The organism is Rhodovibrio sodomensis (genome assembly GCF_016583645.1).
Classification (GTDB): domain Bacteria; phylum Pseudomonadota; class Alphaproteobacteria; order Kiloniellales; family Rhodovibrionaceae; genus Rhodovibrio; species Rhodovibrio sodomensis.
Genome location: NZ_NRRL01000022.1, coordinates 1 through 53,114 on the forward strand (window position 1 = coordinate 1; position 53,114 = coordinate 53,114).

A 53,114-nucleotide genomic window follows, 5' to 3' on the forward strand; every position below is an offset into this window, starting at 1 on the left:
GGCGGGCAGGGCGCGGAAGGACTCTTGCAGGCTCTCGTCCGGCTGCTCGCGCTGGAGGGCGCGCCAGACGACGAAGAAGGCGAACGCCGCGCCCACCGCGATGAAGAACAGCCACAGCCCGTCGGGGCCGAACGCGCGCAGCATGGCGGTCGCCACCATCGGGCCGACGGTGCTGCCGGTCGCCCAGGTGACCAGGATGGTCGAGGAGACGACGACGTAGTCGCCCGGCTGGGTGCGGTCGTTGGCGTGCGCGGTGGAGACGGCGTAGATGCTCTCCGCCAGGCCGCCCCAGACCGCGAACAGCACGATTAGGACGAGCAGTGTGACGGCTGAACCGGCGGACAAGAGCACCGCGGAGACCAGCACGATCGCCGCCGTCGCGCCGGCGATCACCACGCGCCGGTCGGTGCGGTCGGACAGCCAGCCGAGCGGCCACTGGATGCCCAGGTTGCCCAACTGCAGCGCCGCCATGGCGAGCGCGATGTCCTGCGCGGAGAGGCCGATCGCGTTGCCGTACATCGGCCCGACGCCCAGCATGGTCATCCCCAGCGAGCCGGAGACGTAGGCGCCGACCAGGCCCACGGGGGAGACGCGGTAGACCTCGACCAGCCTGACCGAGATCCGCTCGGGCGGCGGCGGGGTTTCCAGCCGGGTCAGCGCGACCGGCACCACCGCGGCGGCGTAGAGCCCGGCCAGGATCATCAGCGGCACCGACGAGCCGGCGTCGACCCGATGCATGATCAGCGCGCCCAGCCCCAGGCTGACCGTATAGGACAGGTAGAACAGCGACATGATCCGGCCGCGCCGCTCGGACCAAGTGACCTCGTTCAGCCAGGACTGCGCGGTCATGAACATCGCGGTGGTGCAGAAGCCGCCGGCCACCCGGAACAGCGTCCAGCTGAACGCGCCGACGTAGGTCGGCATCAACAGCGCGGTGATCGTGCCGATCGCGGCGAACGCGGTGAACGCCCGGATGTGGCCGACCCGCCGGACGAACCGCCCGGAATAGACGCAGCCCAGCAGCATGCCGGCGGCATAGGCGGTCACCACCAGGCCGACCTGGTCCTGCCCCACGCCCTCGGCGTCCAGGCGCACCGGCACGAAGGTCGCCATCATGCCGTTGCCGAGCGCGGTCAGCGCGGTCGCCAGGATCACGCTTGCGACGGACAGGTAAGGGTTCTTGTGCATGGTAAAAGGGCGAACGGGTGGCGGGACACGAAGGTGCGCCCGTCTAACCGATGCAGGCCACGGGTGTCACGCATCGCGCGGCCGGAAGGGCCGTGCACACCACCTCACCCGGTCCCTCTCCCCCCAGTGGCGGAGAGGGCACCCGCCGACGCGGTCGTCATCCGGGCATGATATTGCCAGCGACCGAAAATCCCCTCTCCGCCACTGGGGGGAGACGGAGGGGCCCGCGCGCCCTCTGGTGCGTGGGCGGGTGAGGTGGCTTGCACGCCCTCTCCACGCGCCCGTCGCCTAAACCAGCACGCTCACCACCGCGACGGCGGCGACCAGTGCCAACGCCACGCGGCGGTAGGTGTTTTCCTTCGACCCGGTGAACAGGCGCGCTCCCGCGACCGCGCCCAGCGCGAACACGGGATAGAGCAGGGCGCCCTTGGCCGCGACCTCCCAGGTCAACAGGCCGTTGGCGATGTAGACGGCGCCCTGCCACACCGTGGTGAAGATGAAGAAGCAGATCAGGGTCGCCCGGATCGAGGCGGCCGCGTCGGTCCCGGCCAGGAAGTAGATCACCACCGGCGGGCCGCCCATGCCGGTCGCGCCGGTGGTCAGGCCGGACAGGCCGCCGGTGAAGATGGTGCCGTTGCGCTTCGCCGGGCCCTTGCGCCCGACGCCGAGCGCCAGCAACGCGACCGCCACCAGGATCAGCGCGGAGATCGCCCAGCGCATCGGCGCCGCCGGCACCAGCACCAGCAAGACCGCGCCCAGCGGAATGCCGATCAGCGCGCCCGCCGACAGGAAGCCCACGGTGCGCGGCTCGGCGCGCTTGATCGCCTTGGGCAGCAGCTGCCCGCCGACCGCCAGCTCCATCGCCGCCAGCATCGGGATCGCCACCTGCGGACCGTAGAGCGCGGACAGCGAGGGCACCAGCAGCATCGCCGAGCCGAAGCCCGCGAAACCGCGCACGATTCCGGCGACCGCCGCCATCGCGGCGGCGATCGGAAAAGCCGAGTCGATCAGGCCGTACAGCATGGCGCGCGCGATAGCACGCGCGCGCCGCCAGGGATAGCGCGGCAGAGGTCACACGGGCGCGTCGGTGATGAGCCTGCAAGGCATCGCAGTGGGTCCCCTCTCCTTCACGTGGGAGGAGAGGGCTAGGGTGAGGAGGTTGCCGCGGCGCGGCCGCGTTGCACCCCCGCTATCCCGCCCAGGTGCGGTACAGGCGCTCGGTGCGCAGATACTCGATCACGCGGTGGTTGTTGGTGTCCGACAGCAGCACGCGGTCCGGGCCGTCGGCCCAGATGCCCGCGGGCTCGGCCGGCGGGATGCATTCGTCGTCGGCGCAGTCGAAGCCGTCGTCCAGGTCGGTCACGCGCTTGGCGGCGAGGTCGAGGACGCGCGCCTTCTGGTTGTAGCTGTCGGCCACCAGCACCTCGCCGCTGGCGAGCGCCACGCCCATGGGATGCTGCAGCTTGGCGAGCGTGAACGGCCCGTTGTCCCAGCCGTAGTCGAACAGGCCCTCGCCGACCAGCGTGACCACCTCGCGGCTGCCGAGCGCGAGCACGCGCACGCTGGAGGTCTCGGAATCGGCGAAGTACAGCAGCTGCTGCCGGCGGTCGAGCGCCAGGCCGCTGGGCTGGGCCAGCTGGGCGTCCAGCGCGGCGCCGTCGACGATGTCCTCGCCGCCGTTGCCGGCCAGCGGGCGCAGCACGCGCGCCTCGACATCCAGGCGCAGCAGTTGGTGGGTGCCGGCGTTGGCGATGTAGAGGATGTCGCCGTCGACCTCAAGGTCCCACGGCGAGGCGAGCGCGGCGGCCAGCGACGGCTCGTCGTCGTCGACCACCATGCCGCGTTCGCCGGTGCCGGCCAGCGTGATCGTCTTGCCGGTATCGAGCGCGATCCGGCGGACCGCGTGGTTGCCGGTATCGGCGACGTAGACGAACTTGGCATCCGCGCACAGGCCCTGGGGCATGTTGAACGCCGCGCGGCCGGCGTCGCCGTCGGCGAAGCCCGGTTGGCCGGTGCCGAAGCGGCGCAGCTCGTGGCCCTGGTCGTCCAGCACGACGATCTGATGGTGACCGGCATCCGCCAGCGCCCAGGTCTGATCGCCGTCGGGGATCGGCTTCAGCTTGCCCGGGAAGGCGAACGCGCCCGCCGGCCGCGCCTGCTCGGCGCCCGGCGCGGGGGAGGGGTGGAGCAGTTCCTGCGTGTCCCACTGCTCGACCAGCTCGGAGACGGCCGTCAGCAGCCGCTCGGCGTCCGGCTCGCCCGACATCTGGCCCATCACGTGCCCCTCCGGCCCGATGAACACCAGCGTCGGCCAGGCGCGCACGGCGTATTCCCGCCACAGCTCGAAGTTGACGTCGTTGGCGACCGGATGGCTGATGCCGTAGCGCTGGATCGCCTTGCGCACATTCTCCGGGCGCTGCTCCGCCGCGAACTTGGGCGAGTGCACGCCGATCACCACGACCTCGTCCGGATAGGCCGCCTCGACGGTCTTGAGCGCGGGCAGGACGTGCATGCAGTTGATGCAGCAGGATGCCCAGAAGTCGAGGATCACCAGCTTGCCGCGCAGGTCGGCGAGCTTGATCGGCCGGTCGACGTTGAACCACTCCAGCGTCGGCCGGTCGATCTCCGGCGCGCGCACGCGCGGCTGCTCGATCTTCTGCTCGGGCGGCGTCTGTTCCGGGGTCAGATAGTCGTCGTCTTGCATGTCGGGCGCTTTCGGGCGGGTTCGCGTCGTCCCCGCATATCGCACCCGCGAAGGCCGGCGTCCAGGATTGCCGCCGAACGGCGCCGGCGGCCGGCGCGGTCGCGATGGCCGGAGACGGGCGGGGACGCGGGGTCCGGGCGCGGCGTGCGCGGCGCGCCTACTTGCCCATCCCGAACACCGGCCGAAGCTTGACGCCGAGCGCGTTGCCGGCCAGCGCGGCGACCAGCCAGAGCCAGCCGTGCAGCGAGCCGGACGCGATGCCCGAGAAGTAGGCGCCGATGTTGCAGCCGTAGGCGAGGCGCGCGCCGTAGCCCATCAACAGCCCGCCGATCGCGGCCGCCAGCGCCGACTTCCACGGGATCCGGCGCGCCGGCGCGAACTTGCCGGCGAGGCCGGCGGCCAGCAGCGCGCCCAGCACGATGCCGAAGTTCATCACGCTGATGGTGTCGGCGAACACGCTCGCCTGCAGGGCGTTCTGCGCCCAGGACCAGCCCCAGAAGGTGGTCTGCGACAGGTCGGCGCCGAGCGCCGTGGCGATCTTGGCGCCCCACAGCGCAAACCCGAAGCTGACCGACCAGGGGAAGCCGCCGATCGCGAGCACGAGGCCGTTCAGCACGGCGAGCGCGATCCCGCCCCAGATCAAGGGCCACGGTCCCTGCAGCCAGCGGATACCGCCCGTGTCCTTGGCCGTCAGGATCGAGGCGGCCTCGCCGTGCCGGGCGATCTCCAGGCGGCGGGTGGCGTAGTAGATCCCGCCGAACAGCAGCACTTGCACGGCGATCGCGCCCGGCAGGCCGAACGCGTTCAGGACCGAGACGCGGCCGAGGTCGGGCGCCGACGCCCACCAGGGAAAGTGGATCGATCCGGCGAGCGACCCGGCAATGAAGAAGGCAAGGGTGACCAGCATGCGGGTCGAGCCGCCGCCGAGTACGAACAGCGTGCCCGAGGCGCAGGCGCCGCCCAGCTGCATGCCGACCCCGAACAGGAACGCGCCGATCGTGACCGACACGCCGACCGGCTGCACGGCGCCGGAGACGCCGCGCCCGAAAACCTCGCCGCTCGCCAGCATGGGCAGGAACAGCAGCGTTGCGACGCCCAGCATCACCATCTGCGCGCGCAGGCCGGCCCCGCGCCGCTCGGCGACGAAGCTGCGCCAGCTGCCGGTGAAGCCGAATGCGGCGTGGTAGAGACTGATCCCCAGCAGCACGCCGAGCACGAACAGCGCGCCCATGCGCCCGCCGGCGGTGTCCAGCACGACCGCGCCGACCGCTGCCATGGCGGCGAGCGCGGCCAGCACGACCGCGCGGTTGATCCGCGGCCCGCTCGGCAGCAGGGCTTGAGATTGCGGGGTGGTGTCGACGGCGCTCACGTTTATCGGATCCTGTTTTCAGCCGTCTCGGGGACGATCGGGGGTAAACGGATGTTGACGGACGGCCGCGGGCAACCGCCTGACCCCGTCCCTCTCTTCCCAAGACGAGGAAGGGGCAGGGGTGAGGCGGAAGCCCGCGGCGTTGCCAGCAGTTACTGCGGCTGCTAGGACAGGACCTCGACCTCGCCGCCGTTCAGGGTCCAGTCGGTCATCGAGCCGTCGTACACCTTGGCCTGCTTGTTGCCGAGGATCTCGTGGCTCGCGAACCAGCCGAGCGAGGCCCAGTGGCCGGTGTTGCAGAACGCGATCTGGTCGCCCTCACGCTCCAGGCCGGCTTCCTTCAGCAAGGCCGCGATCCGGTCCTTGTCGGCGAAGGTGCCGCCGTTGGTCAGGCGGCTCTCCGGCACGTTGCGCGCGCCGGGCAGGGTGCCCGGCTTGGCGGCGGCGGGATGCTTCGCCGCGCCGCGATACTGCTTGGTCGGGCGGTTGTCCATCAGGCCGGTGCCGCTGCGCAGCGCGCTCGCGACCTCCTGGCGGTCCGCGATCAACTGGGGCTGCAGCTGACCCGCGAACTGCGCCGCCGCCGGCTGGTTCCAGCCCTGCGCCAACTGGTACCGACTGGCGTAGGCCGCGTGGCCGCCGTTGAGGACCGACACCCGGTCGTGGCCCAGCACCTTGAAGGTCCAGTACACGCGGGTGGCGCTGCCCATGTCGAGCGCGCTCTCGCCGGCCGCCACGACGACGACGTGGTCGTCGTTGTCGATGCCAAGGCCGCCGATCAGCGATTCCAGCGACTCAACGCTCGGCAGCTGGCCGGGGACGCCGTCGCGCTTGGTCCGCCAGCCGGCTTGCAGATAGTTGGAGTAGACGGCGCCTGGGATGTGGCCCTGTTCGAAGGTCTCCCGGCTGTCGTCGGTGATGCCGTTGCGCACGTCCAGCACGACCACGTTCGGGTCGTCCTTGTGGGCGTGCACCCAGGCGGCGTCGACCAGCGGCTCGGCGTCGGTCGCCGCCTGCGCGCCGGCGGTCGCGAAAACCAGCGCGGCGGCGGCCAGGATCGGTGCGATCCAGAGTCCTGCGATGCCCATTTCTACATCTCCGTATCGTTGTATTCTAAAATTACGTCTGGTGTGTTGTATAATAACGAGGTGGCCCCGGTACAAGTGCGGGAAAAGCCGTTGGCGGCTCCGAACCGATCACGAAGGGGCGATCACGAACGGGCAGTCACGAAGGACGACGCGCCGTGTGCGCCGCGGCCCGTGGTTTCCGCGCGCCGCTTTTGCTAGCCTGATGGTGGTTCAAGGGGGGCACGCGTTCGCGCAGGGCGGCTTGACGTCCGTCAATGACCGCTGTCCGTTCGGGACCCAAACTTGCGCGACCGTCCGGGTGATCGGGCGGGCCGGAAGATAACCGGGGACACCATAACTCTAGGGACGGGGAGACCCACGGCGATGGCGCTCAAGAACCTGCTGCTGCACATCGACGACACCAAGGCCTGCGCCAAGCGGATCGACTATGCGATCGAGCTGGCGCGCCTGCACGACGCGCACCTGTCCGCCGTCTACTGCATCGGCGAGTACAAGCTACCCGGCTGGGCGGACATGCCGTCCAACCTGGAAAAGGAGCAGAAGCAGCGCGAGGAGAAGCGCGCCAAGGCCAAGCTGGACGAGTTCGCCGAAACGGCGAAGCGCGCGGGCATCAACTACGAGACCCGGGTGGCCCGCGCCCGGGTCAGCGATCTGCCGGAGGTGATCTCGATCCACGGCCGCTATGCCGACCTCGTGATCCTGGGCCAGGTCGATCCCAACGATCCGCCGGCCGGCGGCGACCGGATCGTCGAGCACGTGGTGATCTCGTGCGGCCGGCCGGTTCTGGTGGTGCCGTACGTCGGCGCGCCGGAGCGTAAGGGCGTGCCGTCAGTGGCGCAGAACATCATGGTCGGCTGGGATGCCGGCCGCGAGGCGACGCGCGCGGTCAACGACGCCCTCCCGCTGCTGGAAAGGGCGAACTCGGTCGACGTGGTCTCGGTCAACCCGAAGAAGGTCGGCAAGCACGGCGACGAGCCGGGCGCGGACATCGGCCTGCACCTGTCCCGGCACAGCGTGAAGGTCAACGTCCAGCACCTGGAAAGCCGCGACATCGATCCTGGCGACACGCTGCTTTCGCGCGTCTCCGACAAGGGCTGCGATTTGCTGGTGATCGGCGGCTACGCCCACTCCCGCCTGCGCGACCTGGTGGTCGGCGGCGTCACCGAGACGATGCTCGAGCACATGACCGTGCCGGTGCTGATGAGCCACTGAGCGGCTTTTGGGGGCAGCGGATCGCCGCGCGAAGCGGCGATCCGCCGTGCCGTTGGCCGACCGGCGGCGGGGTGCCGCGCGACCCGGCGCGGCCGCGGCTCGGCCTGGTAGAGCATCTTGCTCTAGCGCTGCAGGCCGCTCCGCGGGTCGAGCGCGTCCTGCAGGCCGTCGCCCAGGAAGTTGAACGCGATCACGGTCACGAAGATCAGCAGGCCGGGCCAGACCGCCAGCATCGGGTTGGCGTAGATCAGCTCCTGGGCGTTGGTCAGCATGTTGCCCCAGCTCGCCATCGGCGGCTGGATCCCCAGCCCCAGGAACGACAGCACGCTTTCCAGCAGGATGATGTTGCCGATCGACAGCGTGGTCGAGACGATGATCGGGCTGGCGACGTTGGGCAGCAGGTGCACCCACATGATCCGGGCGTTGCCGGCGCCCAGGGCCTGGGCGGCGGTGACGAACTCGCGCGCCTTCAGCGACAGGGTCGCCCCGCGGACCAGCCGCGCCACCGTCGTCCAGCCGACCAGCGAGACCAGCAGGATCATCCGGTAGAGGCTGGCGCTCTCGCTCGTCATCAGCCCTTCGGGCAGGCCCAGCTTGGTGAAGTCGATCGCCGCCAGCACGATCAAGAGCGGCAGCAGCGGCAGCGCGATCACGCCGTCGGTGAAGCGCATCAGCGCGGCGTCGAACCGACCGCCGTAGTAGCCGGCGGCGATCCCGATCACGGTTCCGATGATGGCGGAGATCACCGCCGCCACCAGCCCGACCGTGAGCGACACCCGCCCGCCGTAGAGCAGCCGCAGCAACAGGTCCCGGCCCAGTTCGTCGGTGCCCAGTGGGTGCGTCAGCGACGGCGCGGCGTTCATCGCCATCAGGTCGACGCGGGTCGCCGACAGGCCGGTCCACGCCTCGAGCAGCGGCGCGGCGAACGACAGCACGGCCAGCAGCAGCAGCACGATCAGGCTGCCGAGCGCCAGATGGTGGCCGCGGAAGCGCCGCCACAGCAGGCGCGCCGGCGACGCGGACGCGTCCAGCGCCTGCGCCGCGCCCGCGCGCAGGTCGCCGCTGGTGTCGGCGGCCGGGTCCCGCTCAATCATAGGTGATCCTCGGATCCAGCCAGGCGTAGGCGAGGTCGGCCAGCAGGTTGGCGAGCAGCGTCAGGGCGGTGGCGAACAACAGCCCCAGCAGCGCCAAGTTGTAGTCGTTGCCGAGCACGGCGTCGTAGACCGTCTTGCCCATGCCGAGCCAGCCGAAGATCGTCTCGGTGATCAGCGCGCCCGAGACCAGCATGCCCATGTCGAGCGCCAGGATCGTCACCACCGGGATCATCGCGTTGCGCAGGGCGTGGGAGACCAGCACGCGCCGGCGGCTGAGCCCCTTGGCGCGGGCGGTGCGGATGTAGTCCTGCCTGAGCGCCTCCATCATCGCGGCACGGACATAGCGAATGATCCCGCCGACGCGCGCCATCGTCAGCGCGACCACCGGCAGCACCAGGTGGTGCAGCTGGTCCAGCAACCCGCCCTCGCCAGGATCGGTCATGCCGCTCGCCGGGAACCATTCCAGCGTCACCGCGAACAGGATGATCAGCAGGATCGCGAGCCAGAACGGCGGCACCGAGATGCCGGCGAACGCCCCCAGGTTGACCGCGTTGTCGAGCAGGCTGCGCGGCCGGGTCGCCGCGGCGATCCCGGCCGGCAGCGCGATCGCGAGCGACAGCAGGAAGGCGCAGCCGATCAGCACGATGGTGTTGCCCAGGCGCGGCCACAGCACGTCCAGCACCGGCTGCGCGAACAGCCGCGAATAGCCGAAGTCGCCCTGCAGCGCCGCCGTCAGCCAGTTCCAGTAGCGCGTGGTCAGCGGCTGGTCGAGACCGTACAGCTGCTTGAGGCGCTGCTGGTCCTCCGCCGTCAGGTCGGGGTCGGCCTGCACCATCAGGTCGATCGGATCGCCCGGCATCAGCCCGATCATGGCGTAGATGATGAACGACATGACGAACAGGACGACCGCGGTCTGCACCAGCCGCTGGACGATGTAGCTCAGCATGGCTAGCCGTCCCCGCCCGACGCGTCGGCGGCCGGGCCGTCAGCCCGGGCGTCGCCGTCGGCGCCGCGGATGCCCCAGTCCTCGACCCAGAGGGTGGTCGGGTACTGGTGGCCGGTCGGCTCCACGCCGGTCAGCCAGGGCGGCAGGACGAACGCCTGCGCCCGCCAGTAGAGCGGCAGGGCGGGCAGGTCGCGGGCGTAGATCTTGAGCAGCTCGTGCCAGAGCTGAACGCGCTTCCGGTCGTTCAGCTCGCGCTCCATTTTATCGATCAGCTCGTCGACCCGCGGGTTGGCATAGCCCTTGTAGTTCTGGCCGCCGACCTCGCCCTTCTCCGGGATCTGCTCGGAATGCAGGGTGGAGCGCGGCACGCTGCCGGGCGAGGACAGCCAGGCGAACATCGCCATGTGCTCCCACGCCCGGCCCGAGACGGTCTGGCCGAAGAACACCCGCGGCGGCTCGTTGACGATCTGCAGGTCGACGCCGATCCGCCGCCAGTCGCTCTGCAGCACCTGCTGGACCAGTTCCCGCGTGCGGTTGCCGGCGGTGGTCATGATGGTCAGGCGCAGCGGCTCCCCCTGCGCGTTGGTCCGGGTCTGGCCCGGCTCCTGGTTGGTCCAGCCGGCCGCACCGAGCAGCTTGCGGGCGCGCGCGAGGTCGTAGGGGTAGTGCTTGACCTCGTCGGTGAAGGCGGGATCGCGCGGATTGACGTTGTGCAGCGCGACCGGCTGCTTGCCGTCGAACAGCTGCTCGGAGATCGCCCGCCGGTTGGCGCCGTAGGCCAGCGCGCGGCGCACCCGCCGGTCGCCCACGATCGGGTTCTGCAGGTTGAACTCGATGTGCTCGTAAACCAGGCCCGGCTGATAGAGGTACTGGAAGCGCTCGGGATGGCGGGTCTCCAATGCCAGCGCCTGGTCGATCGACAGGCCGGTCTCGCCCGCGATCATGTCGACCGTGCCGGACAGCAGGTTCGCCTCCATCGCCGCGGTGTTCTGGATGGCGCGCACGATGATCCGGTCGAACGCGGGCTTCTTGCCGGGCCAATGCGGGTTGCGTTCGTAGACCGCGCGCACGCCGCGCTGCACCGACACCATCTTGTACGGGCCCATGTAGAGGCCAGGGTCGGTCGGGTCGCGGTCGAACGCGTTCTGGTGGCGGTATTGCGCCGGGTCCTGCTCGAACGCCGCGCGGTCCCGGTGCCGGGGCAGGATCGGCGGGACGGTCGCGTTGTAGTCGTAGGTGACCCGGTCGATGTGCACGGTGAAGGTGCGCTGATCCACGATCTCGATGTCGCGGATGCGCTCGTAGATCTGCTGCGAGACCACGCCGGTCTTGGGATGCTTGCCGACCTGCCAGGAATGGCGGACGTCGGCGCTCGTCACCGGCTCGCCGTCGGCCCAGGACAGGCCTTCCTTGAGGGTGTAGGTGACCGCGATCCCGGTGTCGCCGTTGGGCAGCTGCTCGCGCTCCGCCAGCCCGTTCTCCAGCGTGGGCAGTTCGGTGCACAGCATGCACCGGAGCTCCCAGTCCGGGCCGTAGGCGACCACCGGCCGGCGGCTCAGCCCGTGCAGGTAGCTCTTGGCTAGCATGGCATCCAGCATCGGATGCCAGGTCGACGGGAACTGCGAGATCGCGATCGTCAGCGTGCGCGCCGCGCCGTCGCCGGCCTTGGCGCTGGTCTCGCCGGTGCCGGTGTCGCAGGCCGCGAGCGCGAGCAGGCCAAGCGCGGCCAGGCAGCTCAGGGTGCGGGAAAGCAGGCGGCGTATGACGGGACCCTCGCGAGCTTCGGACTGATAAGCGGGCCGCACCAGCCTAACGCAGGACGGCGGACGCGTCAGGCGGTTAAGGTGCGCCGGTGCTGGCTTGGCCGCACAATACAGCGGCGGGTCCCCTCTCTTCACCTGGGAGGAGAGGGTCAGGGAGAGGAGGTTGCCCGCGGCATCGGAGGTCGCGCTTACCTCCTCCCCCAGCCCCTCCTCCCACGTGCAGGAGGGGGATCAGTGGGCACTTCTCTAAGTTCCTTGGAAAGCCTCTTCACGTCACGTCCTCGCTGGTCTTGCCGCCGTGGGCGGCGGACCAGTCGTTGGGGGCGCGCAGGAACTGGTCGACGATGCCGATGCCGGTGGTGTCGAGGTAGGCGTCCGCCTCCGCGACCGCGAGCGCGTCCCACCAGGTGGCGAGCGCGTGCAGCTGAACGCCGCGCTTTTCGAGTTGCGCGATGCCCTCGGGGAAGATGCCGTAGTGAAAGATCACGAAGGTGTGGCGGACCTGCGCGCCGGCGGTCTCCAGCGCGTCGACGAAGTTCAGCTTGGAGCCGCCGTCGGTCGCCAGGTCCTCGACCAGCAGCACGCGCGCGCCCGCCGCCAGGTCGCCCTCGATCTGGGCGTTGCGGCCGAAGCCCTTGGGCTTCTTGCGGACGTAGACCATCGGCAGACCCAGCCGGTCGGCCAGCCAGGCGGCGAACGGGATGCCCGCGGTCTCGCCGCCGGCGACCGCGTCGAACGCCTCGTAGCCGGCGGCCTGGCCGACCTGCTCGACCGCCATCTGCATCAGTTTCTCCCGCGCGCGCGGGTAGGAGATGATCTTGCGGCAGTCGACGTAGACCGGCGACTTGCGGCCGCTGGTGAAGGTGAACGGCGCCTCGGGCCGGAACAGCACCGCGCCGATCTCCATCAGGATGCGCGCGGTGGTGCGGGCGGTCTCGGTCGGCGCGTGCGGCATCGCGGGCTCCCGGGCAATCGGCGAGGGGGCAGGGCGCGAGTGGCGGGCTCCCTCCCGTTCGCTCGAAGGGGAGGGACCGGCTGGGGTAGGTCTGCACGGCCTTCGTGCCGCGAAGGTTCCGCTTACCACCTCACCCTGTCCCTCTCCTGCCAGTGGAGCAGAGGGGACCCGCCGCTGCGCTCTGCCGATCATGCAAACGGTCGGCTTGCGGCGTGATAGCCCGCCGGCCCTGGCGGGCGCAACGGGCGGCGGCTTGACCGCGCGGCCTGCTGTGCCATGGTCCGGTCGCGCCCGACCCCGGGTTGATGATCCGCCGGCGCCGACCGTGCCGGCCTGCGGCGCGAACGACGTCGACAAAACCGCGAGAGGCAGACGACCCCCATGAGCGAGCCCACCCCGCGCGTTTCCGACACGCTGGCCGAGGTGCGCACCCGCAACCCGCTGGTGCATTCGATCACCAATCTGGTCGCCATGGACCTGGGTGCGAACGTCCTGCTCGCGGTCGGCGCGTCGCCGGTGATGGCGCACGCGCGCGAGGAGATCGACGAGATCGTGTCGGTGGTGTCCGCGCTGGTGGTCAACATCGGCACGCTGGACGCCGGCTGGGTCGACTCCATGGAGCAGGCCGCCGCCAAGGCCGGCGAGGTCGGGACCCCCTGGGTGCTCGACCCCGTGGGCGTGGGCGCCACAAGCTACCGCAACGAGGTCGCCGCGCGCCTGACCGCGCTGCAGCCCGCCGTGATCCGCGGCAACGGCTCGGAGATCGTGGCGCTCGCCGGCGCGGCCAAGGTCGGCGGCACGCGCGGGGTCGATTCCGCGATCGAGTCGGCGGAGGCCCTGGACGCCGCGCGCGACCTGGCGCAGGCCAGCCAGGCCGTGGTGGCGGTGACCGGGTCGGTCGACTACGTCACCGACGGCACCCGGGTGATCGCGGTCGCCAACGGCGTGCCGGAAATGGCGCAGGTGACCGCGATGGGCTGCGCGCTTTCGGGCCTGGTCGGCGCGTGTATCGGGATCGGCGCGGACACGCTGCGGTCGACCGCGCACGCGCTCGCGGTCTACGGCGTCGCCGGCGAACTCGCCGCGCAGCACGCCCACGGCCCGGGCAGCCTGCGCATGCGCATGCTGGACGCGTTGACCCAGCTGGACAGCGAAACCCTGAACGAAATGGCGAGTATCGACCAATGAGCCGCACGCTGCCCGACCTTAGCCTCTACCTCGTCCTGGGTGCGGCCGACACCGGCAAGCGGCCGTTCGAGGAGGTCGTGCTGGCCGCGATCGAGGGCGGGGTCACGATGGTGCAGCTGCGCGACAAGCAGGCCACGACGCGCGTGCTGCTGGAGCACGCGCTGCGGCTGAAGGCGCTGTTGGAGCCGCGCGGCGTGCCGCTGATCGTCAACGACCGGATCGACGTGGCGCTGGCCGCCGGCGCGGCCGGGGTGCACCTGGGCCAGGACGACATGCCGCCCGCGCTCGCCCGCCGGCTGGTCGGCGCGGACATGCTGATCGGCCTGTCCGTCTCCGACCGGGTCGAGGCCGACACCGCCGATCCCGAGACGGTCGATTACATCGGCATCGGCAGCGTGTTTCCGACCGGCACCAAGGCCGACGCGGGCACCGCGATCGGCCCTGCGTTCGCGGCCGAGCTGCGCCAGTTGGTCGACCTGCCGTCGGTCGCGATCGGCGGCCTCAACGCCAGCAACGCCGGGCAGCTGCGCGGCAGCGGCATCGAAGGCCTCGCCGTCGTCTCCGCGATCTGTGCGGCCGCCGACCCAGCCCAAGCCGCCCGCGAGTTGCGGCAGACGTATTTCGGGTAATTATCCTGCGGTTGCAGGGCGCCCGCGGCGGGTCGGTCGCCCCTCCTTCACTGGAAAGGACATTTGCACACCTCGCCGGGCGCCCGTTTGGCGTCCTTCGACACGGACACCTTCGGTGTCCTGCTCAGGATGAAGGTTTAGGTTTTTCAACCAGATATATGCCGCTCCATGCTGAGTAGCCGGCCGCAGGCCGGCGTGTCGAAGCACGCCACACGGCGGCTCCTGCCTGTGTGCAAATTTCTCTCCGACGCGGCAGTAGGTACCCTCCGCCACGCGGTGCAAACCGCGCGGAAACCTATGCCGGCTTGTCGAACACCATCACCTTGGACAGGAAGGCGGGCAGGGTGCCGCGGTAGGTCAGGCCGGCCGCGCGGGCTGGCGGGATCAGCGAGCGGTCGATGTAGTCGGCGTAGTACGGCTCGTGGAAGGCGTGCGGGAAGCGCTCCAGCAGGCTGTCGTAGAACGGCCGGTCGCCGCGCTGCAGGCTGTCGACCAGGATCGCCCGGCCGCCCGGCTTGAGCACGCGCGCGAACTCCCGGAGGACCTGGGTGCGCACCGTGGCCGGCAGTTCGTGGAACAGGTAGATGCAGGTGACCAGGTCCCGGCTGGCGTCGGCCACCGGCAGGTCCTCCGCTTGACCCTGCAGCAGCTCCGCCCCGCCGAAACGCCGCAAGCGCCGCCCGGCTTCGGCCAGGTAGTTCGGGCTGAGGTCCACGCCGGTCACGTCGATCCGTGGGTAGCTTTGCCGGACGAAGGTCAGGAACTGCCCGGTGCCGGTCGCGACGTCGAGCAGCTTGAGCGCGCGGCCGCGCTCTCGAACCACCTCGGCGAGCGGCACGAACGCCTGCCGGCGCATCGCGTCGGCGGCCCCGCCGAACAGCACCTCGACCTGGTAGTCGTAGAGCTTGGCGCTGTGGTCGGACAGCCAGCCGTCCGACTGGTAGTGGAAGTTCTGCAGGTAGTAGTCCGGCATCGCGACCGGGCTGTCGGCCGGTTCGGGCACGCTGTCGGCCTCGCCGGTCTGGCGGCGTTCGGTCACCCGCGGCAGATCGTCGAAGAAGCGCCGGGCGCCCAGCAGCATCCGGTCGGGCCGCTGCAGCATGTCGTGCGGCATGCGGTACAGCCCGGCTTCGATGTTGCGCAGGTCGCGGGCGAAGATCTCCCGGATGTCGCGCAGGATGTCGCCCACGCCCGGCACGCGCCCGCCCTGGACCGGCGGGACTTTGTACGTCGGGCTGATCCGCGCGGCGAACAGGTACTGGCTGAAGTACCAGCCGACCCGCGCGGTCTGGCTGGCGGCAAAGGCGCCGCGGGCGAATGCGTTGGCCATGGCGTCGGCTCCTCTTGTCTCCAAAAAAGGCCGGACGCGGCGATGGTGCGCCGGCGCACTTCCCTCAGGCCATGATAATAGCGACGGCGACCGGTCCGGCCAGCGCGGCCGTCCCGCGCCGGCGTGTCGCAGGGCGGCCGGCCCGCCGGTGCGCAGCTTCGCCTGCCTGGACATCCGGGCGACCGCGAAAAACCAGGAGCGAATGGCGGGGCAGGCGGCGCAGAAGATGGTCCACGGGCCCTTTCTGGCCGCGCCCGTCTATCGACCGAGCTAGGCCGCCCGCGCGACCAGCAGCAGCGACAGCGCATCCGCATCGGGGACCGGCGGGTCCGTGTCGGCCTTGAGGCCGGCTTCGGCGAGCGCCGAGTCCCAGGCGGGGCGCGAGCGGGCGTACCACCGCATCGGGACCCAGCCGCCGCCCAGACCGCCGCCCAGCCCGCCGCTAAAGCCGGCGAAATCCTCCGTCCGCCACCCCTCCGCGCCGGGCGCGCAGGGCGGCAGGGTCTGGATCACCAAGGCGCCGCCGGGCGCCAACAGGCCGCGGGCGGCTTGCAGGGTGCGGCCGACCTGGCGGTCGAACAGGGCGTAGTTGAACACGACCGCGTCCAGCGGGTCGGCCAGCCGCTCGGCCAGCACCGGATCGCGGCGCCAGGCCCCCGCGGCAAGCGCGTCGTAGGTCAGATGGTGGTAGCTGCCGACTGGGTCGGCGGCCCGGGCCGCCGCGACGAGCGCCGGCGCGCCGTCCACGCCGATCGTCCGGCAGGCGGGCAGAAACTGGCGCAGCGCGCGGATCAGCCAGCCTTCGCCGCAGCCCGCGTCCAACAGGCGGCCGGGGGCGAGCCGGGCGAGCGTGTCGAGCAGCGCCGCGTCGGTCCCGGCGGTGCGGCTGGCGATCCGCCGTTCCCGCACCGCCCGGGTCCAGGCCCGCGCGTTGGCGTCCCACAGGCGCGGCCCGAGCTCGCCGCCGACATCCGCGCCGTCCCCGTCGCCGGGATCGGGGCGGCCGCCGGGCGGACCCGTTACGTCGCGCGTCATCGCGGGAACCCTCCGGGCCGTGGCTGCTCAAGGGCACGAGTGTCGACCGCTTTGACGGCGTTGCCAAGCCGGAAAACCGCCGGTTGACCCTGGGAGACCGGCAGCGGAGCGCGACCGCGCCGGGCCGGCGAAGTCGGTTGATCGTGTGCGGCGTGTCGGCCTATCGTTCAAGCCAGGATCCGGGCGGCGGCATGCCAGCCCGGCCGCCCACGGGAGCCGATAAAACGGGGAGGGACGCCGTGGCTTACTGGACCGGTCTCGTACTGGCGGCGATCGCGGTTGCGTTCCTGGTCACCGGCTGGCGCCGGCGTCAAGCGGTGCGCGCGGAGCGGGTGGCGCTCGGCTACGCGCCCGGGGACGACACGCCGCAGCGCCGCAACCCCTATTCCTCGATCACCGTCCTGGGCGATGCGATGCCGCCGATCATCGCGGTCGCGCTCGGCTTCGTCGGCATCAAGGCGGTATTCTTCTACGCCGCGCTGGGGGGCGGCATCTTCACGGTGGTGGACCTCGCCGGCTTCCTAGCCCTGCTGGGCGGCTACGGCGCCTGGATGTGGTGGCACAGCCGCTACCGCTTCGCCGAGCCGGGCGTCACCGCGCAGCCGGCCGCTCCGGAGACGACCTCGGGTGAACCCGAGCCGGCCGAAGCCACGTCCCCAAGCGACGCGGCGGACGGCGCGCCCGGCCGGCGCCGCGCGGCCTGAACCGCGCTGCTGGACGCGGTCCGCGCGCATGTCGTCCACCTTCGGCATCCTGTTCGAGCTGCTGTTCTCCGGCGCGGCGCTGGCGTTCGGGGTCTGGCAGTTGATCTCCGTGCGCCGCGCCCAGCGGGAGGATGCGCGCCAGGACCGCGACGCCGGCGCGTCCGCGCCGTAGCCGCGGCGTCCCAGGTACGAGAATCCCGCGTGACCGGCGGTGCCGGCGCGCCGAACCAGCCTTGAAGGAGTTGCATCGATGGTCCGTATCGTCCGCGCCGTGCGCGCCTGCGCCGCCGCGGCTGCGCTGGCCGTAGCCGTGTCCGCCACCGGCCCGGCGGCCGCCTACGAGCCGATCGTGGAGAAGAAGACCTTCACGATGGACAGCTACACCACGATCAACGGGGAGACGATCCGCGAGCTGAAGGTCGGCTGGGAAGCTTACGGCACCCTCAATCAGGCCCGCGATAACGTGATCCTGATTGCGCACTTCTTCTCCGGCACGAGCCATGCCGCCGGGCGCTACAGCCAGGACGGTGCGCGCGGCTACTGGGACAGCATCATCGGCAGCGGCAAGCCGATCGACACCGACAAGTACTACGTGATTTCGGTGGATTCGCTGGTGAACCTGAACACCGGCAGCGAGCACGTGGTCACCACCGGGCCGGCCAGCACCAATCCGGAGACCGGCGAGCCGTACGGCATGGACTTCCCGATCGTCGAAATCGGCGATTTCGTGCGGGTGCAGAAGCGCCTGCTGGCGAACCTCGGGATCGATCGGCTGCACGCCGTGATGGGCGCCTCGATGGGCGCGCTGCAGGCCTACGACTGGGCCAGCCGCTATCCCGACGCGGTGGACCGGGTAATCCCGGTGATCGGCAGCGGCTTCGCCGACCCGTTCCTGATCGGCTGGCTCGACGTCTGGGCGCAGCCGATCCGCCTGGATCCCAATTGGAACGGCGGCGACTATTACGGCGGCGAACGGCCCAAGGCCGGTCTCGCGGCGGCGCTCAAGACGGTGACGCTGCACGCCCAGAGCTGGCCGTGGGCGCAGCAGGCGTTCGGGCGCACGTGGGCCAACGAGGACGCTGATCCGGCCAAGTCGTTCGACAACAGCTACGCGGTCGAGGCGACGCTGGACAAGGTCGCGAAAGACCGCGCCGCGACCGCCGATGCCAACCACTTCCTGTATCTCGTCAAGGCGAACCAGTTGTTCGTCGCCGGCAGCAAGGACACCCCCGAGGCCGGCCTGAAGGCGATCGACGCGCCGACGCTGATGCTGCAGGCGGAGGGCGATCTGGTGTTCTTCCCCGGGCTTGCCGATCAGACGCAGCGGATGATCGAAAGCGACGGCACACCGGTCGAGCGCGCCCGCATCCCGGGCGACCGCGGCCATCTGAACGGGGTTCTCAACATCCAGAGCCAGGGCGACAAGATCCGGGCATTTCTGGACCGGAAGGTCGGGGAGTAGAGCAAGCCCGAGGCAAGCCGAAGGCGGCTTTCGTCGTGAGTTTCAACTTCCCTCCCCGGCCGCGGTCGCCCGGACGAACACGGGGCGGCACCGCCCCCGTCGGTGCCGCCCCGTTTTGCCGGCGGAAATATCAAGCGCCGGCGCGCTACATCATCTCGTCGGCTTGATCGGGCGCCATCACGGTGATCTCGACCGGGATCTCGCCGGCTTCCGCGAACTCCAGGTGCGCCTCGAAGCTGTCGCCGGCGCGCAGCACGCGCTGAACGTCGTTGAACACCAGACGGACGCCCTGGGGATGCAGCGTGACCGCCTGGCCCGGCTGGAGGCTGACCGACGTGAGGTTGCGCATCTCGAGCGCGCCGTCGTCCGTTATCGACTGCGCCTGGATCACGGCGTCGTCGGCGAACGGCACCTCGGCGCCGACCAGTTTGTCCCCGGTCTCGCCCTCGTTCCACATGGTCACGTAGACCTCGACCGCGTGGGCCATCGACGAGCTGGCGACGGTCCAGCCGTGGCTGACCTTGATGTCGCCCTTGGACGCCGTCTCACCCGGATGGTGCGCGCTCGCCGGCGCGAGCGCGGCGAGCGTCAGGGCAGCGGCGATCACGAATTTCTTCAGCATGTCTCTTCCTTTCCGAGGCCCTCCGCCTCGTGCGTGTTCAGCTCTCCCACGTCGACCGGCAGGTCTCCTGGCTCACGGGTCGCAGCCACCCCTCGGCCTTCCCAAGGCCGCGGCCGCCCGCTTTGCAACGAACGTCCGGTGCCTCAGTGGCGTCGGTGAGGGGCAGCTCGCCGATCACAGTTGCGGGGGCAGCGCCGGACTCGCACCGGCTTCCCTCGGATCCGCTGGCGGGAACCGTCGACGCCGCAAGGCTAGCCAAGGCTGCGTCCGGTAACAACCTTGCAAAGCCCGCCGCGCGACCGGCGGGCGCATATTTCGCACTCGATAGATCTGGCGGGACGGTCGCCGGCGGGGGTGAGCGTCGGCGCCGGCCCCGCAAGCCGCCGCTCCGCCGACCCGAGGCGGCCAGGAAATTGGCGGCAACCCTCGGCATATATAAGCCTGGCGAAAAATCAGTATTTAATGCATCGGTTCGAACAGGCTGAGCGCGGTATTTCGTGACTTGAGGTACGTGACCAAGCTGTGTCAGCTATTGCCATTCCGGTTTCAAGTTGAAACGAGGTGACGTCCCCGGCGGCGAGGGCGTCGCCCGGCGTGCCCATGGCGGGAGCCAATGTCCGGAACGGTCCTGATCATCGACGACGACTCCAGCACGCGCATGCGTGTGCGAACCGCCCTGGAACACGAGGGGCTTCGGGTCGTCGAGCAGGATCCGAGCGCGCGACCCACGTCGGAGACGCTGCAGGCCGGCTACGCCGTGATCCTGCTCGACGTCATCATGCCGGACAAAGACGGTTTCGAATATTTGCGCGACATTCGCCGGCTGTGGCCGGAGCAGCGGCTGATCGTCTATTCGCGCGGGTTGAGCGACTATACCGATTACGCGGTCAAGCTGGGCGCCAACGCCGGGATCGATATCGGATGGTCGGCGAACCTGCGCCGCCTGGTCGAGACCGCGCGCCGCTTGGCGAGCGATGCCGGGCGCCCGGGCGGGGGAAAGTCCGGGCACGGGGGCACCCCGCCCAGTAGCCCGGTACGCCGCCGATAGGCGCCGGGCGGTCCGTCCGCGCGTCACCGCGGCGGCGGTTAAAGATCGATCGACGAAGCGGGCTGCACTTTATCGCAGGACGTTTTCGCGTGACACTGGCGCCGGTTGCATCGTCATGAGACGAACGCGGAACCAACCGCCATAGGGGGCGTGCCATGATCGCCGACTTTTTCCGCAAGGGCCTGGATTGGGCGCGGAGCTTCTTCTGGGTTTCCGACTCCGGCACGGACGACAAGGGGACGACCAAGGCGCCGGCCGCGAAGGGATCCTCGGACGCCGCCAAGACGCAGCGGGCCAGCGCCCCGGCGTCGGGGTCGAAGTCGACCGGCCAGCGCCGTCCCGCCGCGGCCAAAACCTCGACCAACAAGCGCGGAACCGGCGGCAGCACACGCGCAGCGGCGAAGAGCGGCGGAGCCGCCACCAAGGGATCCAGCGCCAAGAGCGGCGGCACGGCCGCGGGCGCCGCGCCGAAAACCACCGCATCCAAAAGTACGGCGCCGAAAAGCACCGGGCCGGGCGCGCCCACGGCCGACCCGGCGACACCGGGCGACCTGTCCGAGATCAAGGGCATCGGCCCGGCGATGAAGACCAAACTGGCCCAGCTGGGCATCAACAGTTTCGCCGATCTGGCCGGGGCCGATGCGAACCAGGTGGCCAAGAACCTGGACCAGCGCACGATCACCCCGGAGCGGGTGCGCAGCTGGATCGCCGAGGCGAAAAAGCGCAGCTGATCTCAGCTTAGAGCTCAACTCACGATGAAAGCCGCTCCGGCTTTCATCGGTCTTGCCCTAACCGATCCGTTCGATCGTCTTGGCTTCCAGGCCCTTGGCGCCGGGCCCGGGGGTGTAGCGCACCCGGTCGCCTTCGCTCAGGCGGTCGATCCCGGCGGCCTGGACCGTGTCCTTGCCGACGAAGATGTCGTCCCCGCCGTCGTCCGGGATGATGAAGCCGAAGCCCTTCTCCGGCTTGAAGAACTTCACCCGGCCCGCGGCCTTGCCGGAATCGACGCCGGGCTCGCGCCGCGGCGGCTCGAACGGCTCCGGCTCGGGCGTGCGCGGCGGCTGCTGGGCGGTCGCGCTGGCGGACTGGCTGGGCCGGCTGGGCGGCGCCTGGCGCGGGCGCTGCGCGGCCGGCGAGTTCTGCTTCGCCGCGTCGATCTCGATCGCCGCCAGGGCGCGCCGGACTTCGTGCACCGCCGACGACAGCGTGTCCGAGGTGGCCTTCTGGTCGACCAGTTCGGCGCAGCGATCGGTCGCCTCGCGCAGGCGGTCGGCCAGCGCGTTGCCGCTGCGCTTCCCGCTGTCGCTGCCGGTCGCCTTGGCGGGCGCGGTCTCGGCCGTCGGCGCCGGCGATCCGTCGGCGTCGGTGACGCCACCGCTCTCGGGCGCCGAGCTCGCCACCGGGGCCGCCGGTGCGGCCGCCGGCGCGCTTTCCGTCGAACTGCGCGCGCGGGTGGTCAGGGTCCGGCGCGGCGTGGCGGCGTCGTTGGCCGGGGCGTTCACCTGCGCGGACCCGGCAGGACCCTCCTCCCGCACGAGCTCCGCCGCCGGGGCGGACGGCGCGGCGGGTTTCTCGGACTCGCCCGTGGGCGCCCGATCCTCGGCCTCGGAAGCCGCGTCGGCTTCCAGATCGGCGACCGGCTGACCTTCCGCTTCCGCCTTGGCGCGCTTCAGGATCTGACTGACGGTACCCTGGCTCACGCCGTAATCCTGCGCGATCTGGGCCTGGGTGGCGCCGGCTTGCCGCCGCGCCAACAAGGTCGGCCATTCGCTGCGATCGATTTTGCGTTTACGGGGGCCAGGCGCGCCATCGCCGTGAGCCGGCTGCGCGTTCGACGACAAACCATTATTCGGCATTTAGCACATCACCCGCTTTGAGCGCGGAGCCTTCCAAACAAACCTTGAGGTGGAACGAAGAGCCTTTGGAACCGGCTTACCTCCACCCCTTACCTATCGCATTCATCGGTTATTTCAATGGGTATTTCCGCATCGAGGGGGCTGCGACCGGAAAATTATTAGTCAACCGCCGGTCCGTGCGCCCGCCCACCCACCTTCGGTTATTGCTCGCCCCGGCTGGACACGCGAGGCGCGATTGCAGCGCTATCGCCGGGACGGATCGACATCCGCAGCCGTCGATACCCCGGATGCGGGGGCGCGCCGTCCGTGCCCCGTCATCCGCTGTCGCGGGCGCAGCGGAAGCCGATGTGGCGATGGCCGTCCCGCGGGGCGCGGGAGAAGCCGTCGCGGAAATAGGTGGTCAGCTGGTCCGGTGCTGTGTCGAACACGTAGTCGCCGCCGCGGGTTATCCGGGGCCCGGCGGCCGTGGGATCGTTGCGGCCGTCGTCGGCCTTGTAGGGGTAGGGCCGGACCAGGCTGGCGGTCCATTCCGCGAGGCTGCCCGCCATATCCTGCAGGCCCCGGGGCGTCGCGCCCTTCGGCCTGGAGCCGACCGGTGCGGTCTGGCCGGACGGGTACCCGGCGTAGACGCGCGCATCGCTCGGCGCGGCCGCGCCCCAGGGATAGCGGCGGGCCTGTTGGCCGCGGGCGGCGGCCTCCCACTCGGCCTCGGTGGGCAGACGGGCGCCGCGCCAGCGGCAGTAGTCGCGCGCGCCGCGCCAGGTGGTCTCGGCAACCGGGTGGTCGGCGTAGCCGTCGGCAGCGCGGAAGGCGCCGTCGCGATAGCCGATTCGCGCTTCCGGGTCGTCCAGGGCGACGATCGGATAGGGGGCTTGGGCCGGTCCGTCCTCCAGCAACTGGGACCTGGTCTCGTCGGCAAAATTGTTGGGCCCTGCCTCGGTCGCGGCGAACGGCCTTTGCACGTCCAGATCGAGCGCGTTCAGGTATTCCGCGAACGCGGCGTTGGTCACCTCGGTCCGGTCGATGGCGAAGCCGGTCAGCGTGACGTCGTGCGCCGGCCGGGCGCTGCGCCGGCCCTGAGGGTCGCCGATCGGATAGGTGCCGGCCGGGATCGCCACCATGGCCGCCTGCGCCGCGGTCGAGACCGGCGCTGCCCCGGGATCGATCCGTCGATCGGTCGGCGGGCCGGGCGCCTGGGCCTCGGCCGCGCGCGATGGGAGCCCGAGCAGGCCGACCGCGACCAGGCCGACGGCGACCGGGCCGACCGCGAGCAGACCGTTGGCGAGACGGGCGGTGCGCCCCAGGGGCGGGAAAGGGCGGGTCCAAGAGGGCATGACGGCCTTGCGCTTGCGGGGGCGTGGACAGGCTTGCGGGGATGTCCACGAGGTGGCCATCGACGCGGGCGCGCGGCAAGGGGTGCATACCCGCGCATTTACATGACTACCTGGGTTAAGGCGCATAGTCATCCCGGGCCCGGCTTGGCCACGCGCGTTAGTAGTACAAACCTCCGAAACGTCGTGTCCGCGGTCGTTTCTGAAACGGCGAACCATCGACGCACCGCTACCCGCCACACGATTATGTGAGTGAATCTCTCCGATTTGGGTCAGATTACGAAAGAGCCTTGATGTTAACGGTATCGGAAAGTAATGTACTTAGCGGTTAACGGTATATTAACTATATCAAATAAGTTAACTGAATATTAAAGCACATAAAGAATATGGTTACTAGATTGTAAACGGATTTTGTTTGGGGCTTCCTCTTCGTGCGTGGCGCTCTACAGGCGGGTCAGCGGGGCCCAGGGCGCAACGTATATTTGTCATGTCGAAAGTCGCGACACGGTCGCGACGCACGAAGGGGTCAAGCGATGCTGACGTATGAGCAACTCAAGGGTGGCGAAGGCGACCTGATTCACTACCGGCCGGAACGGTTCGCGGCGAAGGATCTGTTCCAGCAAGGCGTCCCGGACGTCTCCGTCGGCGGTCATCCGCTGGTCCTGCAGGACCTGTCGGTCGGCGGTCTGGGCGTGCTCGACCATTGCCGTGCCGAGGAGGGCCAGGATTGGGCCCAGCGGATCGGCGAGCGGCTGCCGGTGCGCCTGTCGGTGCGCGGCGAGGTGATACACGCCTCGATGGCGGAGGTGCGGCGCTGCGAGGTCAGTGCCGGACGGTCCACGATCGGCCTGCGGCTGGTCGACCGGCACCTCGAGATGGCGGCGCTGGTCGAGAAGTACTGGGAGAGCACCCTGCGCGGCGAGCTCGCCTATCAGACCGCGCCCGATTTGCATCTGGTCGCCCCGGACTATCGGCGCCTGGTCGCCGATACCCAGGCGCTGCTGCGCTACACCCAGCGCACGCTGGCGCGGATGGAGGAGAAGATCGGCACCGACGGGCCCGGGCAGCAGCAGGTCACCGGCCGGATGCTGGCGTTCTGCGAGGAGCAGATCGTCCCGCGCTGGCGCGAGCTGTGGCTGGAGGCGAACGCCATGCTGTGGCCGGTGATGGACGATCCGGCCCGGCTGCGCGCCACCAAGAAGTTCACCGAGGAGGTGCTGACCCCGGAACTGATCGGCGGCCCGATCTGGCACCGCGGCTACGACAAGCCGTTCGGCTATCCGGGCGACTTCCTGCTGATGAAGCAGATCTACGACAATCAGTGGGAGGGTGTCGGGGCCTATAACAAGATCTGTCACCGCCTGGGCGTGTATATTGGCGAGTTCGTCGCCAACCGCATGCTGATGATGAAGGACGAGATCGCCGACAGCGTGTTCGACAAGAACGGCGAGGACACCACGCACATCACCTCGCTCGGCTCCGGGCCGGCGCAGGAGGTGCAGGCCTACCTCGACGCGCTCAGCCTGCCGGGCTCGACCTGCTTCACGCTGATCGACCAGGATCGTCGCGCGCTCGACCTGGCGCACACGGAGAGCCGGCGGCGGGTGCTGCAGCACGGCGGCCGCGCCCGGGTCGACTGCGTCTGGACCTCGTTCATGCAGCTGCTGCGCCCGGGCGCGTTCCTGGAGCAGATGCCGGCCCAGGATCTGATCTACTCGGTCGGCCTGATCGACTACCTGACCGACCGGCGTACCGGCCAGCTGATCGAGCGGCTCTACAAGCACCTGGCGCCCGGCGGGCGGCTGGTATTGGGCAACGTCAAGCGCAGCTCGGAAGCCAGCCTGTGGCCGCTCGAGTTCATCGCCGACTGGAGCCTGATCTACCGCAGCGAGGAGGACATGACGCGCCTCGCCGCGACGATCCCGCAGGCCAGGCAGGAGGTCTTTTCCGACGAGACCAACTGCGTCGTGGTGATGCGCCTGACCAAGCCGGCCGCGTAGGGCGAGATCGCGGAAGGCGCACGCACCTTCCGGGCTGGTCGGGCCCCGGATCGTGCCCGAGCGGGGCCCGCCCGCAGTCGACACGCGCAAGTAGCTCGAGGGCCGGGGCCGCGGGGAACACCCGCGGCCCCTTGTGCATGCACGGCGAGGGCGGACCGGCGCGCGGATCAGCCCGCCCGACGGCGTTGCGACCCCGGGTCGGCGCCGCGGTCCAGAACCCGCGCCTTGGGGAGGTACACGCGCACGGTGGTGCCGGCGCCCAGCTTGCTGTCGAGATCGATCCGGCCCTGGTGCAGGTCGACGATCTGCTTCACCAGCGGCAGGCCGAGGCCGGCCCCGCCGTGGTCGCGGGCGAACGCCGATTCGACCTGCGTGAACGGCTCGAAGATCCGCTCCAGGTCGTCGCCCGAGATGCCGATGCCCTTGTCCGCGACGGCGATCTCGTAGCCGCCGTCCTGCGTCCGGCCGGCCTTCAGGGTGACGCGGCCGCCCTCGCTGGAGAACTTGATGGCGTTGGTCAGCAGGTTGGTCAGCAGCTGGCGGATCAGCCGCGGGTCGGCGCGCAGGTCGACCTCGGGATCGACCGGCTGCGCCCGTAGCCGGACACCCCGCTCGCCCGCCTGCTGGGTCATCGACTGCATTACCGTCTCGACCGTCTCGCCCATCGGGACGACGTCCTCGTTCAGCCGCAGCGCGCCGGCGTCCGCCTTGGCCAGTTCGAGGATGTCGTCGAGGATGCCCAGGAGATGGCGGGCGCTGTTCAGGATGTGCTCGGCGTAGCTGCTGTATTTCGAATTCTCGATCTTGCCCAGCATTTGCAGCGAGATCACCTCGGCAAAGCCGATCACCGCGTTGAGTGGCGTGCGCAATTCGTGGCTCATGGTCGCCAGGAACTGGCTCTTCGCCTGGTTCGCGGCGTTCGCCTGCCGGCGCTGGAAGTTCGCCTCGCGCATCGCGATTTGCAGGCGGTCCTCGTGGGCGTAGCGCTGCCGGGCGAACAGCTCGACCGTGTAGTTCGACAGCAGCCCGACCCCGACGGTGGCGACCAGGAACGCGGCGTTGGCCCAGATCATCGCCGGCGGAACGTCGTTCAGCAGCAGGGTGGCGAGCAGATAGGCGACCGCCAGCATCACCGTCACCGTGAAGGCGACCAGGAAGTGCAGGCGGATCGCGCTGGTCGAATAAACCACCACGAGACTGAGCCCGGCGTAGTACCAGCCGGCGACCGGCGGGTCGGTCAGCAGGGTCATCGCGATGATGCCGAGACCCGCTAGCCCCATCGCGCTGCCCAGCAGCGGCTGCGCGAACCGGCGGAACGCCTCGGTGTTCACCGTCACCGCCAGCAGGATCAGCATCGGGCAGACGCCCAGAAAGCGGATCGCCAGCAGCGGCGGGACGTGTTCCGGCGCCACCACGATCAGGTCCAGGATGCCGAACGCCCCATAGATACCGGCGCCCAGGAACAGCGCGGCGCGCAGAATGCTGCGCGACCGGTTGAAGAAGTCGCGCCGGAAGTCGGCCTCCACCTCGGGGTGGGTGAAGGTGGGCGGAAATCGGCGGATGGTCAGTTGCGGCTCGCCGCCCGCCGTGTCTCCGGTCGTGCCGGGTTCGGGCGCCGCGGGCGTTTCCGTCGGATCCTGGGAGAGGTGAGGTTGGGTCATCTTGGGCTGCCGGGTCTGCGCGGCGTTGGGCGGGCGACGAAAACGCGCAGGCCTTCACGATTCATTAATGCTGTGAAGAAGACATTAACCTGCATAACGGGGCAGGCAAGTTGCTTCAATCCAAGTGTATTAAAGCATCGCCGTGTCGGTTTAGCTATGCCAGCCGAGAGAGCGCGAGGGGAGATCAGGTTGTTCTTCGAGGCAAAACTGCAAGCGCTGCGCCGCGACCAAAACAGCGCTCGTGTCGTGGTTTTTTCGATCGCCGCGATATTCGCGCTCGGGGCGGCCAATCCGGCGGCCGCGGGCGGCTATCAGCTGCGCCAGCACGGCGCCGGCGCCCAGGCGACGGCGATCGCCGGCGCGACGGCCGGGGCGCACGGCCTGGAGAACCTGTTCTTCAACCCCGCCGTCGCCGGCCTGTCCGAACGCCCGGAAGCAGCCCTGTCCGCCACCCTGATCGCGCCGGCGAGCGAGATCACCGGGGCCCAAGGCAGCATAAGCGCCACCAATGTCGGCGGCTCGACGCGGTTGGACGACGCGATGCCGAACCCGGTGGTCCCAGCGTTCTACGCCGCCGCGCCGCTGGACGCCGAAGTCGCTGGCGGCGGGGTGTCGCTGGGGTTTTCCGCGAGCGCGCCGTTCGGCCTGGAAACCGACTACGGCCGCGACTGGCAGGGCCGCTACCACGCCGTCGGCACCGAAGTGGTGACGTTTAACCTGAACCCGATGCTGGCGTACCGGGCGAGCGACACGCTGACGCTGGGCGCCGGCGTGCAGGCGCAATACTTCCGGGGCGTGCTGTCGAATGCGGTTGCCTTGAGCGGAGGCTCCGACGGTTTCGTCGAAGTCGACGCGGATGACTGGGCGTTCGGCTTCAACGTCGGTGCGCTCTGGACGCCGGTGGCGGGGACCCGGCTGGGTCTGGCGTACCGCTCGGCGGTCGATCACAGCCTTGACGGCCAAGCCGACTTTTCCGCTGGCGTGCCCTTCGCCGATACCGGCGCCCGCGCGGACATCACCACGCCCCGGTCGGTCACGCTCGGCATAAGCCAGGCGTTGAACGACCGCTGGACCCTGCTGGGCGAGGCGCAGTGGACCGACTGGAGCACGTTCGACCAGCTGGTCGTCGCGTTCGACAACCCGGGACAGGACCCGGACGTCACCCGCCAGGACTGGCACGATGGCTGGTTCGCGTCCGTGGGCGCGCGCTACCGGGCGAGCGATGCGCTGAGCGTCTCCGCCGGCGCCGCCTACGACTGGTCGCCGGTGCCGGACGACACCCTGACCCCGCGCATCCCCGACGCGGACCGGGCGTGGCTTTCGCTGGGCCTGGACTGGACGCCGGAGGATTGGCTTCGGCTCAAACTCGGCTACGCCCACCTGTTCATGCCGGCGCGCACGATCGAGCTGCAGCAGGGCGATCCGGGTAACGACCGCCGCGGCGACCTGACGGCGACCACCGACACCGACGTCGACATCGTCTCCGTCACCTTCGCCCTGCGGTTCTGAGCGGGAGCGGCGATGGCGTCGGCACGCCCTGAGGGCGTCGTGGCTCAGTCCTTCGGGTTGTGCACGGCGATCCGTTCGCCGGTATCGGCGTCGACTTCACTCAGCTGCACGTCGTAGCCCCACAGGAAGGCGATGTGGCGCAGCACCCGGCGGGTTTCCATCGCGTCCAACTGGCGGCGGTCCTGCACCCGGTGCTCCAGATAGAGCTTGCGGTCGCCGCGCAGGTTCGCCTCCGTCACCTCGATCCGGGGCTGCGCGGCGACCGGATCGTGCGCTTCCGACAGCGCGCGGCGCAGGCGCTTGTAGCCGGCGTCGTCGTGGATTGCCTCGACGACGTAGTTGTCCTCCGCACTGTCGTCGCGCAGCTTGAACAGCCGCAGGTCGCGGATCAGCCGCGGGGACAGATACTGCAGGATAAAGCTCTCGTCGCGGAACTCCGCCCAGGCCTCGCGCAGCGTCTGATACGGTTTGCCGTTGCCGGCGATCTGCGGGAACCAAGCCTTATCCTCGTCCGTCGGCTCGGTGCAGATGCGCTCGATGTCCTGCATCATCGCGAAGCCGAGGGCGTATGGGTTCATGCCCGAGAAGCCGCGGTCGTCGAAGTTCGGCTGCGCGATCACGTGGGCGTGCAGATGCAGGAACTCCAGCATCGCGCCCTCGTCGATCTGCCCCTTGTCGCGCAGCCGGTTCATGATCTGGTAGTGGGTCCAGGTGGCGCAGCCCTCGTTCATCATCTTGGTCTGGCGCTGCGGCTCGAAATAGGCCGCCAGCTCGCGCACCATCTGCAAGAGGTCGCGCTGCCAGTTCTCCAGCAGCGGGGCGTGCGCTTCCAGGAAGTACAGCAGGTTCTCCTCCGGCAGGCCGAGGGCGCGGCGCTGCGCCTCCAACTGCTCGTCCTCCGGCTCGCGGACCTGGCCGCCCGATGGCTTGGGCACGGTGCGCAGCCACAAATCGTCGGTCGCCTCCCGCTCGGCGTGGCGCTGCTGCGCCCGCCGCCGGCGCTCCGCGGCCAGGTCCGGGCGGTCGCCGCGGCGGTCGCGGTCGACGCCCTGGGCCGACAGGGCGTGCGCGGCGTCCAGGATCCGCTCGACCGCCTGCTGGCCGTGGTACTCCTCGCACTCCGCCACCAGCCGGCGGGCGTAGCGCAGGTCTTCCAGGATGCTGTCCGCGTCGGTCCAGCGCTTGAACGTCTGGTTGTGCTTGAAGAAGTGGTTGTGCCCCATGGCGGCGTGGGCGATCACGGTCGCCTGGGTCGCCATGGTGTTCTCTTCCATGATGTAGCAGAGCGACGGGTTGGCGTTGATCACGATCTCCAGCGCCAGGCTCTGCAGCCCCTTGCGGTACAGCGTCTCCTGCTGGGCGAAGCGCTTGCCGAACGACCAGTGGGAGTACATCACCGGCATGCCGACCGAGGCGTACGCGTCGAGCATCTGCTCGGCGGTGATCACCTCCAGCCGGGTCGGGTAGAGGTCGAGGCCGAGCTCGCCCTGCGCGATCTCCTCGATCGCGTCGTAGGTCCGCTGGATGGTATCGAAGTTCCAGTCGGCGCCCTCGAACAGCAGCTGACCCGACTTCTTGGGTGCGGGCGCGCCGGCCTTGGCGGCGCCGGTCTTCTTGGTCTGCGTCTTCGTCCGGCGCTTGGCCTGGCCGCCCTTCTTGCCGCCGCCGTGGGCGCCGGTGTTCGGCTTATCCGCGCTCAAGACGTTGTCTCCCGCTGCCGGAACAGGTCGTGGAACACGGGGTAGATGTCGCCCGGCTCGCCGATCCGGCGCATCGTGAAATTGTCCTGCTCCTGCGACAGCGGTTCGTAGCCGCGCCACAGGTCGCTCTCGTCGCTGTCGACGAAGCCGGTGCGCAGCCGCTGGCCGGGGTCGATCTCGACGTACGCCATGTACTGCGTGATCGGCAGGATATGCTCGCGCAGCAGTTCGGCGCAGTGCTTCACGTCGCCCGGCACGTCGTCGCCGTCGGAGGCCTGGGCCACGTAGATGTTCCAGGACGAGGTCGGGTAACGCTCCTCGACCACCCGCAGCATCTCCTTCAGCGCCGAGGATACGATCGTCCCGCCGGTCTGCTGGCCGTGGAAAAAGGTGTCCTCGTCGACCTCGCTAGCGAAATTGGTGTGCCGGATGAACACCACGTGGACGCTGTCGTAGTGCCGCTGCAGGAACAGGTGCAGCAGCATGAAGAAGCGCTTGGCGAGCTCCTTCATCTCCTGGTTCATCGAGGCGGAGACGTCCATCAGGCAGAACATCACCGCCTGGGCGATCGGCTGGGGCACGTGTTCGAAACGGTTGTAGCGCAGGTCGTACGGGTCGATGTACGGGACCTTGCTGCGCTTGCGTTTGAGGTGCTCCAGGCGCTCCTTCAGTTCGGCGATCCGGGTTTCCGCGGGCCGGCCGTCGGCCGGCTGGATCTCGCCCGCCTGCAGGCGTTCCAGTTCGCGCTCGATTTCCTCGATCGCCGCCGGCTTGGGCCGGCCGAGCGCGGCCCGGCGGGCCAGCGAGTAGCGCATCGTGCGAACCATGTTGAGCCGGTTCTGCGGCCCGCTGGTGGCGTAGCCGGCGCGCTTGGGCTTGGCCGCCTCTTCCGACTTCAGCTCGCGCTTCACCATGTCGGGCAGGCGCAGGTCCTCGAACAGCAGGTCGAGGAACTCGTCGCGCGACAGGGTGAACACGAAGTCGTCCTCGCCTTCGCCGTCCTCGCTGGCGTTGGAGCCGCTCCCGCCGCCCTGCGGCGGCCGTCGGATCTGGTCGCCTTCCCGGAACTCCTTGTTGCCGGGCAGTACCCGGCTGCGCTGGCCGATCGAGTGATCGCGCTTGAATTCCGGCTCGTGGGTGCCGTCGGTGGGAATGGTCACCGTCTCGCCCGACGAGGTGTCGGAGACGCTGCGCCGGCGGATGTTCTCGGCCAGCGCCTCGCGCAGCTGGGTGCGTGTCCGGCTGACGAAGCGTTGACGGTTGCCGAGGTTCTTGCCTTTGGGGTTCTGCCGGCGATCGATGATCCGCATGGCGCTTCAAGATCCTCCGATCGTCTCGGGGTGCGGCGCCGCCGCCCGGACCGTCGAGGTCCGGGCGGGTGACCGGCGGATCGGCCGCCGGGTGTCGGGCGCCACTTTAGCCGGCCTCCCGCACGCGCATGTACCACTCGACCAGGCGGCGGACCTGCCGCTCGGTGTAGCCGCGGGTGACCATGCGATCCAGGAACGCCTTGTGCTTGTCGGCCTGTTCGCTGTCCTGCTTGCTGCCGAACGAGATCACCGGCAGCAGCTCCTCGATCTGCGAGAACATCCGCTGCTCGATCACGTCGCGGATCTTCTCGTACGAGGTCCAGCGCGGGTTGGTCCCGCCCTGCTGGGCGCGCTGCCGCAGGGCGTACTTGACCACCTCGTTGCGGAAGTCCTTCGGGTTGCGGATACCCGCGGGCTTCTCGGTCTTGGCCAGCTCCCGGTCGAGCGCGTCGCGGTCCATGATCTGGCCGGTGTCCGGGTCCTTGAAGTCCTGACCTTCGACCCACGCGTCGGCGTAGGCGATGTAGCGGTCGAACAGGTTCTGACCGTAGTCCTCGTAGCTCTCCAGGTAGGCCTTTTGGATCTCCTTGCCGATGTACTCGGCATAGCGCGGCGCCAGTTCTTCCTTGATGAAGGCGATGTACTTCTGCTCGCGCTCCTGGTCGAGCTGTTCGCGCCGGATCGCGTTTTCCAGCACGTACATCAGGTGTACCGGATCGGCCGCCACCTCGTGGGTGTCGAAGTTGAAGGTCTCGGACAGGACCTTGTAGGCGAACCGGGTGGACATGCCGTCCATCCCCTCGTCCACGCCGGCGGCGTCGCGGTACTCCTGGACCGTCTTGGCGTGCGGGTCGGTGCCCTTCAGGTCCTCACCGTTGTAGACCCGCATCTTGGCGTACAGGGACGAGTTCTCGTGCGGCTTGAGCCGGGTGAGCACCGAGAAGCGCGCCATCATGTCGAGCGTGCCGGGCGCGCACGGCGCCTTCGCCAGCTCCGACTGGGCGAGCAGCTTGTCGTAGATCTTCGCCTCTTCGTCGACGCGCAGGCAGTAGGGCACGCGGATCAGGCTGATCCGGTCCAGGAAGGCCTCGTTGTTGCGGTTGGCCTTGAACGACTTCCACTCGGATTCGTTCGAGTGCGCCATGATAATGCCCTGGTAGGGTAGCGCGCCGACGTTCTCCGAGCCGACGTAGTTGCGCTCCTGCGTGGCCGTCAGAAGCGGATGCAGCATCTTCTGCGGCGCCTTGAACATCTCGACGAACTCCAGGAGGCCCTGGGTCGTCAGGTTCAGCGCGCCGGCATAGGAGTACGCGTCCGGGTCCTCCTGGCTGTAGAACTCCAGCATCCGGATGTCCGGCTTGCCGACCAGGGAGGAAATGTCCTGGTTGTTCTCGTCGCCGGGCTCCGCTTTGGCGACGGCGATCTGCCGCAGCTTGGAGGGGTGCAGGCGGATCACCGTGAACTTGGCGACGTCGCCGCCGAATTCGTCCAGCCGCTTGACCGCCCAGGCGGAGCACAGGCCGGGCAGGCGCCGGACCGGGATGCCGTACTCGCTCTCCAGGCTTGGGCCGTCGCGCTCGGGATCGAACAGGCCGAGCGGGCTTTCGTAGATCGGCGAGATCCGGTCGCCCGCCTTGAGGACATAGATCGGCTGGTCCTCCATCAGCTTCTTCATCCGCTCGGCCAGCGACGATTTGCCGCCGCCCACTGGGCCCAGCAGGTAGAGTATCTGCTTGCGCTCCTCCAGGCCTTGAGCGGCGTGGCGCAGGAAGGCGACCAGCCGCTCGATCGTCTCCTCCATGCCGTAGAAGTCGGAGAAGGCCGGGTAATAGCGAATCGTCCGGTTCTGAAAGATGCGCCCAAGCCGGCTGTCCTTGGAGGTATCGATCACCTCCGGATCGCCGATCGCCTCAAGCAGGCGTTCGGCGGCGCTGGAATAGGCCGTCGGATCCTTGCTGCAGAGGTCGAGGTATTCCTGCAGCGACATCTCCGCGTGCTGACGCGTGCCATAGCGTTCAAGGAGATTGTCGAAAACCTGGCTTTGGCTCATCGCGATCTCACTCCGAAGTGGATCATCCGGCTGTCGGTTAAAACATTCGTGCGCGACAGCGGGCTTGTACAAAAGATTGTGGCTCACAGTGCCCGTTACGCAAAGGGGGGTAGGTCTGCATGCCACGATGTTGCCTTGGTTCGCGTCCTCCGGTTCCTCGGGCCCGTCGACGGCGGCGCCGGCGGCTTGGTCACGCGGCCGGCCCGGAACTGACCCGGCGGTTGACCCCAAAGCCCTGGATTAAGGATGGGTGGGCCGCGGTTTGCCGGCAAGCGCACCCATGCGTCTTGGCCTCGGACTAGTATGCCATCATGTGGCGGTTGATATGAGCCTAATCGTGACCCTCGCGGCCGGGATGCGGTGCGCCCGTACAGCCGGGCCCGGCCGGACGTACACCGCCAGACCCGGCCGCCCACGACTCGCGGATACGGGAGTCCGGTCCCCGGTTGTGCCTTGAAGGCCAAAAACGCGCGCATCCATCCGGCGTTGCAGGCTGTCCGCGACTACCCCTTCTGCGCTAGCGTCAGGCTTGGCAAAAATGTGGTAGGAAGCCCGTGGTCGGCGTACGGTCCCGCGTGGTCTCCTGGGGCAAGCCGCGGCGCCGCACCGTCGTGTCGATGTGCAACGAAGTGTCCGCCGCTCGTCGGGCGCAGTGTAGGCCGGAACAGAATGTCCAACGCGAACGACCAGACCGCCGGGTTTCCTGCCCAGACCGTCGGGTTTCCTGCCCAAGCCGCCGGGTTTCCTGCCGGGACATCCGGTGGCTGCGCAGGCCGTCGCCCGCGGCCGCGGAACGATGATGATGTACGGGCCGATGGCGGGGCCGGGGAGGCCGTCGCGGCATGATCGTGCCGAGCGCGTCCATGGCGCTGATCGAAAACCTCCCGGTCAGCGTCGTGTTGCTGAACCGCGACCTAGAGGTGCTGCACACCAACCTGTTCGCCGGCCATTACCTGACCTCGCAGGAAACCCTGACGGTCAAGGACGGGTACCTCACCTGCAAGGACCCGGAAAACACCAGGATGATCGCCCGTTCGGTGCAGCGCGCCTGCGACGCCGAGACCGACGACGGGGGCGCGGTGGTGACCTCGCTGTACGATCACAAGTCGCTGAACCGGGTGATCCTGAAGATCGTCGCGATCAACGAATACTGGCTTGCCGCGACCGACGCCGGGCCGAACGAACAGGTCGTCGCGGTGATGATCGAGTTCGGCCAGCTCTCCGACACCGGCGCGCAGGGACTGCTCGACACCTTCGAGCTGTCGCCGGCGGAGTTCGACATCCTGAAGAAGCTGGCGAGCGGGCTGGTGCCCAAGCAGATCGCCTACGAGCGCGGCAGCGAACTGTGGACCGTGCGCACGCACATCCGCAACATCAAGGCGAAGATGGACTGCCGCACGGACAACGAGCTGATCATCCTGTTCAACCGGTTCGCGCGGTTCTAGAACAAGATCGAAGAAACACCAGTCCGGGCCGACGTGGCTTACGGGGCGGGCTAGAACAGCCCCAAATGGCGCAGACCGGCGGCCAGCGCCACGGCCGCCGCGATCGCGGGGATGCTCTGCTTGGTCGCCAGCACCACGGCGACCGCGGCCAGGATCGCGAGGGCGGTGACCGGGCCGCCCTGGACCGCCATCGCGACCACCAGCGAGATCAGGATCGAGCCCGCCAGGGATTCCAGGAAACGCTCGATCCGCGGGGTCAGCGGGACCCGGCCGGCCAGGAACAGCCCGCCCGCGCGCAGCAGGTAAGTGGCCACCGCCATCAGGCCGATCACCGCGTACGGGCCGAGGCCGAGCGAGTCACCGTCCATCGCGCAGGGCTCCCGTCAGGCCGCCGGCGATTCCGCCCAGGATCACGAACCACATCCCGGGCAGCAGCTGCGAGGCGGCGAGCGCCGCCGCCGCGGCCACGCCCCAGGGCAGGGCGTCGGCCGGTCCGCGCCACATGCCGGTCAGCATCACCGCGAAGAAGGCTGGCATCAAAACGTCGATGCCCCAGCGCGCGGGGTCGCCGATTCCCCCGCCCAGCATGAAACCGGCGATGGTACCGGCGAGCCAGACGACCCAGAACACCAAGCCGGCGCCGATGATGTAGCCGGCGTCGTCCATGCCTTGGTCGAACTCCTTGAGCGACTTCGCCCAGACCGGGTCGACCAGGAAGAACAGGCTGGGGTAGACCTTCCAGGCCGGCAGGTGCGCCATCCAGGGCCGCAGCGCCGCCCCCATCAACAGGAACCGGGAATTGACCGCGATCGTGGCAAGCAGGATGGAAAACACCGGTAGCGGCTCCTGCCACAGGCCGAGGGCGGCGAACTGAGAGGCGCCGGCGAACACCAGCGCCGTCATCAGCCCGGTGCCCAGCACGTCCATACCGGCCTGTTGCGCGGCGACCCCGAAGGCGACCGCGAACGGACCCACCGCGCTCACCGCCAGTAACGCCATCTCGCGTGCGCCCCGACGCATGCCGCCGAGGCCGAAGCCGATCCGCTCGCGCGTGGGGCGGCGTTCGGACCCGGCTGTCTGCTGGCCGCTGTTCGGCATGACGTCTCGATCCAGGGATGGGGCGCCGGTCGGGATGGGCGGGACGGCGTGTACCGGATGGGAATCCGCGACCTCTCATAGCATAGGGCGGATCGACAACCGACCCGCCCCACGCGGGTCAGCCTTGCCGCAACCGCACGTCTGGCCGCGCGTCCCCTGCGCCAAGACCGTGCAAGGGGCCGCGTCAGCGCCCGATCCGCCCGGTCACCCAGTAGGCGACGCGGTGGTCATGCCGGGCCATGAAACGCGCGACCGCGGCGTCGACACCGCGGTCGTGCGCGGCCATCACCAGGTCCTGCAGCATCGCTGGCGGCAGGCTGATGCGCGAGAGCACCTGGGCGGCCCATGGGTGGTCGGCGGTAAACGCCTCCCGGCCCAGGATACGGATGCGCTGCGGACCGCCGAAGGCACCTTTCGGGTCCGCCAGGAAGCGCACGTCGAGCGCACCCAAGATCCAGTGCGGCTGCCGCCCGGTCGCGATCACCGGCTCGCCGCGCCGGGCGGCGCGCTTGAGCGCGAGCGTGGCCCCGGCGCGGCTGGACGGATCGAGCGACCAGCCATTCAGGCGATAGGCCCTGAGCGCGCGTTCGGATAAACGCATCACGCCGGACCCGGCCTCTCCGCCATGCACCTTGCCGGCGAAACGGGCGCGTACCGCGGGCGTGCGTAGGTCGTCCAGGCCGCGTACCGTCTGCGCCGCCGGGCCGCCGGGCACCAGCCAGCCGACCCGTGCGCGGTGGCTGAGCGTACCGAGCGAGTCCACCCGGCCGCCCAGACGGCGCAGGAAGGCCGCATGCGTGTCCGGCGTCCAGGCGCCGGGGAACACGTCGATCCGCTCGCCGCCCAGCGCGCTGTACAGGAATGCGACATCCGCCAGCACCAGCCGCACCCGGTAGCCCAGACGCCGGCGCAGCACCGCCGCGATCAGTTCGGCCGTCACCGTGCCGGTCACGCTCGCGGTGTGGCCCAGCTGAATGCTGTTCGAGGCCGCCGGATACGCCTGGCGGATCGGCGCGACCTGGGTGCTGCCCCGCGGCTGCGCGCCGGCGCCCGCGACGCCGGCGGCGATCAGCAAGAGGCTCGCGGCGGTCGCCGTCCGGCGCAGCCGCCAGCAACGCGGGCGAGGCTGGATCAGGGTCGGGAGCCGGAGACGGGAACGCGCCATACCCGTGGATATGCCGGTGCGACCGGTCGCGGGCAAGTCGCCGGCCCGCGATGCAACTGGCGGCGATGCGGCGTAGCTGCTAAACTTCGCGGTCAGAAGCGGCCGGCGCGCGCGCGACCGCCAAACTCCTCTCTGGCCGAGCGACCATGCGGTGCCGGACGCGCGCCGCCGCGACGGCCGCTCTTGTTCGCCGCCCCAATTTCACCGCCCCAAGTTCGCCGGGAGGGCCGAGCCGTGACCCAGCGCCGCCGCGCCGACCGATGCAACCGGCCCGCCGATCCGGGCCAAGCCGGCGCCGGTGTGGACCGCGGCCGGCGGCGACTGCTGGGCGCTCTGGCGGCGGGCGCGGGGGCTCTGCTGCTGCCCACCGGGCTGCGCGCGCAGGGTGACGGCACGCAGCGGCTGCGGTTCTTCCGGATCGGCACAGCCAGCACCGCCGGCACCTACTACCCGATCGGCGGCATCATCGCGAACGCGATCAGCAACCCGCCCGGCAGCCGTTCCTGCGACACCGGCGGCAGCTGCGGCGTGACCGGGATGATCGCGGTCGTGCAGTCGACCGAGGGGTCGGTCGACAACGTCCAGTTGATCCACCAGGGTCAGCTGGAGTCCGGCTTCGCCCAGGCCGATGTCGCGTTCTGGGCGTACAAGGGTCGGGGCCTGTTCGCCGAGCGCGGGCCGATGCAAAACCTGCGCGCGATCGCGAACCTGTACCCGGAGGCGCTGCACCTTGTGGTCCGGCGCGACGCGGGCGTGCTCGAGGTCGGCGATCTGGCCGGCAAGCGGATCTCGCTCGATCAGCAGGGGTCGGGCACGCGGGTCGACGCCGAGCTGATCCTGAAGGCTTACGGCCTGTCGCCGGACGACCTCGCGGAGGCGAGCAGCCTGCCTGCCGGACCGGCCGCGGACGCGGTGCGCCGCGGCGAGTTGGACGGCTTCTTCTTCGTCGCCGGCACGCCGGCCAACGCGGTCGCCACGCTCGCCGCCGAGGTCGGCGTCACCCTGGTGCCGATCGAGGGCGAGCCGGCCGCGCGGCTGCGCGCGGAGTATCCCTTCTTCGCGGCCCATGGCATTCCCGCCGGCACCTACCAGAACGTGCCGCAAACCCCGACCCTGGCGGTCGGCGCGCAGTGGCTGGTGCGTGCCGAGGCGGACGACGATACGATCTACGAGATCACCCAGGCGCTCTGGCATCCGAGCACCCGACAGCTGCTCGACAGCGGGCACCCCAAGGGCTCGCGTATCCGTCTGGAGACCGCACTCGACGGGCTGGGCGTGCCGCTGCACGCCGGTGCACGCAAGTATTACCTCGAGCGCGACCTGATCCCGACCGAATAGCGGGTCGCCGGCGGTTCCCCGTCACCGACTTTCCCAGCCGCAAGCGACCTTCCCAGCCGCAAGCAGGCTTTATCGCCGGCGCGCCCTGCGCTAAGCCGCGTGCGCGGGGACGCGCATGCCCGCCCCGACCGTTCATCCGTCCGCACGCTGCACGAGGCCCAAGCCCCATGGATCTCAGCCCCTACCTGGTCGAGGCGGCCGACGAGTCGACGCTGCCGATCACCCCGCTCGGCGCTAGCCAGCTGAACGACTGGCTGGCCGGACAGCCCAGCTTCGTGGCGGCCTGGGTGCAGTCCAGCGGGTTCACCGGCAAATCGGGCAGCCACGCCCTGGTGCCCGGCAGCGACGGGCCGCTGGCGCGCGTCCTGGTCGGGGTCGACGACATCGAGGATCCCTGGGCGTTCGCCGGCCTGCCCACCGCCCTGCCGCGCCGGCGCTACCGCTTGGACGGCGACTACGACCGCCGCGCGGCGGAGCGGGCGGCGCTGGGCTGGCTGCTCGGCTGCTACGCGTTCGAGCGGTACCGCAAGCGCGACAGCGCGCCGGCCAGTCTGGTCCGCCCCCCGGCCGCCGACCGTGCGCGCGTGCTGCGGCTGGCGCAGGCGACCGCGCTGACCCGCGACCTGATCAACACGCCGGCCAGCGACCTCGGTCCCGAGGCGCTGGGTGAGGCCGTCCGCGCGGAGGGCAAGCGCTACGGCGGGAAGACCGCCACGATCCAGGGCGAGCAGCTGCTCAAGCGCAACTATCCGGCGATCCACGCGGTCGGCCGCGCGGCGGCGCAGGAGCCGCGGCTGGTCGATCTGCGCTGGAACAACGGCGACGGACCGCAGCTCACCATCGTCGGCAAGGGCGTGACCTTCGACACCGGCGGTCTGGACCTGAAGTCGTCCGCCGGCATGAAGCTGATGAAGAAGGACATGGGCGGCGCGGCGCACGCACTGGCGCTCGCCAAGCTGGTGATGGACGCGGAACTGCCGGTGTCGCTGCGGCTCCTGATCCCGGCGGTCGAGAATAGCGTGTCCGCCGATGCCTTCCGGCCGCAGGACGTGATCCAGACCCGCAAGGGCAAGACGGTGGAGATCGGCAACACCGACGCCGAGGGCCGTCTCGTCCTCGCCGACGCCCTGGCGGAGGCGGAGCGCGACGCCCCCGAGCTGCTGATCGACTTCGCGACCCTGACCGGCGCGGCGCGGGTCGCCCTGGGCCCGGACGTCCCGGTCCTGTTTTCCAACGACGACGGCTTGGCGGACCGGCTGGCGCGCGCCGCGGCGTCGGAACGCGATCCGCTGTGGCGGCTGCCGCTGCACGAGGACTACCGCAGCTGGCTGGACTCCAAGGTCGCAGACCTGGTCAACGTGCCGGACAACAGCTTCGGCGGCGCGATCACGGCGGCCCTGTTCCTGCGCGAGTTCGTGCCCGCCAATACCGCCTGGGCGCACTACGACCTGATGGCCTGGAACCAGTCCGCGAAGCCGGGCCGGCCGCAGGGCGGCGAGGCCATGGCCCTGCGCGCCACCTTCGCCGCCGTGCAGAGCTGGCTGGCCGAGCGCGAAGGCTGAGCCTTGGCGCGCGCGCCAGCTTAGTCAGGAGACCCTTGCACCATCGCCGGCGCCAGCCGTGACGGATGCTACTCAAAAACGACGCCGTCCGCGATCTGGCCCCTAATTCCGGACCGGCCAGGTCTCGACGCCGACGTCGCGGGCGAGCTGGCGGGCGTAGGCCATCGCGGCCGGGCGGGCGTCGAACTGGCCCAGGCGGATCATGTAGAGCCGGCTGCGGGTGGCGAAGGCGTGGACGATCCGAACGTCGTAGCCGGCCTGGCTCAGCCGGGCGGCGCGCTCGACCGCGTTCTCGCGCAGCCGGAACGCGCCGACCTGCACGCTGTAGCGCGCCGCGTCGCCTTGGCCCGCGCCGTTCAGCGTCGGCGAGACCACCGACCGGGGCACCGGCGGGGGCATCGGGTTGGCGGCGGCTGCCTGGGAGCCCGGCCCGTCGGTCCGCGCGGCAAGCTGGACGGGTGGCACGTCAGCGGTTGCTTCGTCGGGTGCGGTGTCGACGCTGCCGGTTTCGCCGCCGTTCGCCGCCTGCGTCACGGGCGCCGCGGGCGCGGCCGGGGGGTCGCTCGCGGATGGCGCCCGGGCGGCGTCGGCGGGCGCGCTCGGCTGCGCCGGCCCGGTGGCGAGCAAGCGCGCGGCGAGCTGGCGGACGCGGGGATCGATCTCGCCGGATCGCCCGGCCGTCGCGGCGGGCGCCGGCGGGTGCGGCAGGTCACCCGTGTGCAGGACGGCGGTGCGCACCGGGCGCACGCCCGGGCCGGCTGTCTGGACATACCAGCCGACCAGCGCCGCGCCGGCGAGCAGGAGCAGCCAGGCCGCCGCCAGCAGCCCGTAGCCCTGCCGCGGGCTGCCAGGCCCGCGTCCGGATCCCGGTTGGGACCCGCCTCGGGACCGTGGATCGGTGCTGTCTTGCGCCGGCATCGGCCGTCTCTCCCTCTCCTGCACGTCGACACCGCGTGTGTACGATAAATCCCCGCGAGGCGGAAGATGATGCGATCGCCCACACGGGCGGGTAGCATTCGGGTCCGTTGATAGCGCCACGCATGGCCCGCGCAACCGGACCGCTGCGTACCGGATTCCAGGGGTCCGCCCGTGCAGCCGGACGACATGATGGCGATCGTGGGCGAGTTCGACGCCCTGGCCGGCCGTTAGGTCTAAATCGTTGAAAATAGGGCAAGATGTTGAAAGGTGTACGCACCTTTCGGGCTGCATCTTGCCGTGTGCTCTAACTGCTTGAAGAGAGCAAGATTCAGCTGAAAGGTGGCTTCACCTTGCAGCATCTTGCTCTGGCGTGTCGAAGCACCCCACACGAATGTCAGGCGAACTGTACGAGTATCCCCTTGCGGGGAAGCCAGGGACCCGCGCCGCGAAGCGGCGTGGGAGGGTGAGGGTGGGACTCTTAACCGTACGCCGGGGCGTCCCACCTTCACCTGGCCTTTCTCCTCAAGGTAGGGGGACCCGATTTCAGCGGCGCGCGCTCACTCAGACGCTCCGGTCGCCCTGAAAATGCCCGGCGGCCCGGTGTCGCCGCCCGGCGCTACAGCGTCATCTGCCGGGCGCGGGTGGCGCGCTCGATCGCGGCGGCTTCCAGGCGGCCGACGGCGAGTTCGTGGCGCAGCATCTCCAACAGCCGCAGCTCCTCCTGTGAGGCGAAGCCGTCGGCCGCGGCGATGTCGCAGGCGAGCGCATAGGCGGTTTCGACCAGCTTGTGCGGCAGCGCCGCCCGGATCGTCTCGATCGCGGTGTCCAGGCCGTTCTGGCCGCGCAGCAGCTCGGCGCAGTCCTGCGCGTAGGTCGACAGCTTGTCGCGGTCGAAGTCGTGGAACACCGGCCAGTGGCCGACGATGTTGCCGATGTGCTCCAGTTCGTCGTCGCTCATTTCCCGGTCCGCGGCGGAGACCAGGACCATGGTGTAGATCAGGGCGGCGTGGTGGTCGATCGGCATCGCAGGACGGCTCGCTTGCGCGGGTGGGTGGACGGCTGGCAGCTATCGCGCGCCCGGCGCGGGCACGTCAATGCGGCACACTGGCCGCTATACGTTTGCGCGGCCCCGCCGGACCGGTGGGGTGACGGGTGTGGAGGCGGGTCCCCTCTCCTTCAATCGAACGAGAGGACCAGGGTGAGGTAGCTCTGCACAGCCGTGCCGCGCCGAAGGGCCGTCTTGGCGGTGTTCACGCCCGCGATGATCGCGGCGACCACCTCCGCCTGTCCCCCTCCTCCCAGCGGAGGAAGGGGCGCCGCGGTCATCTAGCTCTCCCCGTCCGTCTTCAGAAACCCGCGCGTGAGAAACCCGCGCGTGCGCCGGACCGCCTCGGCGAGGCCGACGCGTTCGACCTCCACGCCCTCGGGGAACGCGCCGGTCAGGCGGGTCGGCATCATCGGGTCGAGCAGGACGAACACGCCGTGGTCGTCGCCCTTGCGGATCAGCCGGCCGAACGCCTGCTTCAGGCGCAGGCGGGTCAGCATGTCGTCGTAGCGCCGCTTGCCGAACAGCTCGCGCCGGGCCTTGTGGCGGATGTCGGGGCGCGGCCAGGGAACCCGGTCGAACACGATCAAACGGAGCGAGCGCCCCGGCACGTCGACGCCGTCGCGCACCGCGTCGGTGCCCAAGAGGCAGGCGTCCTCCTCCGCCCGGAAGATGTCCACGAGCGTCGAGACATCGAGCCCGTCGACGTGCTGGGCGAACAGCGACAGCCCGGTCTCCTCCAGCGCCGGGCCGATCTGTTCGTGCACCCGGCGCAGCCGGCTGATCGCCGTGAACAGGCCGAGCGCGCCGCCGTGGGCCGCCAGGAACAGTTCGCGGTAGGCGGCGGCGACCTGGGTCAGGTCGTCCTTGCGCACGTCGGTCACCACCAGCACGCGGGTGTTGGCCGGGTAGTCGAACGGCGACTTCACCTCCGCCCGGATCGCGGGCGCGGGCAGGTGGCTGGCGCCGGTGCGCAGCTCCGCGGCGGCCCAGTCGCTTTCCCGGTCGCCGGAGCCGTCGGTCAGGGTGGCGGAGGTGATCACCATGCCCTGGCTTGGCTGGGCGACGTACTGCGCGAACGGCTGGGTCGGGTCGACCCAGTGGCGGTGCAGGCCGACGTCGATGTCGCGGCCGTCGGCGCGTTCGACCATCAGCCAGTCGACGAAGGCGTCCGGGCTGGCGGCGTCCTGGGCGGCCTGCAGCATCTGCCGCCAGGCGCTGACCTGGAGTAGCCCGCGCCGGTTGAGCGAACGGCAGGTCGCCTCGATCCGCCGGCGGGTGTCGCTGTCCAGGTCGTCCGCCTCGGCGTCCAGGCGGGCGTGCAGGACGTCGTGCAGGCGCTTCATGGGCCGGTAGAGCGTCTCCAGCGCCTTGTCCAGCTCGCCCGCGCCGTCGACCAGCGGCTGGATCGCGGGCCTGAGCTCGGTCTCCAGGCTGTAGGGATCGCCCGGCCGTGTGACCCGGGCGTAGACCTGCTGGCGGACCGCGGCCAGGAAGCGCTCGCACGGGCCCGCCGCCGCGTCCTCGGTCAGGCGGCCGTGCCAGCCGTCGGCCGGCAGGCAGCGGGCGGCACGCAGGGTTTCCTCCAGCGCCTCCGGCACTTCCGGATCCGCGCCCAGGATGTCCTCGACCCGGCGCTTCAGGCCGCGGATCCGGCTGGACGAGCGGCTGGACCGTTCGGCGCCCAGCAGCCAGCGGCGCAGTTCCACCGTCTCGCGGCCCGACAGGTGCGCGGAAAACGCACTGTCGGCGGCGTCGAACACGTGGTGGCCCTCGTCGAACACGGTGCGCGGCGGGATCGTGCCCTCGTCGCCGCCGCCCAGCGCCGCCTGGATCATCACCAGCGCGTGGTTGGCGACCACGATCTCCGCCCGCCGGGCGCGGCGGATCGAGCCCTCGATGAAGCACTTCTTGTAGTGCGGGCAGGCGGCGTAGATGCACTCCCCGCGCCGGTCGGTCAGGCCCAGCGTGCGCCCGCGCCCGACCAGGTCGGGCAGCCAGCCGGGGAAGTCGCCGCCGACCATGTCGCCGTCGCGGGTGCGCTGGGTCCAGCGCGCCATCAGTCCGACGGCGAGCGCGTCCTGCGCGCGCACCTGCAGGCCGCGCACCGCCTCCTCGTAGTTCAGCAGGCAGAGGTAGTTCTCCCGCCCCTTGCGCACCACGACCTTGCGCTGCTTGTCGCGGATCTCCGGGAACAGGCGGTCGAGCTCGGTGTCGATCTGGTGCTGCAGGTTGCGGGTGAAGGTCGACAGCCAGACCGGGCCCTGGTTCTTCTGCGCCCAGACGCTGGCGGGCGCGACGTAGCCCAGCGTCTTGCCCACGCCGGTGCCGGCCTCCGCCAGCACCAGGTTGGGGCTGTCCTCGGTTTCGCGCGGCTGGAACGCCTGCGAGACGGCGCTGGCGTAGTCCGCCTGCTGCGGGCGCGCCTCCGCGTTCGGGCCCAGCAGCTGCGACAGCCGCCAGCGGGCTTCCTGGGGGCTGACGCCGTCGTTGCCGGGCGGCGCCTCGGGCGCGGCGTCCGACCATTCGCCGAACCGCTCCCAGACACGCAGGCCGACGCCGCGGCGCGGCGGCCCGGCCTCGCTGTCCTCGACGCCGAGCGCGCCCAGCACGTACGGCCCCCATTTCCAGCCCGCGCGCGCCATCGGCCAGGCGATCCCGGCGGCATCGCGGTCGCGCTGGCCGCTTGCCGCCAGTTCGCGCAGCAGCTGCGCCATCGCCCGGTGGAGGGTGTAGGCGGCGGCCTCCAGCTCCGCCGGCCGCGGCAGGTCCAGCGCGTCCGCCAGGCCGCGCGGGGTCGGCGTGCAGAAGCTGGCGGGGCGGACGAAGGCGTAGAGCTCCAGGACGTCGAAGAATTCGAACTCCGGCCGCACCCCCAGCCGCCGCGCGGTCGCCGGGGCGTGGCAGACCAGCGGGGCGGACGCCCGCGCCCGGGCCAGCGCGTCATCGTGCGACAGCCGCTGCACCTCGCCGTCGGTCTCCAGCCAGCCGGCCCCGGACAGCCCAGGTGCCAGCGCCGGGGCGCGCGGCACGCGCAGGCGCCCCTGCGGACGGCTCTCGGACGGGGTGGGGGCGGGCGGCTCGGCGGCGGTCATGGTGCGCGGGAGTATAGGGATCGCTGCAACGCGCTGCCATGGGCCAGATGAGCGTTCGGACCGCGCGTTAAGCATTCCGGGGCGGGCGTTAACCATAACGAACAGCGACGCGGCAGCTGTGTTCGGGGATATCCCGGCATTGTCGGATTATCTTACACGTCGAACGATATTCGTACGTCGGCGCGTATGGCGGCTTTACAGCGGCCGCCCCGGCGCGCGGCGCCACCCGATCTTTCTCGTTACAGAACAGGCTGTTGGCTGTTTGGCACGGTTGTTGAAGGGAACAGCCGGTATTGCTTCGCGTGCACACCGCATCCAGAACAGGAAAGATCCAATGCCCAACTACTCGAAATCGGCTTTCGCCGTCGCCCTGACCGCGACGCTCGCGCTGTCGTCGCCGGCCCTGGCCGGTTTCATCGACTTCGAGGCCGCCCCGTCGCTGGGGCTGTCCGACAACGACGCCGTCATCGGCGCGTATCAGCCGAGCCAGGGCGTGACCTTCAGTGGCGCGGTGCTCGAGCAGATCGACGAGAATCGGCCGGACGGTTTCCTGAACGACCAGCTTGGCGAGCGCGATGCCGCGACCGGGTCGCCGACTCCGGGCCTGGGAACCTATTTCCTGCGCACCCGGACCGACTTCTCCGACCGCAATCCGGGCGACACGTTCCTGTCGATCAGCTACGACAACGCCGAAACCGCGGCGTCCGGCGAGATCTGGGACATCGACGGCAACACGGCCCAGGGGAGCGAGCAGTGGACCGTCGTGTTCAGTCTGTCCGGTACCCAGGTCGCGACGCTGCAAAGCCCCGAGGGCACCACGAACGGCGCCGGCTCGCTGGACGGCCTGCCCTGGCTGTTCGCGTACAGCGGCGCGGCGTTCGACCAGATCGACTTCGTCTTCGCCGGCACCAAGACGACCGGCATCGGTCTGGCGTTCGACAACTTCCGCACCGATACGGTTCCGGTGCCGGCGACCCTGGGCCTGCTCGGCCTGGGTCTGGCCGGGCTGGGCCTGGCGGCGCGCCGCCGCAAGACGGCGTAAGGCTGGATATCGGGTGGGTCAGGTAGGACCCGCTGCACGGCCTTGGTACCCCGGCGCACGCCTGTGCGCCGGGGCTGCCTTTTGCTCTAACTGCTTGAAGAGAGCGCAAGATGCTGAAAGGTGGCTTCACCTTTCAGCATCTTGCCCTAGCGGCTTGCCCGATCGCCCGCGTCGACGAGCCCGATCTCGAGCGAGCGCCCGACGGCGTTCGCGGCTCGCTGGAGGGTGTCGAGTTGAACCTTGGTGTTGTCGGGGTCGAGCAGCCGATCGAGCTGCGCGCGGCTCGTCTCGAGGCGGCGCGCCATCTCGGTCTTGGTGATTTCCTGGTCGGCCATCGCCTGGACCAACTGCCGCGCCACCACGCGCTTCAGCGCGGCGGCGGTCACGGCCGCGTACTGGCCGTCGGCCCGCAGGAAATCGTCGAAGCTGGAGCCGGCGTGGGGATTGCCGCGCGCGGTGTCTTCAGCGGTCATGGCGTTCGAACTCCTTCTTACGGGCGACAGCCATCTCGATTTCGCCTTTCGGCGTCTTCTGAGTTTTCTTCTCGAACCCGTGCAACAGGATCATCTGTCGTTCGCGGATCAGAAAGATCACCCGAGCGATTCGATTGCCGGAGAGCCGGCTGCGGACTTCCCATAGGTTCCTATGACCAGCGATCTGGCGGCATAGCGGCATCCCAATCGGCCAGCTGAACTCGACATCCTTTATGTCGGTGCCGATCCGTCGGCGGTCGTCGGGATCGAGCTGGATGAGCCAGTCTTTCACCGGCTCTCGCCCAGCCGCCGTTCGGAAGAATCGTACGCGGAGCCGCTTTTCTGATCCGGTCACCAGCTTGTCTGGCCCAAAATGTATCTCACAAGGTACATCATGTCCACGTCGATCCGAGTATAAGAACCCGACGCATTCGCCGCCATCGGCGCGGGCACGTGTCCGTAATCATATTTCGCCGGAGACTTTTCCACGAACCCGCGTGCACCAGTTGGAGATGCTTCGACACGCTGGCCCTTCGCCCATGCTCAGGACCAGCTACTCAGAATAAAGCTATGGTTTAAGTGTTTGAATAGGCAAACAGAGTCATCCTAAGCGGGACGCCGACGGCGTCCGTGTCGAGGGATCTCACGCGGGTATTAGGAGAGCCGTGTAAAAGTCTCTTCGGGAGGACCAGAGCCATTATTCGAAGGTTGCGTGCGGAACCGCGCCCATGGCTGACGAACGGCCACTTCGCCCACGTTGACGCCGCATGCCCCGCCGCCTAGCCTTCGCGCGCCCGCGAGAAGCCCCCATTCATGCCGGAAGTGACAGACGTGTCCGAGACGCTTGCCGACCCCGCCCATCGTCGTGACGACATCTCCCGCGAGGAGCTGCGCGCGCTGGCGCTGAACGCCAAGGCGTGGCCGTTCCAAGAGGCGCGCAAGGTGCTGGCGCGGATCGGGGACACGGCGCCCGGCAAGGGCCACGTACTGTTCGAGACCGGCTACGGTCCCTCCGGCCTGCCGCACATCGGCACGTTCGGCGAGGTCGCGCGCACCACCATGGTGCGCCGCGCCTTCCAGGCGATGTCGGACGTGCCCACGCGCCTGGTCTGCTTTTCCGACGACATGGACGGGCTGCGCAAGGTCCCCGACAACATCCCCAACGTCGAGGCGGTGCGCGAACACCTGGGCAAGCCGCTGACCCGGGTCCCCGATCCCTTCGGCACGCACGAAAGCTTCGGCCACCACAACAACGCGCGCCTACAGGGATTCCTCGATTACTTCGGGTTCGATTACGAGTTCGTCTCCGCAACCGACTGCTACGCCTCGGGCCGGTTCGACGACGCGCTGCTCACCGTGCTGCGCCACTACGACGAGGTGATGGCGGTGATGCTGCCGACCCTGGGCAAGGAGCGCCAGCAGACCTACAGCCCGTTCCTGCCGGTCAGCCCGAAGACCGGCCGGGTGCTGCAGGTCCCGGTGCTGGACCGCGATCCGGACGCCGGCACGATCACCTTCGAGGACGAGGACGGCGAGCGCCTGACCCAGCCGGTCACCGGCGGGCACGCGAAGCTGCAGTGGAAGCCGGACTGGGCGATGCGCTGGTTCGCGCTCGACGTCGACTACGAGATGTCGGGCAAGGACCTGATCGACAGCGCCAAGGTCGGCAGCCAGCTGGTCAAGGTCTGGGGCGGCCGCCCGCCCGAGGGCTTCCACTACGAGCTGTTCCTGGACGACCAGGGGGAGAAGATCTCCAAGTCCAAGGGCAACGGGCTGAGCGTCGACGAATGGCTGACCTACGCGCCCTCGGACAGCCTGTCGCTCTACATGTTCCAGAAGCCGGGCTCGGCCAAGAAGCTGTACTTCGACGTGATCCCCAAAACGGTCGACGAGTACCTGACCTTCCTGCGCAAGTTCGACGAGCAGTCCCCGGCCGAGCGGCTGGAGAACCCGGTCTGGCACGTCCACGGCGGCCAGCCGCCGGCGAGCGAGAGCGGGCTGTCGTTCTCGATCCTGCTCAACCTCGCAAGCGCGACCAACACCGACGACCGCGCGGTGCTCTGGGGCTTCATCACCCGCTACGCGCCCGACGCGGGCCCGCAGCAGACCCCGATCCTGGACCGGCTGGTGGGCCACGCGATCCGCTACTACCAGGACTTCGTGAAGCCCCATAAGCGCTACCGCGCGCCGAGCGAGACCGAGCGCGCGGCGCTTCAGGACCTGCGCCAGCGCCTGGACGCGCTGCCGGCGACGGCCGAGGCGGAGGAGATCCAGACGGAAGTCTACGAGGCCGGCAAGGCGCACGGCTTCGAAAAGCTGCGCGACTGGTTCAAGGCGCTCTACGAGATCCTGCTCGGCCAGCAGCAGGGCCCGCGCATGGGCTCCTTCATCGCCCTCTACGGCCTCGCCGAGTTCAAGACCCTGCTCGACCGCGCGCTGAGGGGCGAGGATTTGAGCGGCGGGTAGGGGGCGCGGGCTTTTTCCGACTGCCCGCCCGCGAAAGCGATTCCGTACAATCCCCCTCCTCCCTGTGGGAGGAGGGGCTAGGGGAGGAGGTTGCCGCGCCATCAAGGCCGCGAGCCACCTCCTCACCCTGTCCCTCTCCTCCCATGGGAGGAGAGGGGACCCGCCGCTGTGTCGTGCGGACCCAAGAGATGGCATGAAGCCATGTTATCCTACTGAAATACCCATGGTTTCATCCTGAGGAGCCCGTCCTGAACTTGTCGAAGGCCGGGCGATCGCAGGATCGCTGACGGGTGTCGGAGCGGGCCGGCTACTGGCTCGCCCAGACGATCCGGGCCATGAACGCCAGCTGGTCGAGCGGCACGGTGCGGTCCTCGTGGCTGGCGTTGAGGGAGGCGAGTTCGATCCGGCTGACGGTCTGGCGGACCAGCTGCTTGGCCATCACCTCTCCCTCCGCCGTCTTGACCACCACGCGGTCGCCGCGGCGCACGGCGGCCTGGGGCGAGACCACGATCAGGTCGCCGTCGCGGTAGACCGGTTCCATCGACTCGCCGCTGACCTCGAGCGCGTAGGCGTGCGGGTCGCCGACGTGCGGGAACAGCACTTCGTCCCAGCCGGCGCCGACGGGAAAGCCGGCGTCGTCGAAAAAGCCCTGGCGGCCCGCCTGGGCGTGGCCGATCACCGGGATCCGCTGGGCCAGCGCCTGGCCGGTGTCGTCGCCCAGCAGGCTGACGAAGTCCGCCAGCGAGGTGTTGGTCGCGCGCAGAACCTTGGCGAGCGATTCCGTGCTCGGCCAGCGCGGCTTGCCCTGCGCCGTCATTCGCTTGGACTTGTTGAAGGTGGTCGCGTCCAGCCCGGCCCGGCGGGCCAGCCCGCTGGCCGACAGGCCGTGCGCTTCCGCCAGGCGGTCGATCGCGCGCCAGATGTCCCCGTGCCGCAACATGGGAACATTGTCTTATAGGCTCGGTCGGCATGCATTAGGAATAAAAACCTCTTTTTCCCTTGCGGCGGGACTGCATCCCGATATGTTCTGTTTATGTTCTTAGCGCATCCCGCGCCGGAATGCAACCCACAGGAGAACACGTGTGGCCAAAGATCGATTCATCCCGCGCCCCGCGACCGACGCGGACGGCGAGCCGTTCGCCGACGCCGAGGCCGCCTGGTTCTGGTACGTGCAGTGCCGGCTGGCCCAGCTCGACGGCGCGCGGGTCGGCGCCCGGGCTGGGGCGGTGGCCCGGCCGTGCGAGCCGCTCGACGTGCTCGCGGTGGTCGACCGCCTGTACCGCCGCCGCCGGCTGGTGCGCGAGCATCTGCACGTGCTGGCCGACTACGGCCGGCGCCTGCTGCCGCCCGACCCGGACAGCCGGCGGGAGCGGCGCGCCGCCCAGCTGTGGGGGGAAGCGCTGGGCGAGCTGACCCCGGCGCTGCGCGCCAAGGGAATCGTGGCGTGAGCGCGCGGCCGCACGAGTCCCCTGCGGGGCCGGCGCCGGGCGCGGATCCGGCGGACTGGCTGCCGCCGGTGGCCGTGGTCGCGTTCTCCGGCCGGGCGGATCTGTGGTGGCTGCCGCTGCTCAAGCCCGGCTTCCGGCACTGCCTGGTCGCGCTCGCGCAGCCCGGCGGCGGATGGATCCTGCTCGATCCAATGGCGCATGCCACGCGCGTGGCGATCGTGTCCGGCGGGGCCGATCCGCTGGACTGGTTCCTGGCGCACGGGCTGCTGCCGGTCCCGGTACGCCCCGCACCCCCCGCACGGCGCGCGGCCCCCTGGGCGCCGTTCACCTGCGTCGAGGCGGTCAAGCGGGCGCTCGGCCTGCGCGCGCGGTTCGTGCTTACGCCCTGGCAGCTGTTCCGATACCTCACACGGTCCGAGAAAAAAGTCCTTGACATGTGCCCTAATATAGGAATACGATCATAGCCGTACACACCAGAAGTGCGTTCCGACCCAAGCGCCGCCCGCGATCCGATCCGCGGGCGGCGCTTTTTTGTGCCCTGACCCGGGTAGGTGGGGCGGATCGCACGCGCCAACCGCGAGGAGCCGCATGGGCATCTTCTTCCCCAGTCCGCCATCGCCGCCGCGCCGGCCGGGGTGGCGGCGTCCCGCGCCGGGCCGACCGCGACCGGCCGACCGGCCGGCGACGGCGGTCCGACGGAACCGGCGCCCAAACACGATCCCGCCGACCTGCTCGCCCGCTACCGTCGGGCGCACGACCGGCGGGCGCCGTGGGAAGCCCACTGGCGGGACTGCATCGCCTACACCCTGCCGCAGCGCGACGGCGCGGTCGCACCGGCCGATCCCGGCCAGCGCGCCACCGAAAGGATCTTCGACGCGACCGCCGGCGATGCGGCGGAGCAGCTCGCCGCCAGCCTGCTGGCCGAGCTGACGCCGCCCTGGTCGCGCTGGATCGGGCTCGCGCCCGGACCCGGCCTGGACGACGCCGAGGCGGCCCGTCTGGCGCCGCGGCTGGCGGACGCGGAGGCCGTGCTGCAGGGCCATTTCGACCGTTCCAACTTCGCGGTCGAGATGCATCAGTGCTTCCTCGATTTGGTCGTGCTGGGCACCGCCTGCCTGTCGTTCGAGGAGGCGGCGCTGGGATCGCCCAGCGCGTTCCGCTTCACCGCCGTGCCGCTGCGCGAGGCGGTGCTGGCGGAGGGGCCGGACGGCCAGCTCGACGTCACCTACCGGCGCAGTGAATTGACGGGCGCGCAGCTGGTCGGCCGGTTCGGCCGGGCGCAGGCGCCGGAGGCCGCGCTGGCCGGGGCGTCCGACGCCGAGGGGCAGCGCTTTCCGGTGGTCGAGGCGGTGCTGCCCGACGGCAGCGCCTACGACTACGCCGCCGTGCTCGACGCGGCCGCCGGCGACGGCCCGCGGGTGCTGGCGGAGGGGCGGTTCGGCCGCTCCCCGTTCGTCAACTTCCGCTGGATGAAGGCGCCGGGGGAGGTCTACGGCCGCTCGCCCGTGATGCGCGCGCTGCCCGACATCCGCACCGCCAACAAGGTGGTCGAGCTGACGCTCAAGAACGCGTCGATCGCGGTCACCGGGATCTGGCAGGCGGACGACGACGGCGTGCTCAACCCCGCGACCGTGCGCCTGGTGCCGGGCACGATCATCCCCAAGGCGGTCGGCTCCAGCGGGCTGACCCCGCTCGCCGCGCCCGGGCAGTTCGACGTCTCCGAACTGGTGCTGTCCGATCTGCGCGACCGGATCCAGCGCACCCTCCTGACCGGCCAGCTGGGCCAGCCGGCCAGCCCGCACATGACCGCGACCGAGGTGCTGGAACGTAGCCAGGAAACCGCGCGCGTGCTGGGCGCGACCTACGGCCGGCTGCAGGCGGAACTGCTGACCCCGCTGGTCGCCCGGGCGCTCTCGATCCTGTCGCGCCGCGGCGAGGTCGACGGCCTCAGCCTGGACGGCCGGACGGTGCAGCTGCAGCTGCGCGCGCCGCTCGCCCAGCTGCAGGCGCAGAAGGACGTCGCCAACACCGTCGGCTGGATCGAACGGGTCGCCGCCCTGGGCGACGCGGGGCTGGCGACCGTCGACCTCGCCGCCGCCGCGCGCTGGATCGGCGAAACCATGGGCGTGCCGGCCGAGCTGATCCGGCCCGAACCACCAACCGCGCCGCCCGACGCACGACCGCCGGCCGAACCACCGCGGGGCGCGCCGACGCCGGCCGGGCAGGTGGGCGATGTCTGACGCGCCCCCGCCCCAGGCGCCCCAG

Annotated in this window: 46 protein-coding genes and 1 riboswitch; of the genes, 18 read left to right on the plus strand and 28 right to left on the minus strand. The window is 69.9% G+C overall.

Annotation, left to right across the window (positions count from 1 at the left end; genetic code table 11):
• The 5 genes from CKO28_RS10230 to CKO28_RS10250 all read right to left on the minus strand — a co-directional run.
• Positions 1-1,188, minus strand: a 1,188-nt coding sequence (locus CKO28_RS10230) for an MFS transporter (RefSeq protein WP_200340679.1), incomplete at its 3' end; no start/stop codon positions are given.
• 288 nt (positions 1,189-1,476) lie between these two features.
• On the minus strand, positions 1,477-2,211 hold the full coding sequence (locus tag CKO28_RS10235; protein WP_200340680.1) for a sulfite exporter TauE/SafE family protein: 735 nt from the start codon (positions 2,209-2,211) through the stop codon (positions 1,477-1,479).
• Positions 2,212-2,377: 166 nt separating this feature from the next.
• On the minus strand, positions 2,378-3,892 hold the full coding sequence (locus CKO28_RS10240; protein ID WP_200340681.1) for a thioredoxin-like domain-containing protein: 1,515 nt from the start codon (positions 3,890-3,892) through the stop codon (positions 2,378-2,380).
• Between the two features lie 157 nt (positions 3,893-4,049).
• Positions 4,050-5,261 (minus strand): YeeE/YedE family protein, encoded by a 1,212-nt coding sequence (locus CKO28_RS10245; RefSeq protein WP_338050097.1) that lies wholly within the window; start codon positions 5,259-5,261, stop codon positions 4,050-4,052.
• 164 nt (positions 5,262-5,425) lie between these two features.
• Positions 5,426-6,349 (minus strand): sulfurtransferase, encoded by a 924-nt coding sequence (locus CKO28_RS10250; protein WP_200340682.1) that lies wholly within the window; start codon positions 6,347-6,349, stop codon positions 5,426-5,428.
• A gap of 363 nt (positions 6,350-6,712) precedes the next feature.
• Between CKO28_RS10250 and CKO28_RS10255 the strand changes: the two genes are divergently transcribed.
• On the plus strand, positions 6,713-7,561 hold the full coding sequence (locus tag CKO28_RS10255; RefSeq protein WP_200340683.1) for a universal stress protein: 849 nt from the start codon (positions 6,713-6,715) through the stop codon (positions 7,559-7,561).
• Positions 7,562-7,683: 122 nt separating this feature from the next.
• On the opposite strand, the gene CKO28_RS10260 is transcribed toward CKO28_RS10255, so the two are convergent.
• From CKO28_RS10260 to CKO28_RS10275, 4 genes are all read right to left on the minus strand, one after another.
• Positions 7,684-8,655 (minus strand): ABC transporter permease, encoded by a 972-nt coding sequence (locus CKO28_RS10260; RefSeq protein ID WP_200340684.1) that lies wholly within the window; start codon positions 8,653-8,655, stop codon positions 7,684-7,686.
• Positions 8,648-9,601: an ABC transporter permease gene (locus CKO28_RS10265; RefSeq protein ID WP_200340685.1), complete on the minus strand. Its 954-nt coding sequence runs from the start codon at positions 9,599-9,601 to the stop codon at positions 8,648-8,650. Before CKO28_RS10265 ends, CKO28_RS10260 begins: the two co-directional genes overlap by 8 nt.
• A 2-nt stretch (positions 9,602-9,603) precedes the next feature.
• Positions 9,604-11,406 carry a peptide ABC transporter substrate-binding protein gene (locus CKO28_RS10270; RefSeq protein ID WP_338050098.1) on the minus strand — a complete coding sequence of 601 codons (1,803 nt, stop codon included), beginning with the start codon at positions 11,404-11,406 and terminating at the stop codon, positions 9,604-9,606.
• A 226-nt stretch (positions 11,407-11,632) separates the two neighbouring features.
• On the minus strand, positions 11,633-12,319 hold the full coding sequence (locus CKO28_RS10275) for an orotate phosphoribosyltransferase (RefSeq protein WP_200340686.1): 687 nt from the start codon (positions 12,317-12,319) through the stop codon (positions 11,633-11,635).
• 381 nt (positions 12,320-12,700) lie between these two features.
• On the opposite strand from CKO28_RS10275, the gene thiM reads away from it, so the two are divergent.
• Complete coding sequence (gene thiM, locus CKO28_RS10280; protein WP_200340687.1) at positions 12,701-13,507, plus strand: hydroxyethylthiazole kinase; 807 nt, start codon at positions 12,701-12,703, stop codon at positions 13,505-13,507.
• Complete coding sequence (thiE, locus tag CKO28_RS10285) at positions 13,504-14,136, plus strand: thiamine phosphate synthase (protein WP_200340688.1); 633 nt, start codon at positions 13,504-13,506, stop codon at positions 14,134-14,136. Before thiM ends, thiE begins: the two co-directional genes overlap by 4 nt.
• Positions 14,137-14,431: 295 nt before the next feature.
• Here the strand turns inward: thiE and CKO28_RS10290 are convergent, their stop codons facing one another.
• Positions 14,432-15,466: a methyltransferase domain-containing protein gene (locus CKO28_RS10290; RefSeq protein ID WP_200340689.1), complete on the minus strand. Its 1,035-nt coding sequence runs from the start codon at positions 15,464-15,466 to the stop codon at positions 14,432-14,434.
• Positions 15,467-15,736: 270 nt separating this feature from the next.
• On the minus strand, positions 15,737-16,501 hold the full coding sequence (locus tag CKO28_RS10295) for a class I SAM-dependent methyltransferase (RefSeq protein WP_200340690.1): 765 nt from the start codon (positions 16,499-16,501) through the stop codon (positions 15,737-15,739).
• A 239-nt stretch (positions 16,502-16,740) separates the two neighbouring features.
• Between CKO28_RS10295 and CKO28_RS10300 the strand changes: the two genes are divergently transcribed.
• From CKO28_RS10300 to CKO28_RS10310, 3 genes are all read left to right on the plus strand, one after another.
• Complete coding sequence (locus CKO28_RS10300; RefSeq protein ID WP_200340691.1) at positions 16,741-17,205, plus strand: hypothetical protein; 465 nt, start codon at positions 16,741-16,743, stop codon at positions 17,203-17,205.
• Positions 17,206-17,233: 28 nt separating this feature from the next.
• On the plus strand, positions 17,234-17,377 hold the full coding sequence (locus CKO28_RS10305) for a hypothetical protein (RefSeq protein ID WP_200340692.1): 144 nt from the start codon (positions 17,234-17,236) through the stop codon (positions 17,375-17,377).
• A 78-nt stretch (positions 17,378-17,455) separates the two neighbouring features.
• Positions 17,456-18,667, plus strand: a complete 1,212-nt coding sequence (locus CKO28_RS10310; RefSeq protein WP_200340693.1) for an E22 family MetX-like putative esterase — start codon at positions 17,456-17,458, stop codon at positions 18,665-18,667.
• A gap of 145 nt (positions 18,668-18,812) precedes the next feature.
• On the opposite strand, the gene CKO28_RS10315 is transcribed toward CKO28_RS10310, so the two are convergent.
• Positions 18,813-19,289, minus strand: a complete 477-nt coding sequence (locus tag CKO28_RS10315; protein ID WP_200340694.1) for a copper chaperone PCu(A)C — start codon at positions 19,287-19,289, stop codon at positions 18,813-18,815.
• A 39-nt stretch (positions 19,290-19,328) separates the two neighbouring features.
• Positions 19,329-19,543: riboswitch (cobalamin riboswitch) on the minus strand.
• Between the two features lie 359 nt (positions 19,544-19,902).
• Here CKO28_RS10315 and CKO28_RS10320 point away from each other — a divergent pair.
• Complete coding sequence (locus CKO28_RS10320) at positions 19,903-20,337, plus strand: response regulator (protein WP_200340695.1); 435 nt, start codon at positions 19,903-19,905, stop codon at positions 20,335-20,337.
• A 155-nt stretch (positions 20,338-20,492) separates the two neighbouring features.
• A complete protein-coding gene (locus CKO28_RS10325; protein WP_200340696.1) occupies positions 20,493-21,068 on the plus strand; it encodes a helix-hairpin-helix domain-containing protein in 576 nt (191 codons plus the stop codon).
• A gap of 57 nt (positions 21,069-21,125) precedes the next feature.
• On the opposite strand, the gene CKO28_RS10330 is transcribed toward CKO28_RS10325, so the two are convergent.
• Positions 21,126-22,193, minus strand: coding sequence for a cold shock domain-containing protein (locus CKO28_RS10330; protein WP_242480472.1), 1,068 nt, complete (start codon positions 22,191-22,193; stop codon positions 21,126-21,128).
• A gap of 314 nt (positions 22,194-22,507) precedes the next feature.
• Complete coding sequence (locus CKO28_RS10335; protein WP_200340698.1) at positions 22,508-23,527, minus strand: formylglycine-generating enzyme family protein; 1,020 nt, start codon at positions 23,525-23,527, stop codon at positions 22,508-22,510.
• Positions 23,528-24,057: 530 nt separating this feature from the next.
• Between CKO28_RS10335 and CKO28_RS10340 the strand changes: the two genes are divergently transcribed.
• Entirely contained in the window at positions 24,058-25,524 is a 1,467-nt protein-coding gene (locus CKO28_RS10340; protein WP_200340699.1) for a class I SAM-dependent methyltransferase, read from the plus strand.
• Positions 25,525-25,691: 167 nt separating this feature from the next.
• Here CKO28_RS10340 and CKO28_RS10345 read toward each other — a convergent pair whose 3' ends face one another.
• Positions 25,692-27,185 (minus strand): sensor histidine kinase, encoded by a 1,494-nt coding sequence (locus CKO28_RS10345; RefSeq protein WP_200340700.1) that lies wholly within the window; start codon positions 27,183-27,185, stop codon positions 25,692-25,694.
• Between the two features lie 189 nt (positions 27,186-27,374).
• Here CKO28_RS10345 and CKO28_RS10350 point away from each other — a divergent pair, with 189 nt between their 5' ends.
• Positions 27,375-28,694, plus strand: coding sequence for an OmpP1/FadL family transporter (locus CKO28_RS10350; protein WP_200340701.1), 1,320 nt, complete (start codon positions 27,375-27,377; stop codon positions 28,692-28,694).
• Between the two features lie 44 nt (positions 28,695-28,738).
• On the opposite strand, the gene CKO28_RS10355 is transcribed toward CKO28_RS10350, so the two are convergent.
• The 3 genes from CKO28_RS10355 to CKO28_RS10365 form a co-directional block, all read right to left on the minus strand.
• Positions 28,739-30,394 (minus strand): SpoVR family protein, encoded by a 1,656-nt coding sequence (locus CKO28_RS10355; protein ID WP_437127625.1) that lies wholly within the window; start codon positions 30,392-30,394, stop codon positions 28,739-28,741.
• Positions 30,391-31,704, minus strand: coding sequence for a YeaH/YhbH family protein (locus CKO28_RS10360; protein WP_200340702.1), 1,314 nt, complete (start codon positions 31,702-31,704; stop codon positions 30,391-30,393). The genes CKO28_RS10355 and CKO28_RS10360 overlap by 4 nt, the downstream gene beginning before the upstream one ends.
• A 106-nt stretch (positions 31,705-31,810) precedes the next feature.
• Positions 31,811-33,754 carry a PrkA family serine protein kinase gene (locus CKO28_RS10365; RefSeq protein WP_200340703.1) on the minus strand — a complete coding sequence of 648 codons (1,944 nt, stop codon included), beginning with the start codon at positions 33,752-33,754 and terminating at the stop codon, positions 31,811-31,813.
• A gap of 842 nt (positions 33,755-34,596) precedes the next feature.
• Here CKO28_RS10365 and CKO28_RS10370 point away from each other — a divergent pair.
• Positions 34,597-35,199, plus strand: coding sequence for a helix-turn-helix transcriptional regulator (locus tag CKO28_RS10370; RefSeq protein ID WP_200340704.1), 603 nt, complete (start codon positions 34,597-34,599; stop codon positions 35,197-35,199).
• A gap of 50 nt (positions 35,200-35,249) precedes the next feature.
• Here the strand turns inward: CKO28_RS10370 and CKO28_RS10375 are convergent, their stop codons facing one another.
• From CKO28_RS10375 to CKO28_RS10385, 3 genes are all read right to left on the minus strand, one after another.
• Positions 35,250-35,567, minus strand: a complete 318-nt coding sequence (locus tag CKO28_RS10375; RefSeq protein ID WP_200340705.1) for an AzlD family protein — start codon at positions 35,565-35,567, stop codon at positions 35,250-35,252.
• The gene (locus CKO28_RS10380; RefSeq protein WP_200340706.1) at positions 35,557-36,297 is read right to left on the minus strand and encodes an AzlC family ABC transporter permease; all 741 of its coding nucleotides are present in this window, start codon (positions 36,295-36,297) and stop codon (positions 35,557-35,559) included. The genes CKO28_RS10375 and CKO28_RS10380 overlap by 11 nt, the downstream gene beginning before the upstream one ends.
• A gap of 184 nt (positions 36,298-36,481) precedes the next feature.
• Positions 36,482-37,462, minus strand: coding sequence for a glycine betaine ABC transporter substrate-binding protein (locus CKO28_RS10385; protein WP_200340707.1), 981 nt, complete (start codon positions 37,460-37,462; stop codon positions 36,482-36,484).
• A gap of 234 nt (positions 37,463-37,696) precedes the next feature.
• Here CKO28_RS10385 and CKO28_RS10390 point away from each other — a divergent pair, with 234 nt between their 5' ends.
• Together CKO28_RS10390 and CKO28_RS10395 are read left to right on the plus strand one after the other, a co-directional pair.
• Positions 37,697-38,800 carry a TAXI family TRAP transporter solute-binding subunit gene (locus CKO28_RS10390; protein WP_200340708.1) on the plus strand — a complete coding sequence of 368 codons (1,104 nt, stop codon included), beginning with the start codon at positions 37,697-37,699 and terminating at the stop codon, positions 38,798-38,800.
• A 167-nt stretch (positions 38,801-38,967) separates the two neighbouring features.
• Entirely contained in the window at positions 38,968-40,362 is a 1,395-nt protein-coding gene (locus CKO28_RS10395) for a leucyl aminopeptidase family protein (RefSeq protein ID WP_200340709.1), read from the plus strand.
• Positions 40,363-40,464: 102 nt separating this feature from the next.
• Here CKO28_RS10395 and CKO28_RS10400 read toward each other — a convergent pair whose 3' ends face one another.
• The 4 genes from CKO28_RS10400 to CKO28_RS10415 all read right to left on the minus strand — a co-directional run bounded on the left by CKO28_RS10400 (position 40,465) and on the right by CKO28_RS10415 (position 45,420).
• Entirely contained in the window at positions 40,465-41,280 is an 816-nt protein-coding gene (locus tag CKO28_RS10400) for an SPOR domain-containing protein (RefSeq protein WP_200340710.1), read from the minus strand.
• A gap of 616 nt (positions 41,281-41,896) precedes the next feature.
• The gene (locus CKO28_RS10405; protein ID WP_200340711.1) at positions 41,897-42,304 is read right to left on the minus strand and encodes a tellurite resistance TerB family protein; all 408 of its coding nucleotides are present in this window, start codon (positions 42,302-42,304) and stop codon (positions 41,897-41,899) included.
• 152 nt (positions 42,305-42,456) lie between these two features.
• Positions 42,457-42,606, minus strand: a complete 150-nt coding sequence (locus CKO28_RS10410; protein WP_200340712.1) for a hypothetical protein — start codon at positions 42,604-42,606, stop codon at positions 42,457-42,459.
• The gene (locus CKO28_RS10415; RefSeq protein ID WP_200340713.1) at positions 42,607-45,420 is read right to left on the minus strand and encodes an ATP-dependent DNA helicase; all 2,814 of its coding nucleotides are present in this window, start codon (positions 45,418-45,420) and stop codon (positions 42,607-42,609) included.
• Positions 45,421-45,754: 334 nt separating this feature from the next.
• On the opposite strand from CKO28_RS10415, the gene CKO28_RS10420 reads away from it, so the two are divergent.
• The gene (locus CKO28_RS10420) at positions 45,755-46,462 is read left to right on the plus strand and encodes a PEP-CTERM sorting domain-containing protein (RefSeq protein ID WP_200340714.1); all 708 of its coding nucleotides are present in this window, start codon (positions 45,755-45,757) and stop codon (positions 46,460-46,462) included.
• Between the two features lie 146 nt (positions 46,463-46,608).
• Here CKO28_RS10420 and CKO28_RS10425 read toward each other — a convergent pair whose 3' ends face one another.
• Both CKO28_RS10425 and CKO28_RS10430 read right to left on the minus strand, forming a co-directional pair.
• Positions 46,609-46,935, minus strand: a complete 327-nt coding sequence (locus CKO28_RS10425; RefSeq protein WP_200340715.1) for a helix-turn-helix domain-containing protein — start codon at positions 46,933-46,935, stop codon at positions 46,609-46,611.
• A complete protein-coding gene (locus CKO28_RS10430; protein ID WP_338050099.1) occupies positions 46,925-47,227 on the minus strand; it encodes a type II toxin-antitoxin system RelE/ParE family toxin in 303 nt (100 codons plus the stop codon). Before CKO28_RS10430 ends, CKO28_RS10425 begins: the two co-directional genes overlap by 11 nt.
• 521 nt (positions 47,228-47,748) lie before the next feature.
• On the opposite strand from CKO28_RS10430, the gene CKO28_RS10435 reads away from it, so the two are divergent.
• On the plus strand, positions 47,749-49,401 hold the full coding sequence (locus CKO28_RS10435) for a lysine--tRNA ligase (RefSeq protein WP_200340716.1): 1,653 nt from the start codon (positions 47,749-47,751) through the stop codon (positions 49,399-49,401).
• A 307-nt stretch (positions 49,402-49,708) separates the two neighbouring features.
• Here the strand turns inward: CKO28_RS10435 and CKO28_RS10440 are convergent, their stop codons facing one another.
• Positions 49,709-50,341 carry a S24 family peptidase gene (locus CKO28_RS10440; RefSeq protein WP_200340717.1) on the minus strand — a complete coding sequence of 211 codons (633 nt, stop codon included), beginning with the start codon at positions 50,339-50,341 and terminating at the stop codon, positions 49,709-49,711.
• A 142-nt stretch (positions 50,342-50,483) separates the two neighbouring features.
• Here CKO28_RS10440 and CKO28_RS10445 point away from each other — a divergent pair, with 142 nt between their 5' ends.
• The 3 genes from CKO28_RS10445 (at position 50,484) to CKO28_RS10455 (ending at position 53,089) form a co-directional block, all read left to right on the plus strand.
• Positions 50,484-50,849, plus strand: a complete 366-nt coding sequence (locus CKO28_RS10445) for a hypothetical protein (RefSeq protein ID WP_200340718.1) — start codon at positions 50,484-50,486, stop codon at positions 50,847-50,849.
• Positions 50,846-51,313, plus strand: coding sequence for a hypothetical protein (locus CKO28_RS10450; protein ID WP_242480473.1), 468 nt, complete (start codon positions 50,846-50,848; stop codon positions 51,311-51,313). The genes CKO28_RS10445 and CKO28_RS10450 overlap by 4 nt, the downstream gene beginning before the upstream one ends.
• Positions 51,314-51,400: 87 nt before the next feature.
• On the plus strand, positions 51,401-53,089 hold the full coding sequence (locus CKO28_RS10455) for a portal protein (RefSeq protein ID WP_338050100.1): 1,689 nt from the start codon (positions 51,401-51,403) through the stop codon (positions 53,087-53,089).
• Positions 53,090-53,114 lie beyond the last annotated feature (25 nt).

What these genes read in the sequence shown, in the direction of transcription:
- CKO28_RS10235 (WP_200340680.1), bottom strand. Translation starts at nt 2,211, where the DNA reads ATGCTGTACGGCCTGATCGACTCGGCTTTTCCGATCGCCGCCGCGATG.
- CKO28_RS10240 (WP_200340681.1), bottom strand. Translation starts at nt 3,892, where the DNA reads ATGCAAGACGACGACTATCTGACCCCGGAACAGACGCCGCCCGAGCAG.
- CKO28_RS10250 (WP_200340682.1), bottom strand. Translation starts at nt 6,349, where the DNA reads ATGGGCATCGCAGGACTCTGGATCGCACCGATCCTGGCCGCCGCCGCG.
- CKO28_RS10255 (WP_200340683.1), top strand. Translation starts at nt 6,713, where the DNA reads ATGGCGCTCAAGAACCTGCTGCTGCACATCGACGACACCAAGGCCTGC.
- CKO28_RS10260 (WP_200340684.1), bottom strand. Translation starts at nt 8,655, where the DNA reads ATGATTGAGCGGGACCCGGCCGCCGACACCAGCGGCGACCTGCGCGCG.
- CKO28_RS10265 (WP_200340685.1), bottom strand. Translation starts at nt 9,601, where the DNA reads ATGCTGAGCTACATCGTCCAGCGGCTGGTGCAGACCGCGGTCGTCCTG.
- CKO28_RS10275 (WP_200340686.1), bottom strand. Translation starts at nt 12,319, where the DNA reads ATGCCGCACGCGCCGACCGAGACCGCCCGCACCACCGCGCGCATCCTG.
- thiM (WP_200340687.1), top strand. Translation starts at nt 12,701, where the DNA reads ATGAGCGAGCCCACCCCGCGCGTTTCCGACACGCTGGCCGAGGTGCGC.
- thiE (WP_200340688.1), top strand. Translation starts at nt 13,504, where the DNA reads ATGAGCCGCACGCTGCCCGACCTTAGCCTCTACCTCGTCCTGGGTGCG.
- CKO28_RS10290 (WP_200340689.1), bottom strand. Translation starts at nt 15,466, where the DNA reads ATGGCCAACGCATTCGCCCGCGGCGCCTTTGCCGCCAGCCAGACCGCG.
- CKO28_RS10295 (WP_200340690.1), bottom strand. Translation starts at nt 16,501, where the DNA reads ATGACGCGCGACGTAACGGGTCCGCCCGGCGGCCGCCCCGATCCCGGC.
- CKO28_RS10305 (WP_200340692.1), top strand. Translation starts at nt 17,234, where the DNA reads ATGTCGTCCACCTTCGGCATCCTGTTCGAGCTGCTGTTCTCCGGCGCG.
- CKO28_RS10310 (WP_200340693.1), top strand. Translation starts at nt 17,456, where the DNA reads ATGGTCCGTATCGTCCGCGCCGTGCGCGCCTGCGCCGCCGCGGCTGCG.
- CKO28_RS10315 (WP_200340694.1), bottom strand. Translation starts at nt 19,289, where the DNA reads ATGCTGAAGAAATTCGTGATCGCCGCTGCCCTGACGCTCGCCGCGCTC.
- CKO28_RS10320 (WP_200340695.1), top strand. Translation starts at nt 19,903, where the DNA reads ATGTCCGGAACGGTCCTGATCATCGACGACGACTCCAGCACGCGCATG.
- CKO28_RS10325 (WP_200340696.1), top strand. Translation starts at nt 20,493, where the DNA reads ATGATCGCCGACTTTTTCCGCAAGGGCCTGGATTGGGCGCGGAGCTTC.
- CKO28_RS10330 (WP_242480472.1), bottom strand. Translation starts at nt 22,193, where the DNA reads ATGCCGAATAATGGTTTGTCGTCGAACGCGCAGCCGGCTCACGGCGAT.
- CKO28_RS10335 (WP_200340698.1), bottom strand. Translation starts at nt 23,527, where the DNA reads ATGCCCTCTTGGACCCGCCCTTTCCCGCCCCTGGGGCGCACCGCCCGT.
- CKO28_RS10340 (WP_200340699.1), top strand. Translation starts at nt 24,058, where the DNA reads ATGCTGACGTATGAGCAACTCAAGGGTGGCGAAGGCGACCTGATTCAC.
- CKO28_RS10345 (WP_200340700.1), bottom strand. Translation starts at nt 27,185, where the DNA reads ATGACCCAACCTCACCTCTCCCAGGATCCGACGGAAACGCCCGCGGCG.
- CKO28_RS10360 (WP_200340702.1), bottom strand. Translation starts at nt 31,704, where the DNA reads ATGCGGATCATCGATCGCCGGCAGAACCCCAAAGGCAAGAACCTCGGC.
- CKO28_RS10365 (WP_200340703.1), bottom strand. Translation starts at nt 33,754, where the DNA reads ATGAGCCAAAGCCAGGTTTTCGACAATCTCCTTGAACGCTATGGCACG.
- CKO28_RS10370 (WP_200340704.1), top strand. Translation starts at nt 34,597, where the DNA reads ATGATCGTGCCGAGCGCGTCCATGGCGCTGATCGAAAACCTCCCGGTC.
- CKO28_RS10375 (WP_200340705.1), bottom strand. Translation starts at nt 35,567, where the DNA reads ATGGACGGTGACTCGCTCGGCCTCGGCCCGTACGCGGTGATCGGCCTG.
- CKO28_RS10380 (WP_200340706.1), bottom strand. Translation starts at nt 36,297, where the DNA reads ATGCCGAACAGCGGCCAGCAGACAGCCGGGTCCGAACGCCGCCCCACG.
- CKO28_RS10385 (WP_200340707.1), bottom strand. Translation starts at nt 37,462, where the DNA reads ATGGCGCGTTCCCGTCTCCGGCTCCCGACCCTGATCCAGCCTCGCCCG.
- CKO28_RS10395 (WP_200340709.1), top strand. Translation starts at nt 38,968, where the DNA reads ATGGATCTCAGCCCCTACCTGGTCGAGGCGGCCGACGAGTCGACGCTG.
- CKO28_RS10400 (WP_200340710.1), bottom strand. Translation starts at nt 41,280, where the DNA reads ATGCCGGCGCAAGACAGCACCGATCCACGGTCCCGAGGCGGGTCCCAA.
- CKO28_RS10405 (WP_200340711.1), bottom strand. Translation starts at nt 42,304, where the DNA reads ATGCCGATCGACCACCACGCCGCCCTGATCTACACCATGGTCCTGGTC.
- CKO28_RS10410 (WP_200340712.1), bottom strand. Translation starts at nt 42,606, where the DNA reads ATGACCGCGGCGCCCCTTCCTCCGCTGGGAGGAGGGGGACAGGCGGAG.
- CKO28_RS10415 (WP_200340713.1), bottom strand. Translation starts at nt 45,420, where the DNA reads ATGACCGCCGCCGAGCCGCCCGCCCCCACCCCGTCCGAGAGCCGTCCG.
- CKO28_RS10420 (WP_200340714.1), top strand. Translation starts at nt 45,755, where the DNA reads ATGCCCAACTACTCGAAATCGGCTTTCGCCGTCGCCCTGACCGCGACG.
- CKO28_RS10425 (WP_200340715.1), bottom strand. Translation starts at nt 46,935, where the DNA reads ATGACCGCTGAAGACACCGCGCGCGGCAATCCCCACGCCGGCTCCAGC.
- CKO28_RS10435 (WP_200340716.1), top strand. Translation starts at nt 47,749, where the DNA reads ATGCCGGAAGTGACAGACGTGTCCGAGACGCTTGCCGACCCCGCCCAT.
- CKO28_RS10440 (WP_200340717.1), bottom strand. Translation starts at nt 50,341, where the DNA reads ATGTTGCGGCACGGGGACATCTGGCGCGCGATCGACCGCCTGGCGGAA.